Here is a 57,671-nt window from a genome sequence, read left to right as displayed (position 1 = left end):
GTCACCGTGTCAAGCGGTTTTTCCCGGCGTCCATGGAGGTGACGGCGTTTAAACACAATGCTGCATATTTGGATTCACTGGCACGGGCAGATACCAGGTTGAAGACCCGATAAGCCTCCTTAAGGTTCCCAATGGAACGGAGGTACTTCCCATGAAAGTAGGCTGCTGCGCTTTTGATGTAAAACAGTTCGCTTCCCAGCAGCATTTGCCAATGCTGATCTGCTTCTTTTTGAAGTCCATTGTCGTAAAGAGCCCATGCGTAGATGAATTCGGCACTTTCAGTTTCCTCTTTGCTGAGTTTACCTTGCAGCGCTCCTTCGAATAAACTCCTGTAAAGTTCGATCGCTCTTGGATAATTACGATGATAGCTCAGGAAGTTGGCATAGGATAGAACCGGTTCATACCTGTCGGGAAATTTTTTCATGGCAATGCGATGCAGTAATAGGGTCGACCAGGTCTGTCCCGGTTTTTCCATCGCCTCCTCGAACTGTTCAAATTTTTCCAACTGTCCGATGGACACCATGTACTGTTCCAGGGAACTCGAACCTGCTTCCTGCCTTGCGTTTTTGAACTGGTCAAGATCATCCTTCCAGCTCTTTTCACCCATATATTGTCTGTACAGGGATCGATATAAGAGCCACTCCCTGTTGTCCCCGGTTACTTTTTCCAACTCCCGGAACGCACCCAGAGCCCCTTCATAGTCCTCAACGATGGTGAGCATGCTTACACCGTTGCCAAGTATCATCTCATCCCCAGCGCCTTGCACGAGGGCCGCTCTTATGAGGCGGGCACCCGTTTCAACATCACCGAACCTGAAATGCATTGCTGCCCGATCGCTGATAACGCCTGCATGACCCGGATAAAGGTCCTGGATCGCCTGATAGACCTTCGTCGCCGGGCCGAAGCCTCCACGCTCATTTACCTGGCGAGCGTAGCTCCCCATGGTGTACATGAGATTTTTTTCCGCAAGGGCGGCCTTCATGACCGAGATGTGCCCGATGAGGTCGTCCAACATCAGTGCTCTCGCATATATGGTGCACAGACCCTTGTGAATATCCTCCCTGGTACCGTCCAGGACCAGGCATCTGAGCCAAAGTTCGGCCACCTTCCTGGTGATGCCTTCTGGAAGAACCATCTTCTCCCGTGGATAGGCCATCATCCCGATACTGTTATCGTAGATCGATTCGCTGCTGTTAGAAACCACACTCACGTCAGCCAGCGATTGCACATATTCGTTGAGGATGACGTTGCCCTTCATCATGAGGGCGTCTATATGATCGGGATCTTTTGCCAGGTATTTTTCTATTCTTTCGCGTGCTCCTTCAAAATCCTTTTGGCCAATGAGTTCAATGAGTTCCTGTGTTACGTCGCTGGAATAGGCGTGAGCACGGGTGGGCAAAACACAGACCATGGCCAGGAGAAAGAGACAAAAAAGGAGGGGTCCGAAATAAAGAAGTGTGCCGAATTTTCGTGAGGTTTCTTCCTTTAACTGCATTGGCCGCCGGCCTCTCGCTACCGGTCCAATGTGTGGCCGGGTTATTTCAGGATTCAGGATTCAGGAGAATATTTTCAGATTCAGAAGGGTTGAGTAAAAGGTTATCAGCAGCCACGGTTTTTCTCCTGGCTCCCGGGTACTGGGTAGTGGGTAGTGTGCCCTGATCCATACACAAGACTCTGTCGCCAAACGCCATTTCACCTGCCCCGCTTCTGGATCCTGTCCGCAACCTTCTCAATTCTCCAGCTCACCGCTTCCTTGTTGGGGTACTCCTCGAACACTTCCTGGTACATTCTGAGGGCCTCCTCAAGCTCCTCCATTTCCTCAAGTGTTGCGGCAAGGTTGAACTTGGCATCCACTGAAAAGTCCCCTTCCGGATATCGTGCAAGGTACAATTGATAAGCATTTCGCGCATCTTCCAGAGCACCCTGGGTCTGAAGGATATTGGCAATCTGATAGTAGGAATCATCTACGTGTTCGCTGGACGGATAGTTGTTAATGAGCTTGTAGAACTCCAGTTTCGACTGCTCAAAGTTCAGGATCTCATAGAAACATGATGCAATATGATACTGGAACAGATCATCATCCACAACGGTATCGTAGTCGTCAATGAGGCGCTGGTATTCCACGATGGCTCGACGGCAATCCCGAACTTTCGACTCCAGAATGTCCGCTATTATCCACCGGGCCTCGAATGCGTGTTCGTTGGAGGGATACTTGTTCAATAGCTCTCTCAGGTCGGAAATGGCCTCCAGATATCTTGATTGGTACAGGTGAAATATGGTGGCTCGCTGATGAAGTGCGTCAGGGTACAGTTCGCTTTCAGGATACCTGACCAGGAACGTGGTGAGATACTCCACGGCGGCACCGGAAAGGTTCTCATCCAATGCCGCCAGGGCCTGCTCGTAGAGAACCTGTTCCCGTGAGCGGCGATTAAAAACGCCGACGGCCAGCAGGCTGATGGCGGTAACAGTCACAAGGGATATAAGGAAAAATTTTCTCACGATAGGGGTCTTTGCAGATCAACATTTTCCTTGCCGACTTTAGATCATCACTTATACCTTATTCTGGATGATCATGAGTTTCGTTCGGAAATTACGCAATCACTCATTTACTCACGTACGCAAACACTGGGGATTGATCCATGGAGACAGGTGGGATCAATCCTCAGTCCACCTGAAATACCTCAGTATTTTTAACTTTTCCGGTCCGATGTCCTCAAACTGGAGTCCCACGTGCCACTCCGGCACCTGGCCGGCCCTGCCTGAGTCAACTCTCGATTCGAAAATTTTTTTACACCGAAGACCGGTGAGTGCCAGCTCCCTGTCGAGGAAAAAAAGGTCCAGAGGGATCTCGTCTGGCACTGGCTGATCTCCGCAGAACCTGATCCCCACTCCCCCCGTACTCAGGTCTATGAGAGTGTACGGGTCATCTCCGCTTGCAGCCAGGGCGCTGTCGGATGCTTTGAAACGCGGGTATTTTCTTTTTTCGTCCCAATTCATTTTTCAGCATTGAGCATTCTGGATTCTGGATTCTGGATTCTGGTAGATCATAATGCTCAATCCTGAACCCTCCATTCTCAATTCTCAATACCTTTAAACAGCTTCAGGGCGCTCAGCTGCTCCGAGGTGGGATCCAGGAACTCCAGGCCGAGCCTGCGTTCCGAAATATAACTGAAAACGGCAACTCTGCCCACCGTCTCATCCCTTACTTTCTTGCATCGGATTTGGTCTATAATGATGCTTTTAGTGGCGTTCAGAAGGTCTACGACCATCTCCTCCGGCAGCTCTTCTGATCCCTTATACCTGACTCCAATGCCGCTATCGCTTACATCGATAACCTGCGCCGGACCATGGAAGCCAACCACAAAGGTCATTTCTGAAGCAGGATATCTGTTGTGTCTCCGTTTCTCCTCCATTCTGCATCTCCCCTGGTAAAGATTTGTCTACGTGTCAATGTGCTTGGGTGCTTAGATACGCTCTACGCACCTACTGATCGTCATCAAGGGGCAGTCGATACTGTTCCGTCTTTTCACCTGGTCGCCTCGTCGCCCCGTTACTGCGCCGAGTATTACTCTTTCAATCCTCACCTTCCTGGATAAGCGCGACGGAAACAACCTTTTCTTGGGCATCGGACATATCGATCAGCTTGACTCCCTGGCTGGATCGGGAATAGACCGAAATCCCCGCCACCGGGATACGTATAAGCCGCCCCTTGTTGGTGATAACCATGATCTCTTCCTCGCTGCCTACCTGCAGGGTCCCAACCAGGTTGCCGATCTTGTCCGACACCTTGACCGCCCTGACACCCTTCCCTCCACGGCCGATAGGGTTGTACTCCTTCATTGGGGTTCTTTTGCCATAACCGCGTTCCGTAACAGTGAGCAAATAGGCAGCATCATTGACTACCTCCATGCCCACCACTTTGTCCCCCTTACCAAGGTTAATGCCCCTGACACCCCTGGCGCTCCTGCCCATAGGTCTAGCGTCCGTTTCCTTGAAGCGAATTCCTTGTCCATGGTTTGAGGTAAGCAAGAGATGACGACTGCCATCAGTCAGAGCCGAAGCGATGAGTCGATCCCCTTCGTCCAATCCCAACGCAATGATGCCTCCTGCCCTCGGGTGGGAATAGGATTTAAGCGCCGTCTTCTTGATCACACCCTTCTCGGTACCCATGACGATGAAGTGGTCCTCAGTGAACTCGCGCACCGGCAGGAAAGCGGTCACCTCCTCGCCGCCGCCCAGGTTGAGAAGGTTAATAATGGCTTTGCCCCTGGCAGCCCTGCCCATCTGGGGAAGTTCGTGCACCTTCATCCAGTGGACACGACCTCGGTCGGTGAAATACAGAATATAGCTGTGTGTCGAAGCCACGAATATATGCTCCGCGAAATCCTCTGCCCTCATGGACATGCCGGCCAGCCCCTTACCCCCCCGATGCTGAGACCGGTAAAGGGAAAGGGAGGTGCGCTTGACATAGCCTGCATGGGAAACGGTAACCAGCACCTCCTCGTCCACGATGAGATCCTCCAAAGACATTTCATGGGTGTCCAGAATGATCTCGGTGCGCCTGTCGTCCCCGTACCTTTCCCTGATTTCCCTGAGTTCCTCGACAATAACCGCGTACAGTTTTTTCTCGTCTGAGAGAATTCCCTTTAGCCGGCTGATCTCGGCCAGGACGTCTTTGAGCTCCAGCTCTATTTTCTCCCGCTCCAGGCCGGTGAGGCGGGACAGCCGCATTTCCAGAATAGCGTTAGCCTGGAGTTCGGTGAGCCCGAAACGGCCCATGAGGCCTTCCCGGGCGGTGGGCACATCCCTGGATTTCCTGATCAATTCGACCACCGCATCGATGTTGTCCAGGGCTATCTTCAAGCCTTCAAGAATATGGGCACGCTGTTCAGCCCTGGTGAGCAGGAAGCGGGTTCTTCGGGTGACGACCTCCACCCTGAAATCGATAAAGTGGCCCAGGACCTGCTTTAAAGTGAAGGTCACCGGCTGGTTGCGGTGGATGGCCAGCAGCTGAACACCGAAAGTGGTCTTCATCTGAGTCTGGCTGTAAAGCTGGTTCAGGAGGATCTCAGCGCCCTCTTCCTGCTTGAGTTCGATGACGATGCGCATCCCATCCCGATCCGATTCGTCCCTGAGGTCCGAGATCCCCTCGATCTTTTTCTCTTTGACTAACTCAGCGATCTTCTCGATGAGTCTGGCCTTGTTCACCTGGTAGGGCAGCTCTGTGACCACGATGGCTGATTTGCCCTTTTTGTGGCGCTCGATAACAGTACGGGCACGTATCTGTATCGAGCCCCGCCCCTTACTGTAGGCATCCCGAACGCCCTGAATCCCGTAAATGAACCCCCCCGTGGGGAAGTCCGGCGCCGGTAGAACCGTCATGAGCTCCTCCACCGACACGTCCGGCTTTTCGATGAGCAGGAAGCAGGCGTTGATGACTTCAACAAGGTTGTGGGGCGGGATATTGGTGGCCATTCCCACTGCGATCCCGGAAGAGCCGTTTACGAGAAGGTTGGGAAACCCTGCGGGCAGCACAAGGGGCTCTGTGAGGGTGTCGTCATAGTTGGCCCCGTACTCCACTGTATCTTTTTCCAGGTCCTCCATGAGTTCACTGGCCAGCCTCTTCATGCGGATCTCTGTATACCGCATAGCCGCAGCCGAATCCCCATCAACCGATCCGAAGTTGCCCTGGCCGTCTATCAGGGGATAGCGAAGGGAAAAGTCCTGGGCCATGCGGACAATGGTGTCGTAGGCAGCCTGGTCCCCGTGGGGATGGTATTTTCCGATAACATCACCGACGATACGAGCCGATTTTTTATGGGCCTTGTTGTAAACGTTTCCAAGGTCCTGCATGGCGTACAATATGCGGCGGTGAACCGGCTTTAGTCCATCACGCACATCGGGAAGAGCCCGCCCTACGATAACGCTCATGGCGTAATCGAGATAGGAAGTCCTCATCTCGTCTTCGATGTTAATGTTCTCTATGGGTGCTTTGGTGGTGTTGATCAGGTCGCTCATTAGTTCTCCAGGAATCCAGGAGCCAGAATCCAGGAGCCAGAATGAAGCTTTTCTGAATTCTGAATTCTGAATTCTGAATTCTGAATTTTACACATCAAGATTTCTCACATTAAGCGCGTTGCGCTCTATAAACTCCCGCCGGGGCTCTACAACATCCCCCATGAGGGTGTTGAAGATGTCGTCTGCCTCTACGGCATCCTCCACAGTGACCTTCATAAGGGCTCTATTCTGCGGATTCATGGTGGTCTCCCACAACTGCTCCGGGTTCATCTCACCGAGGCCTTTGTACCGCTGGAAACTTGCCCCTTTTCCCCCCCGCTCCAGGACGAACTCTACCAGCTCACTTATCCGCCTGGTTCTGAGGAGTTCGGTTTCTTCAGGTTTGGCCCCTGCTTTGGTTTTTGCTTTGGACCTGGTTTTAGTTGGGATCTTCTCTGTTTCAGCTGTTGATTCCTCGCTCTCAGCATCCGGTTCCGGTTCTTTCGGGGAGCCGTTGCTTAAAAGGACCATCTCACTACCCAGGATCTTGAGACCCCTGGCCAATCGCAGCATGTCCTGGTAGCTGGGCCGCGTCATGAGGTCCTGCCCCACCATCGTACTCCATCTTGATCCGTTCTTCCTTGTATTTACTACAGCCACCCACCCGGAGTGCTCTTCATCCTCAACAAGCTTAACCTCCATGGGTTCCACTTCCGGGTACACCTCCTTAAGGTAGGTGGCGACATTCTCCATTTTCCGGCCCAGAATGATGCGGTCCTTGAGAACCTTCCGATCCACACCTTCCAGTGCGAGAGCCAGAACAAGACGAGGATCGAAACGCCTTCTTTCAAGCCGGCCCATCATCTCAACGAACCTGGTGGCGTTTCCGAACATCATGGCGAATTTCGATGATTCGAACTTTTCCTTGAGTCCAGGCGCATTCAGTGAAAGGTCACGAACCCCCTGCTGTGCCAGGAAGCCGTTGAGTTCATCTTCATTCTGAAGGTACTGTTCCACCTTCCCCTTCTTGATCCTGTAAAGAGGCGGTTGGGCGATATAGAGGAACCCTCGTTCCACAAGTTTAGGCATTTTTCTATAGAAAAAAGTGAGAAGCAGTGTGCGAATATGAGAACCGTCTACGTCGGCATCAGTCATAATAATGATCTTGTGGTACCTGAGCTTCTCCAGATCAAGATCCTCTCCAAACCCGGTCCCCAGGGCGGTGATGATTGTTCGGATCTCCTGGTTGGAAAGCATCTTGTCGTCCCTGGCCTTTTCCACATTGAGGATCTTGCCGCGAAGAGGCAGTATCGCCTGGGTACGCCTGTCACGACCCTGTTTGGCGGAACCACCTGCCGAATCGCCCTCCACCAGGAAGATTTCGGCCTGGGCCGGGTCTTTGGCCTGGCAGTCGGCAAGCTTTCCCGGAAGGTTCGCCACATCCAGGGCACCCTTGCGGCGGGTCAACTCCTTTGCCTTCCTGGCTGCCTCACGGGCCCTGGCGGCTTCAGTGGCCTTGGTCACGATCTTTCGGCCAACTGCCGGATTTTCCTCAAGGAAAGCACCCAGTATCTCGTTGACCATAACCTCCACGATGCCCTTGATCTCACTGTTGCCCAGCTTGGTCTTGGTCTGTCCTTCAAACTGGGGTTCAGGGAGTTTGACCGAGATCACAGCGGCAAGCCCCTCACGAATATCGTCTCCGGAAAGTCCTACCGAGATGCTCTTGAGAAGGTTATTTGACACGGCGTACTGATTTACAGTGCGGGTCATGGCGGCCTTGAACCCTACCATGTGGCTCCCGCCCTCGTGGGTGTTGATATTATTGGCGTAGGAAAAGATGCTCTCGCTGTAGCTGTCGTTATATTGAAAGGCTATATCAACAACAATGTCGCCCTTTTCCCCCTGAATATGGACCGGTTTGCGGTGGATGGGTGTGCGGTTTCGGTTCAGGTGCTCCACAAACTGTTCGATTCCGCCCTTGTACTGGAATTCGTTCTTTTTGTCGGCCCTCTCATCCTCGATAGTGATCTTGATCCCGGCGTTGAGAAAAGAGAGCTCTCTCAGGCGCTGTGAGAGGATGTCAAAAGAAAATTCATCCGTTTCGAAGATCTCCGAATCGGGCAAAAACGTTATCTTCGTACCCCGCTTCCGGGTCTTTCCCGCAACCTCCAGCTTTGATTCCGCTTTCCCGCGTATATAGTTCTGGGTATAAACCTTCCCGTCTCTCCAGATCTCCAGCTCAAGTTTTGAAGAGAGGGCGTTGACCACCGAGACACCCACGCCATGGAGCCCACCGGATACCTTGTATGCGCTGTTTTCGAATTTGCCGCCTGCGTGCAGGGTAGTCATGACCACTTCCGCTGCCGATTTTTTCATCTTCTTGTGTAGATCCACGGGAATACCTCGGCCGTTGTCTTCCACAATGATGCTGTTATCGGCTCGAATTGTAACAGCTATGTTGTCACAGTAGCCCCCCATCGCTTCGTCGATGCTGTTGTCCACAACTTCATAGACAAGATGATGAAGACCTTCAGTGGAGGTGTTGCCGATATACATGGACGGTCTTTTACGAACGGCCTCAAGGCCTTCCATGACCTTGATCTTTTCAGCAGTATACTGCTCTTTTGGAGCCGCGATCTTTTTGCCGGTTGTTTTACCTGAAGGGCCGGCAGTGGACTTCTTGTCGGTCCCCTTTATATCGGTCTTTGTGTTTTTCTCGCTCAAGGGCGAATTCCTCCAAAATTAAGCTATTGATGACTTCGCAAAAAGTCATCAATGCGCCCCGCGCGGGGCGCCCAAATCAATGACTTACTCCGTAAGTCATTGATTTGTAAGGAAAAGGAAAACCACGCTTTTCCCTTTCCGTGGAGCGAAAAGTCCCGGATTGGACTTTTTGCGATTCTATCAAGCTATTTGTCCTGCCGGAAGCAGGATCAGCGGTCTACTTTACTATTCGGCAGGTGGGGAACCTCGAAGAGTTCCAGTCGTCCATTGGTTACCTGAAATACTTTTCCCTCTGCAGCCGGCAGAAACATATACTCCTCGCCGGTGGTGGAGATGAAGCACTGGGCCTGGGTTTCTCGTATAATGCTCCCAAGGGCCTTCCTCTTCGTTTCATCCAGCTCCGATGCCACGTCGTCGAGCAGGATCAGCGGCCATGTACCCATCGTCCTGTGAAAAATGACGGCCAGGGCCAACTTGAACGCCAGGACTGCACTTCTTTTTTGTCCCTGAGAGCCGTAACGGGCAAGGTCTGTGTCAGGGTTCTTTTTTCCCAGGGTAAAAATGATGTTATCCCGATGAGGTCCCGCCAGTGTATGCCCGCTTCTGGCCTCCCTCTCAGCCAGGTCAGACAGGCTTTTGAGGATGCTGCCCTCTATGGACTTGCCGGACTTGTGGCCCAGTTCCGGTCCTGTGATCGGATCCTCTTTCCCCGCGGCATAATCCCCCTGGTTCTCACCTCCTGTATCGGCTCCCCTGTGGGAGGCGATGTAGGTCAGGCCAAGCCCCTTGCCCAGCCCGAGCCGCTCGCCAAGCTCTTCCATTACCGGGCGTAGATCCTCTATAAGCCGTTGTCGCCGCTCCACCAGTACCGCACCGGTAGAAGCAAGTGCGTGGTTCCAGCTTGTCAACTCCGCTGGCGATGCCCCGCCCTTTCTGAGCAGGGCGTTTCTCTGGCGCAATACCAGGAGATATCTCCTGTATTCGGTTACATAGTGGGGTGTGACCTCGAAAACCGCACGATCAACCACTCTGCGTCGCCACGCGGGAGAACCACCCACAAGACCTACATCTTCAGGAATGAAGTGAACGATCTTCAGGGCCTGCAGGTATTCTTCCGGAGAGTTTATTTTTTTTTCATCCAGGAGCTGGGTGCGCCCCTTGCGTGTCAGGGCAAAGGCAAGCGTTCTCTCCATCCCTTCTGAAGCAACGCTTCCCGAAACACGGCACATGCTTTCGCCGTGCCTTATCATTTCGTTTCTGCCCGCCGCCCGGAAGGAGCGCAAACTCCCAAGGTGCCCCACCGCTTCAAGGAAATTTGTCTTCCCTTGTCCATTCCGACCGAGGAGCAGGTTGTAGCGGGGATGCAGCTGTACTTTCTGCCGCTCCATGTTTCGAAAGCGGTCCAGGTCCACCCACTGCAACCTCATGATCAGATGCGCATAGGCATGATGACCGCTAAATAATCCTCATCCCCCTTCTGGGAAACAACACAGGGGCTGAGTTCGTCCTTCAATCCGAACTCAATAAGCTCTGAATCCATTGACGTAAGGGTGTCGAGCATATATCGCGCGTTAAAGGTGACTTCGATATCATCGCCGGAGTAGTCAATAGGAACTGCCTCGGTGGCTGTCCCCAGATCCGGGTTATTAATGTGAATAGTTACATTGCCTCCCCCGAAGTTGAACTTTATCGCCCGGGAGCGTTCCGAGGACAGCAGAGAAACGCGTCGTATGGCATGTATCATGGCTTCCCTGTCGATCTCCGCTACGTGGGTTCTGTCTTCGGGAACCACCTGGTGATAATTTGGAAAAGACATATCAATAAGGCGGGTGGTCAGAACAATGGAGTCTTTTCTGAAAACTCCATGCTGCTTCTGGAAATCCACCTCCACCGTTTCGTTCTCTCCCTCCTCAAGAAGCTTCCGTACTTCGTTGAGAGATTTTCTCGGAATAACAACGCTTTCACCAGGTCGGATGTTTCCTTCAGCTGCTTTTTCCACAAGAGCCAGCCGATGACCGTCTGTGGCCACAAGTCGTAAAACTCCGCTGCCGTTTTTCTCCTCCATTTCGAAGAGGATCCCTGTCAGGTTATAGCGTGTCTCATCAGTGGAGGCAGCATAGATGGTTTTCTTGATCATTTCCTTGAAATTACCGGCATTAAGTGTAAGAAAATTACCCTCTTCGTAGGTGGGAAGGTTTGGATAGTCCTGTGCAGAAAGGCCTTTCAGCTCAAAAGAGGAACTCCCGCAGGTGATCTCTGTACGGTTGTCCTCTTTTACCTGGACAGTCAGGACCGCTTCAGCAGGAAGTTCCTTGATAATCTCGAAAAGTTTTCTGGCTGAAAGGGTTATAGATCCCTGACTCTTGATAGATGCATCCACATAACCACTGATACCTACTTCCATATCGGTAGCAAGTATTTTGAGTTTGTCATCTGTTCCATCGATGAGGACGTTACTCAAAATGGGAACTGTGTTTTTCCGTTCAACGATATTCTGAACGCGGGACAACCCTTGAAGGAAATCCTCCCTGTTGACTGAAAAGGTCAGCACCTTCAACCCTCCTGTTCTCGGGCAGCAGCCCGTTTGGGACAAATATTATAGTGATTCTGAAAGTATTCTCTCTTGAAAACCTCGCCAAAAATCTCTTTTTTCATCTTGCATTGGGCGGTCACGCCAAATGCAAGACTCCCGCGCAGGGGGAAGTGAATTCGCCCCACATATTTGGCTTGGTCCCCAACCCCGTCCCGCCGACGGCAAAATTGACTGATGAGCTTTTTAGAGTCCATCAATTTTCATTGTTGGTCACTATGGTTGTCTGAAAAGACACACCTGTACTGGTTTTCTGGCTTTTTTCTGGCCTGAAAATGTGAAAATAGGATAGATTCCTTCTCATTTTACACGAACGGTGTACCGTAAAGCAACACTTAACACTTTAATTATATTTATAATTTTATTTATAAAGAAAAACAGTAGCAGGAGTAGTAGGCCCTGGGGATTGTGTGGAAAGCTTCGAAAGGCTTTGATTAATTTATAAAAAGTAAAGGGCTTGTGTTGTGGGGTTATTCGGGGAAAGGTGGGGTTGTTCCACAACTTAAAATGGAGGAAGAGAAATGCACAGGTTTGTAAACAGGGTTGAGAACAGGGTGCGGGGATAACATGTGAGTTCGTGCGTGAGTAAAACGTGCGTGCGAGATATTGTTGTTATTGTCTCACTTACGCAATTGCGCACCCACCCAGGCACGTGATTAACCGTGGTTATTCCCCTCCAGTTCCTTGATAAGACGGTCAAGGGTATCTTGAAAGTCCTGGTTGTTCTTGGCTATGTTATCAACTTTCTGGATGGCGTGAAGAACCGTGGAATGATCCCTGCCTCCGAAATGACGACCGATCTCCGGAAGAGAAAGGTTTGTCAGTTGACGTGTAAGAAACATCGCTGTGTGGCGGGGTTTGATGAACGCCTTGTTCTTCTTTTTTGATTTCATGTCTGAAACTTTAGTACTGAAAAAGGCAGCGATGTTCTTCTGTATCTCCTCAACAGTGATAACCTTTTTCTTCTGCTCAAGAAGGTTTTTGAGGGCCTCCTGAACCAGATCCATACTTATGGTCTTGGTCTTTGCGAATGCCGCAAACGCTGTCACTCGCTGGAGATAGCCCTCCAGTTCCCGGATGTTCGATCCTGTATTTTCGGCAAGAAAGAGAGCAACACCCTGGGGCAGGGTGATGCCGGAGATATCTGCTTTTTTCTCAAGTATGGCGATCTTGGTTTCAAGGTCCGGAGCCTGGATGTCCGCGATAAGCCCCCATTCAAAGCGGGAGCGCAGGCGTTCTTCGAGGTCCGGCATCTCCCGTGGAAACTTGTCGGAAGAGACTACGATCTGTTTGTGGGAATCAAAAAGAGAGTTGAATGTGTGAAAAAACTCTTCCTGGGTTCTTTCCTTTCCCGCAATAAACTGGATATCATCTACGAGAAGGATATCCATGTTTCTGAATTTCTCCCGGAATTGCGGCATACGGTCGAACCGCAGGCTGTTGATCAGCTCGTTCATAAACTGTTCCGAAGAGAGATAGCATAGATGTACTTTCGGGTCCCGCTCTTTAGCAAGGTGGCCTATGGCGTGCATGAGGTGTGTTTTGCCCAGACCAACCCCGCCATAGATGAACAGGGGGTTGTAGGAACGAGCGGGATGCTCTGCCACGGCCAGAGTCGCTGCGTGGGCAAACTGGTTGCTGCTTCCGACAACAAATGTATCGAAGGTGTATTTTGGGTTAAGAGCAGAGTGGTTGTTTACCTGGGGCGCCGTTGGAGCGGGGGCCGCTGGTTGTGGTGGAGGTTCGACGACGGTGGGGTCAGGTGTTTGCTGGGTGCCCTCAGAAAGCGGGGCCAGTGCTTCATTAACCTGAATACGAACCGAAATGTTTTCCCCGGTGATCGTTTGAGCTATTTTGGTCAGGGTGGAGATGTAGTTTTCCTCGACCCAGTCTTTTATAAAGCTGTGGGGGGCTTCGAGAAGGAGGCCAGTTTCATCCAGGTCAGCAGGGATCAGGTTCCCGAACCAGGAGTTGAATATCTGTGGGTTAACCTCTTCCTTGAGGACGGCAAGAATTCTGTTCCAGAGTTGCTGAGCTTTCATTTTACCTTAATTTCCGAGACCTTGGGGCACCATTGTGGATGGCCCCGCGGCAGCTATTTACTCACAGCCTATTCCACAGGTGTGGAAAAGCCTATAAGTTGTTTAAAAACATGGGCTTACATCGTTATTTACCAGTATTTTAGCCTCGATTTGCCAACGCTGTAGATTTGTGGAAACAGATCAGAAAAATGTCATCTTAACAAAAACTTAACTGGCTCTTTCTGGCGTGGAGAGGCTGCTTTTTGAATAGCCCCATATGCTTCCGCATGTTGTCTTTGTGTTGGCGTTTTTGATCAGACTGTTTTCCCCCCGGAAAGACAAGCTTGTGATATATCAGAAGGCTGCGTTGGGAGGCAAGGGAAAAGGAGCGGTGAACCGAGAATCGTTATCCGTTATCCGTGATCCGTGATCCGAAATCAGCATATTCTGCGTGCTACATTCTACGTTCTAGGTTCTGGGTTCTGGGTTCTGAATCCAGGAACTGTGGCCATTGAAGTAAATAAAAAGCTATTCCCTTGTACTGTTGTACGTTCTTTGTTATATAGGCACGTTCCACACTTTTTTTGCGCCTAAAAGACCCATGGGCTCTAGACCCTTGCTGGCCGGCGTGTTGGTGTTCGCGGTCCTGGTCGATGGGGCAGTGAGATTAAGATAAACCAATGAAGTAAGAAATTTTTCCCCCGGTATCGTAATAAGGGGATTTGGACCAGGAGGAACAGCTTTGAAGAGAACCTATCAACCAAGCAATATTTCCAGAAAGAGGACCCACGGGTTCAGGCTCCGCATGAAGACCAAGGGCGGACGGTTGATCCTGAAAAGAAGGCGCGCCAAGGGAAGAAAACGGCTGACCGTTTGATCCTGAAACCCCTGGATTTCACCTTTCCCCGCTCCTTACGTGTTCGTTCACGTACAAACTATCTGAAGATACAGCGCTCAGGGCAGAAAATGGGGGGGCGCTATCTCGTCCTTCTTTCTATGGACAATGAGCTGCCAGCTTCCCGTTTCGGGATAACGGTGTCACGGAAAACAGGGAACGCTGTAACCCGCAACCGGATCAAAAGGCGCATCAGGGAGCTTCAAAGGTTCAATCGCGACAGCGTTGTTCCCGGTAAGGATATCGTGGTCATAGCGACCCGGAAAGCCTCTGAGGCAACTTTCGAGAGAATGAAGATGGAGTATATAGACCTTATTAAGAGGGCGGGCCTGAGCAGAGGGTCATCGGATCAATGAAAACTATCATGCTTGCGGCAGTCAGGTTTTACCGTAGCTGGATCTCTCCTGTGCTGCCCGGTTCGTGCAGATTTGTTCCCACCTGCTCCGCATTTGCCCAACTGGCCCTTGAACGACACGGCGCCTGGAAGGGAACCCTCCTGACAGCTGAACGCCTGTTGAAATGTCACCCGTTTCATCCCGGTGGGGTTGATCCGGTACCGGAACGAAAAGAAAATCTCACATTTCAAATTACAAATTCCAAAATAACCGGGTCTGATTCGGAATCCGGAATGCGGAATATGGAATTAAATACAGAGGAACAATTGTAATGGATGATCAGGGAAAAAGACTCATTCTCGCACTGGCAATCTCTTTCGCCTTCCTGTTTGTATATCAGCGCTACATAGTTCCACCCGCACCAATAGCGGTGGAGGAAGCGACCCGACAAGCGGCACCTGCCTCTATTGAAAAAATAGCTCCGGTTCCGGCTGGCGAGGCCGGTCCTTACGAACCACTTCAGCCTATTGTCGCGACGAACGAAAAAATCATTAACATATCGACACCCCTGTACCTGGCCCGCCTCACCAACAGGGGCGGGGCGATAAGCAGCTTCAAGCTTGTTCGTTACAGGCAGGACATTAACGACCCGGACACCTTTGTCGAGATGGTGCGCGTTGTTCAAGAGGGTGGTCTTCAGCCCATGGCCGCTGAGTTCGTAGCCGCTGGAGGTCCCCTTGGGTTTTCACAGGCCCTTTTCCAGGTTGAAGGAGCAGACCTGAACCTGTCGGCCGGTCAAAGCGATAGGATTATCTTCAGATATCGAACAGCGGAAGGGCTGGAGATGGTCAAAACTCTGACCTTTTACGCAGATACGTATGATGTCGAGTGCGCTGTGACACTGCACAACCGCTCCGAGCAGACCTTGAGGGGACGGACGACACTCATGTGGGCACCGGGCCTGGAACCGCCTGTGGGAGGCGAAAAGAGTTCCATGTTCAGCGCCTCGCGTTACGGTTATCAGGGCGCGCTGTACTATGAGGGGAGTGGCAGGCCTGACAAGATAAAGGGGAAAAGCCTGGAGGGGCAAAAGAACATTGAAGGGCCCTTCACCTGGATCGCTTCGGAGGACATGTATTTTGTGGCAGCGCTCATGCCTGCCAATGAGGCCATGGGTGCCCTTGCGCGAAAAGGGGCTGGCGACAGGGTCGAGATCGGGCTTTTTGAGCAGGTTCAATTGCCTCCAGGCTCGGCATCTACCATGAATGCAGCGGCTTACATCGGACCTAAGGAGATGAAATCCCTTCGGACCGTATCTGAATCCCTCATCAAAACGATCGAGCTGGGCATATTCGGATTTATAGCAAAGCCCCTTCTGGACGGCCTCAATTTCTTTCATAAATATGTGGGGAATTATGGCTTTTCTATTATTATCCTGAGTGCTTTGATCAAGATTGTTTTCATTCCTTTTTCCACCATCAGCCACCGCTCCATGAAGAAGATGTCCGGGCTTCAGCCCAAGATCAATGCCCTTAAAGACAAGTACAAGAAGGACAAGGACAAGCTCAACCAGGAGATCATGAAGCTCTACCAGGAGAACAAGGTAAACCCGGCCAGCGGGTGCCTGCCTATCGTGGTGCAGATCCCTGTTTTCTTTGCCCTGTATCGTGCCCTCCTGGGGGCCATTGAGCTGAGGCATACTCCCTTTTTCTTCTGGATCGCCGACCTTTCGGCTAAAGACCCTCTTTACATCACCCCCATCTTCATGGGCGCCACCATGGTTCTCCAGCAGAGGATGACACCTGTAACAGGAGATCCGAGGCAGGCCAAGCTCATGATGTTCATGCCTGTCGTGTTCACCGCTCTGTTCCTGAGCTTTCCCGCCGGCCTGGTCGTTTACTGGACCGTCAACAACGTCCTCACCATCGCCCACCAGTACTGGATGAACAGGAGCATGAAGCTGGAAGAGGCCGCTGTGATAGCAGTGGCAGAGCTCGAAGAGCCCAAGAAGGGGAAGGGGAAGAAGAAAAAGTAAGAACCGTCTCGTGGGTGCGTGTTTGCGTGGAGCGTAAGTGCGAACGATCGCATTTACTCACAAACGCACGAACGCATTCACGCGGATGTCAGCCACGGAGGAATGAGCCGATGAAAGATGATCCGGGAATAAAAGAGATCACATCATCGGCTCATGACGTTCATGATACCGTGACTGCCATCTCCACCCCTCCCGGTCCTGGTGGTATCGGCATGGTGCGTATCACCGGTCCGGATGCCATAGGGGTGGGGAGGAGGATCTTCACTCATCCGGGTGCTGGCTCCCCTCTGGACCCCGAACCAAAAAAGGCCGTTGTTGGCCACGTTCACTACCCCGGCTTTCCCGAAGAACCTATCGACCAGGCAGTGTGGTTATTCTTTAAAGGCCCCAACTCCTTTACCGGTGAAGATACTGTAGAGATCACAGCCCACGGAGGCCCCCTTATCATGGGGAACCTTCTGGAGGCGGCAACACTGGCCGGTGCGCGGCTTGCTGAGCCTGGCGAATTTACCAGGAGAGCGTTTTACAACGGTCGCATCGACCTTTCCCAGGCCGAGGCGGTAGCTTCCCTCATCTTTGCGTCTACCGAAGAGGCACTCCGGGTTATGCAGCGACAGGTGGCCGGTGCCATGGGAAAGGAGGCCCAGCAGTTGCGGGAAGGCCTCCTGGAAGTAAAGGTCCTGCTGGAATCGGCCATCGATTTTCCGGAGGATGTAGATGACATCCAGCCCGGTATCCTTGTCCCTCCCATCAATGTCATCATGGAAAGGGTAGAAGGGCTTCTGGATACCGCCAGGGAGGGTATAGCCATGGCCGAGGGGCTCAAGGTAGTAATTGCAGGAGCTCCCAATGTAGGCAAGTCCAGTCTATTAAACGCACTCCTTCAGCAGGACAGGGCAATAGTTCATGAGGCGGCCGGGACCACGAGGGATTTCATCGAAGGACGTGTCAGCGTCAAAGGAATTCCAATGGTCGTGGTGGACACAGCCGGGATCAGGGGTGAGGCGGACCTCCTGGAAAGGGAAGGCATCACCAGAACAAAAAACCTGATGAAAGGGGCAGATCTGCTCCTTGTGGTCATAGACGGGTCCAGACCAATGAGCTCCGACGAACAGCAGCTTCTCCAGGAGACGACCCACACCCGCAGGGTGGTTGCTGTGAATAAATGCGATCTTTCCCGTCACCCGGAGCTTGAAGAACCTCAGGGAGCCGTAAATATCTCAGCTGTCACTGGCGAGGGTATCGATGCGCTGAAAGAGGCGATCCACGATACCTGCACCGGCGGCGGACAGGCCCTCAATGAAGTGGATGGCGTGGTCACCTCCCTTCGGCAGGCAGAAGCCCTGAAGAAGGTCCGTGAAGGGTGTAGCCGCCTCATGGAGGGGATCAGAGAGTCCCGGGAACCGGAACTGCTTGCCGTGGACCTACAGGAGGCGCTCCTTGGAGTGGGCGAACTGACGGGGGAGCTCACGGTGGATGAGGTGCTGGATGAGATTTTTTCCCGATTCTGTATTGGGAAGTAAAGCGAATCTCAGATCTCAGATCTCAAATCTCAGAAAAAACATAAAGAACTTCAAAATCCATTGATATTCAGGTGAAGAAACATTAAATAGAACGCTCCGCATGGTGTTCAGCGAATGTTTCACGTGGAACATTATTCGAAAGCAAGGTGGATTACTGAGGCTGAAATGAAGAAATGTTGTGATATACAGGGTCAGACAGCATTTTATAAGCAAAAATCCAATGTCCCTTTGAGATTTGAGATATGAAATCTGAGATTATACCTGATCCCCCCCGTTACCAGGACTCCACCCGTTACGATGTCATCGTGATAGGAGCTGGTCACGCAGGGTGTGAAGCGGCGTGGGCAAGTGCCCGTATGGGCATGACAACCCTGCTGCTCACCATCTCCATTGACCAGATAGCCCACATGTCCTGCAACCCGGCTGTTGGCGGGCTGGCAAAGGGACACCTGGTTCGAGAGATCGACGCCCTTGGGGGCCTCATGGCCATGGCCATCGATGCCACCGGTATTCAATACAGGATACTCAATACGAAAAAGGGCCCGGCAGTTAGATCCTCCAGAGCCCAGGCCGATATGTACGGGTATAAAACCTGGGTCCGGGAGCGCCTTGAAGCTCAGGAGGGGCTGCATATTAAACAGGGCATGGTGGAAGGTTTCCTGATGGAAGAGGGGAAGGGTGTACGCCGGATCGGAGGTGTCTACACCCATGCCGGTGAGGAGTTTCTATCCAGCACGGTGGTGGTGGCATCGGGCACTTTTCTTAACGGCCTGATCCATATTGGCATGACGCAATATCCGGCCGGGAGGGCAGGGGAGTTTCCCTCCACCGACCTGTCCAGCGCTCTCGGGGCTCTGGATCTCAAGATGGGAAGGCTCAAAACAGGCACGACTCCAAGGTTAGACGCAAAAACCATAGACTTTGACCGCTGCCAGGCGCAGTACGGTGATGAAGTTCCCCAACCCTTTTCCTTCAAAACCAGAGGGATCCATCGCCCCCAGGTCCCGTGCTGGATCACAAGGACAAACCAGGCCACTCACGATGCCATCCGGGGCGGGCTCGACAGGTCTCCTCTTTACAAAGGTGTCATCAAAGGGGTGGGGCCCAGGTACTGCCCCAGCATTGAGGACAAGATCGTTCGTTTCCCCGACAAGACAGGACACCAGGTCTTTCTCGAGCCCGAAGGGCTTCAAACCAGGGAATATTACCCTAACGGTGTTTCCACAAGCCTGCCCATTGACGTTCAAGTCAAGATGCTGCGCACGATCCAGGGTCTTGAAGAGGTCCAGATCATGCGGCCGGGCTATGCTATAGAGTACGACTTTGTCAACCCGACACAGCTGGGGCCGGACCTCATGGTCAAGGCGGTCCATGGACTTTACCTGGCCGGACAGATCAACGGCACTTCAGGCTACGAGGAAGCAGCGGCACAGGGCCTGCTTGCGGGCATTAACGCAGCCCTCAAGGTGAAGGGAGAGCCGTCCCTCACCCTCGGCAGGGATGAGGCCTACATGGGAGTCCTTGTGGATGACCTGATAACGAAGGGTGTCACTGAACCTTACAGGCTGTTCACCTCACGGGCTGAATACCGACTTATCCTCCGTGAAGACAACGCAGACCTTAGGCTCATGGAAAAGGGATACATGGCCGGTCTCATTACCGAGGAGGAGATCGGGCAGCTTCGAGAGAAGGTTAGAGTGATAGAGAGTGGCCTTGAGGCGGTCAGAAACCACAGGGTTACTGTAAGCCTGGCAGGAGGACCGCCAAAAGGAACCTCCCTCACCCAGGTCCTGAAGCAGCCTGAGATCTCCTACGAGGACCTTGAAAGCCTTGACCTGGGGTTTTCCCCCATACGCGAAGAAAAGGCTGCAAGACAGGTGGAGATTCAGATCAAGTACGAAGGATACATTGCCAGGCAGACGGCCATGGTGGGGAAAATGGCGCGACTGGAATCCATGGCCATACCGGAAGATCTTGACTATGCATCTCTGCGCTCTCTCTCAAGGGAGGTGCGCGACCGCTTTGAGGATGTTCGCCCAGTCAGCCTCGGACAGGCCTCCCGGATACCGGGGATCACCCCGGCGGCTGTGTCGGCGTTAATGATCTATATCAATGGCAGGACGCAGGACGCAGCACGCAGCACGCAGGAAGGAAAGGAAAAACCTGCAGGCTAATAGTTGATGGACTCGCAAAAAGTCCATCAATGCGCCCCCGCGCGGGGCGCCCAAATCAATGACTCGCACTGTAAGTTATTGATTTGTAAGGAAAGGAAAAACGACGCTTTTTCCTTTCCGTGGAGCGAAAAGTCCCGGATTGGACTTTTTGCGACTCTATCAATAGTTAAAAACATGGAATTCATTTACACAATCACGCTCCACGCGCAAATATAATCTTCACGCATTCACGCTCTACGCAATCACGAGGTAGACAAACAACCGATGGATAAGGCCTCCTTCATATCCCAGATGAGCAACGGTGTGACTGCTATGGGCATTCAAGTATCAGATGAGGCCCTCGTCAGGTTGTTTGTCTTCTACACCGAGCTGGAGCGTTGGAACCGCAAGGTCAACCTGGTATCTCGCCGCCCCCACGACTGGATCAGCATACATTTCCTGGATTCCCTGGCACCTCTGGCCCTCGGTTTGCTGGGGAAGGGTGGCCGGGTGGTGGACCTGGGGGCCGGAGCAGGGTTCCCGGGGGTGCCCCTTAAAATCGCACGGGAAAGTATTTCCCTGTGCATGGCGGAAGCTTCCGGTAAGAAGTGTACCTGGTTAAAGCATCTTATAAGAGCGCTGGATGTCAGCGAGGCGCAGGTGCTGGAGGGGCGCTTTGAGGAGTTGATTAATAGTGGGTGGGCTGGATATTTCGACACGGCCGTCAGCAGGGCAGCGGCCAAGCCCTGGAAGATGCTGGACCTTGCCCGTCCTTTCCTTGCCCCCGGTGGACGCCTGCTGGTATACACAACCGAAGCGTTGGCGGATGAGGGGCTGGGAAGGATACACCCATATCAGGTACCGGGATCAAAAGTGCCATCAGTAATTTGGGAAATTACAATCCAGCCCAAAGCCCAAAGCCCAAAGCCCAAAGCCCAAAAACTTAAGGCTTAAGGCTTAAGGCTTAAAGAAACCGAAGCACTGGAAAAGGTTTTTATCAGGCAATTCTTTGGCCTTTGGACCTTGGTCTTTGGACCTGAGCCCACAAAGGGGGCGAACGTTTCACGTGAAACATTCGCCCACTTCGTGACCTAAGGTTCCGAGTTTCAGTCTTTTGGGATGATTTTTCTCTGGACTCTGGACTTTTCCTTCAGTCTATATTAGTTTTCAGTTCACGATCTGACGATGGGAGCCACAACAGGGCTAAGGACAACCGAAAAAACTTCCGAGACCAGATAAATTATCGTAAAACCTTGATATATAAGGATATAATGAGCACAAAAACCCTTGTCGCCATCTATTTGCTAACCAAACTCCTCCTTCTGGCCGTATTTTTCACTCGTCTGGAAGGGAAACGATTAATAAGGCGGCACGTACGTCCGTAAGGCGTGCATCCGTAAGAATAAATCTCGAAGGGCATTTCTTTGATGATCTACGCACACACGCATTCACGCACACACGCAATCACGGGATGCTCCCTTGGCTAAAATCATCACCGTTGCGAACCAGAAGGGCGGCGTAGGGAAAACCACAACAGCGGTGAACCTTGCGGCTTCTCTGGCGGCTGCTGAAAGAAAGACCCTCTTGGTGGATCTTGATCCCCAGGCTAACTCTTCCAGTGGGTTGGGTGTCAGAGCTGGGGATCTCGAGGACTCCATCTACCAGGTGCTGATCTCCAACGTGCCCATAAAAGAGGTCATCAGAACAACCGGGATGGAATTTTTGGACTTAGTGCCTTCTCACGTGAGCCTCATCGGGGCGGAAATTGAACTGGTTTCCACCCTTTCCAGAGAAACGATCCTGACAAGGGCGCTGGGAGCGTTAAAGGAGCCTTACGAATACATTCTTATCGACTGTCCGCCATCCCTGGGACTTTTGACCCTGAACGCCCTTACTGCTGCTGACAGTGTGCTGGTGCCCCTCCAGTGTGAGTATTATGCTCTGGAGGGTCTCTCAAGCCTTTTGGCCACGATCAAGCTCGTAAGAGGGGCGTTGAACCCACAGCTGGAGTTGGAGGGGATCCTTCTGACCATGTTCGATCCCCGGAACAACCTTTCCCACCAGGTGGCAAAAGAGGCCAGGAATTATTTTCCTGGAAAGGTATTTAACACCGCGATTCCCAGAAACGTCAAACTGAGCGAAGCTCCAAGTTACGGGAAGCCAGCGATCCTTTACGATATCAATTCCCCGGGTTCGCAGAGCTATCTGGCCCTGGCTCAGGAGATGTTGAACGGAAAAAGAAATTGATCTCAAATCTCAAAATTGACCACTACCGACAACTTCTCCGGTACCTGGGCTCTGAGATTTGAGATCTGAGACCTGAGATCTGAGATAACCAGGAGATCATTGATGGCCACTGAACGTAAACGACAGGCTCTCGGAAAGGGTTTAGGCGCTCTTATCCCCGGGGGTGGTGAGGCCCCACTTCAGGGAGAGCTTCTCCTGGTTGCTACCCAGGAAGTATTTCCCAACCCTGAACAGCCAAGGGTCCGGTTTGAGGAGACCGCTCTTCAGGAACTGGCTGCCTCCATCAGGGAGCAGGGAGTGCTTCAGCCTCTTCTGGTCAGAAGGGTGCCGGGTGGTTATGAGTTGATCGCCGGAGAGAGAAGACTGAGAGCCTCACGCATAGCCGGCCTGGAGAGGATCCCTGTCCTGTGCCGCCGGATCGAGGATGACCGGAAGCTGGAGCTGGCCCTCATTGAGAATATTCAAAGGGAAAATCTGAACCCCATTGAGGAGGCACAGGCATACCGGGAACTTCAGTCCATCAATAAATACACGCAGGAGGAGATCGCCCGCCGGGTTGGGAAGGACAGGGCTACGGTGGCAAACTCCATCAGGTTGCTCAACCTGCCCGATTTTGTGAAAAATGAATTAGCAGCAAACAGGATTTCCGCCGGTCACGCCCGGGCTCTCATGCCCCTCAAGGACGAAAAGGCAATGAGGCCCATACTGGCCCGTATTCTGGGGGAAGGGTTGTCCGTCAGAGAGGTTGAGCGCGGCGTGGCGAAGCTGATCTCAGGCACCAGGGAGCGCAAGACTATCGCAGGCCGGGATACCCCCGAGTCAAAGGATCTTGAGAACCGTTTGACCAGAAAACTTGGGTGCCGCGTCCGGATTCACAGCTCTGGCAAAGGCGGCCGCCTTGAAATCAGATATACTGACCTTAACGAACTTAACGCTGTTGCTGATAAAATACTGAAAAGCGACAGCTGATAGGCTCCCATAATGGCTCAAAGAGGCGTTGTGGGGGGGCTATCAAAACCCAAAACGGAAAGCTATCAGCAGATAGCTGATTAACAGAAACCTGAAGCCGGAGGTTGTTACCATGATTAAGAAAGAACCGACGGTCGCGCGCGGTGAGATAAAGGCATTTTTAGGTGAGGGAACAGATTTCAAAGGCATCCTCACCTTTGAGGGCACCGTGCGCGTCGATGGCCAGCTGGAAGGAGAGGTCTATACCAAGGATACTCTCATTGTTGGCGAGAGCGCTGTTGTAGCCGCTGAGATCAATGTCCATACCATTGTCATATCGGGCATCGTCAGGGGCAATATCAACGCGACAGGGAAGATCGAGGTGCACCGCCCTGGTAAGCTGTTTGGTAATGTGAAAACCCCCAGCCTTTTCATTGAAGAGGGGGTTATTTTCGAAGGCAACTGCGCCATGGCCTACGACGCTTCTGGAGAGAAAAAGGTCTCGCCAATCGTTGTTCAGCATGACGCGGAAGGGCAGGAAGCGGAAGATAGAAAAGCTGCGGCAAAAACCGATTGATGAATTCTTCGGATTGCAGTATATTCCAAACCCGTTTCCGGCTGACCAGGTGAACCGGTGAGTTCATTTGACAAATATGTGCGCCGGGTTTTCTTTGGCACCCTGTCCCTGATCCTCCTATTTGCAGGCATCTTCCTTTTTGTGGAACGAATGCCGTGGGCCCGGGGAGTGGTTCTGGGCGGAGCGGCCAGCCTGGTGAACCTTGTCATTATGGCAGGTGATGTACGCAAGCAGGGGGTTGTGATAGAAAGCAAGAGCTTTCGATCAGCCTACGGGCGATATGCCTTGAGAATGTCGCTCCTGGCGGGGGTCCTCATTTATTCGGCCACAAATGAAAACATTGCCCTTTGGGCTACAATTCCAGCCCTCTTCGCATCGCAGTTTGCCATGACCTGCGGGGAGTTGCTGGCAGGCAGAGAGCAGGGAACAACGTAACATGGGAGACATGACCACCATACCGACCTATTCTTTTGAGCTGTTGGGAACGATGTTCACGGTCAACTATGTCACTGTATTCAATACGTGGATCATCATGGGGGTCCTCATTTTCCTGGCCCTCCTGGTCAGAAGCAGGCTCACTGAAACGCCGGGACCCCTGCAGCGTGTCACCGAGCTTTATATTTCAGCCATGGATAATATGACCAAGGAAACCCTGGAGACGACAAGCAGGGCCTATTTCCCCCTTGTCGCCACCATGTTCATTTTCCTCATCCTTTGCAACTGGTGGGGCATCATCCCGGGGTTTGATGAGCCAACGAAAGATCTGAATACGCCCCTCAGTCTTGGGATAATGGGGTTTTTCCTCACCCATACGGCAGCTATAAGGGCAAAAGGGATCGGACCCTATCTCAAGGAATACGGTGAGCCGTTCATTTTTATGGCGCCCCTGAACATGATCGGGGAGCTGGCAAAGGTTGTTTCCATCTCCTTCCGTCTTTTCGGGAACATCATGGGAGGGGCCATCATCATTTCGGTTGTCTCCTATCTGGTATACAGCATAGCTTTACCGCCGTTCCTTTACGTCTTCTTCGGTCTGTTCGTGGGTACTGTGCAGGCTTTCGTTTTTACTATGCTGACGATTACCTATATCGCAGTGGCCACCAATTAGGAGCGTTGGATTGGATCCAGTTGCCGTTTCCCTGATCGTTAAAGCCATGTACGCCCTGGGTGCGGCCTTTGCCGTCGGGTTCGGTGCCGTAGGCCCCGGGATCGGGATGGGCATGGGCGCGGCATCGGCTGTGGAGGGCATGGGCAGACAGCCGGGCACCTCTTCGGATCTTTTCAGGATCATGCTCATTGGTCAGGGCGCCACCTCCACACCGCCGACTTTCGCTCTCGTCGTGGCAATATTGCTGATTTTCGGTACCGGGGAGGGAACAGCTCTGATTCAGGGCTTTGCCGGCCTTGGCGCCGGGATCTCTATCGGTGCGGCATCCTTTGCCTCCGGTATCGGCAGCGCCCTCCCGGCTGCTCAGGCCTGTGAGGCTATCGCCAGGCAGCCCCACCTCCGCAGGCCCTTTACGACCCTTATGCTCATCGGCCAGGCGATAAGCCAGACACCCCTGATCTTCGCCCTTCTTGTATCCTTCATGCTCATATTCTCGGTATCCCCGAACCCGGACGCCGGATTGGTGGATTATATGACGGTTCTGTCGGCGGGCATCTGTATGGGTTTCGGTGCCATGGGCCCGTCTGTGGGGTCGGGCATGGCAGGAGAGTCAGCTATTCTGGGCATCAGATATCATCGCGCACCTGAGCAGGCTGTGGGCCTGCTGACCCGCGTCATGCTGCTGGGGCAGGCTGTGGCCCAGTCCACAAGTATTTACGCCCTGGTTATCGCGCTGGTGCTGTTGATGTTGGTTTAAGATCGGAGTTTGAGGTTTGGTGTTTGAAGTTTGATGGACTCGCAAAAAGTCATCAATGCGCCCCGCGCGGGGCGCCCAAATCAATGACTCTCACTGTAAGTCAGTGATTTGTAAGGAAAGGGAAAACGACGCTTTTCCCTTTCCGTGGAGCGAAAAGTCCCGGATTGGACTTTTTGCGACTTTATCAAGTTTATGGTTTGGACTTTGGAATCTGAAATTCGAATTAACATAAGGAGGTAACAAATGGACGGTATTACTGGAGCTGAACTCATTCGGGCCGCGGCTCTGCTTGGCGCGGGCGTGTCCATGGGGTTTGGAGCGATCGGGCCGGGAATCGGTGAGGGTTTTGCCGCCGGCAAAGCGTGCGAGGCCATCGGAAGGAACCCCGACCAGGCCGGGCTGCTGACCAGGACCATGCTCGTCGGTCAGGCTGTTTCCGAATCCACAGGTATTTATGCTCTTGTCATCGCCCTGCTTCTTATCTTCGTGGTTAAGGGATAATCCTTTACTAAGGGGCAGCCGGGGAAAACTGTTGACACAAAAGAACCGTTTTATTAATTTGAGTGGCGCTTTGCCAAAAGAGCCGCTTGAAAACACTTTGGAAACAAGGAGGCGGAGGCCAACTTGATATCTGTCAACTTTACTTTACTGGTACAACTTGCCAACTTCCTGATTTTGTTGGTTATTCTTAATTTTCTGCTGTTCAAGCCGGTCCTGCGGATCCTTGACGAAAGGGAGAAAATCGTCAGGGAGTCCACGGAATTGAAGGCGAAGTTTGGAAAGCTCTCTGAAGAGAGCATTGGGGAATACGAGGGAAAACTGCTGTCTGCCAAACAGGAGGCCATGGCAATCAGGGCCAAGGAGCGCACTGAGGCCATGGTGGCCTTTCGAAAGGCGATCCAGGAGACCAAGTTGACAGGGGCCGAGAAGCTGGAGGCAGCCCGGGGAGAGCTTGCAGCCCAGGCGGAAAGCTCCCGGGTAACCCTCATGGCTGACGCGAAGCTTCTTGCCGCTGATATTGCGGCCAACCTGGTGGGGAGGAAGCTGTGAAGGTATCCATGAGATCTGTCATCGGGACCTTAACCGGAAACCTCATCCGCATTATACCCCTGCTGATCCTCCCTGCCATCGCGCTGGCCTCGGGATCAGAGGGCGGCGAGGCCGGTTCCGGCCGCGCCTTGTGGGACCTGGCGCTGCGCATTATCAACTTCGCGGTTCTCGTGGGAGTCCTGTTTTATTTCGCTCGCAAACCTATCGTAAGCGCCATAAGGAACAGCATCGAATCGGTCAGGACCCTGTTGAAAGAGGCAGAGGAGTCCCGCAAGGCCTCCGAGGCCCGTATGAAAGAGGCTGACGACAAGTTGGCTGGTGTGGATAAGGAGATCAGCGATCTTCTGTCAGCCGCACGCAGGGAGGGCGAGGTGGAACGGGAACGGATCCTGTCCGAGGCGTCCAATGCCCTTGACAAGCTCAAAGGTGAGGCTGTCATTGCTATTGAGCAAGAGCTTAAAAAAGCCCAGGACGTCCTCAGGCGAGAGGCGGCAGATGCTGCCGTTGCCCTGGCCCGGGAGATGATCAGCAGGAACATCACTCCCGAGGATCAGGCCAGGTTCGTCACCGAATATCTCGAAAAACTGGAGGCTAACCAGTGATAGGAATAGTCCTGGCAAGACGCTACGCCAAGGCGGTCATCGACCTGGCCCAGGAGGCCGGCATCCTGAAGGAAGTAGGTCAGGATCTGGACCGGATAGCCGGCCTGTTCGCTGAGAGCCATGAACTGGTCAATGTTTTTGCTGACCCGACAATCGCATCCGGGGCCAAGGAGAAGGTCCTGTCCGAGGTGCTGAAAAAGGGCGGCGTTCAGGAACTGACCATGAAGTTCATCCACGTTGTTCTCCAGAAAGGCAGGATCCTGGGTGTGGGCGAGATCGCCCGTTCCTACAGGGACCTTTCGGACCATCTGGAAAACAGAATTCGGGCTCGGGTCGTTACCGCTGCCCGCTTGGACGACAATGAGAAGAGCAGAATGAAAGATGCACTGTCAAAGATCTCGGGAAAGGACGTGGTTCTTGAGGTCGAGGTAGACGAAAGCCTCCTCGGGGGTGTTGTTGCCTATATGGGCAGCCAGGTCTATGACGGCAGCATCAAAAACCAGTTAACGCAATTAAAGGACAATCTCAGCAAGGGGAGATAGGTCGCGATGCAGATTAGAGCTGAAGAGATCACCGAGATAATTAAAAAACAGATAGAGGGTTTCGAAAAGACCATTGATGTCAAGGAAACGGGCATTGTGTTGTCCACAGGCGATGGTATCGCCCGTGTTCACGGTCTTGAGAACGCCATGGCCGGAGAGCTTGTGGAGCTGCCGGGCGAGGTTTTCGGAATGATCCTCAACCTCGAAGAGGACAATGTGGGTATCGTTCTTCTGGGTGAGTACCAGCTCATCAAGGAAGGGGATATCGTCAAGCGCACCGGGCGCATCGTTGAGGTGCCCGTGGGCAAAGGGCTGCTTGGCCGGGTGGTTAACGCTCTGGGCCAGCCCATTGACGGGAAGGGCCCCATCGAGTCGGAAGGTACCCGCCTGGTGGAGGTCATCGCTCCCGGCATCGTGAAGAGACAGCCTGTTAAGGAGCCCCTTCAGACGGGACTTAAATCTGTGGACTCCATGATACCCATTGGCCGCGGTCAGCGGGAGCTTATCATCGGCGACCGCCAGACCGGGAAAACGGCTGTGGCTATCGACACGATCATCAACCAGCAGCACGCAGACGATCCCGTTATCTGTATCTACGTCGCTGTGGGGCAGAAGGAGTCTACTGTTGCCAGGGTGGTCAGGGACCTCGAGGAAAACGGGGCCATGGAATACACCATCGTTGTCAGCGCATCCGCCAGCAACCCGGCTCCCCTGCTCTTCCTTGCGCCTTTCGCAGGGTGCGCCATGGGCGAGCACTTCCGGGACAACGGCCAGCACGCCCTGGTGGTTTACGATGACCTTTCAAAGCACGCTGCAGCTTACAGGCAGCTTTCCCTTCTCCTCAGGCGCCCACCGGGACGCGAAGCTTATCCTGGAGACGTTTTCTATCTTCATTCGAGGCTTCTCGAGCGCGCCGCCAAGTTGAGTGACGCCGAGGGGGGTGGTTCCCTGACGGCCCTGCCTATCATCGAAACCCAGGCAGGCGACGTCTCGGCCTATATCCCCACCAACGTGATCTCCATCACCGACGGGCAGATCTTTCTGGAGTCGGATCTGTTTTATTCAGGTATACGGCCCGCCATCAACGTAGGCATTTCGGTTTCCAGGGTCGGTGGGTCCGCCCAGGTCAGGGCTATGCGACAGGTTGCGGGAAGACTGCGCCTCGAGCTCGCCCAGTTTCGGGAGATGGCAGCTTTCGCCCAGTTCGGATCGGACCTGGACAAGGCTACCCAGATGCAGCTGTCCAGAGGTGAGAGGCTGGTTGAGATCCTCAAGCAGGGCCAGTTCGTGCCCCTGCCGGTGGAGAAGCAGGCCATTCTTATCTACGCGGCCACAAACGGACACCTCGACGACTATCCGGTGGCGGCCCTCGGCAAATACGAAGAAGAGATCTACCACTTCATGGACAACAGGTTCTCGGATCTCGTAAAGGACCTGGCCGAAAAGAAGGAAATTACCGATGAGATCAAAGCCAGCCTCGAGGACGCTCTGGCAGCTTTCAAATCGGAGTTCGTTTACGAATAAGCCTTCCTGGCCCTCGGACCGAAGGGGGATTTAAGGGACTTTAAGGAGAGCAGAGACCTTTTATGGGCACCTTACGGGAGATTAAACGACGCATCACCTCGGTGCAGAACACCGAGCAGATCACCAAAGCCATGAAAATGGTCGCGACTTCGAGACTGCGCAGGGCCCAGGCTGCCATCCTCGCGAACCGCCCCTACGCTCACAAGATGCTTGAGGTGTTGTCGAGCCTCGCACTGAGGACGAACCCTCAGGCCCACCCGTTGCTCCATACCAGGGAGCCTGAAAAGGTGGACCTCATCGTGGTGACCTCCGACAGGGGCCTGTGCGGAGCTTTTAACTCCAACATCATCAGGCAGGCCGAGCGGTTCATGCGGCAGCACCCGGACTGGGAGTTCACCCTCCACCTGGTGGGACGAAAAGCCAACGATTACTTCAAACGACGGGATTACAACATCCGGAAGGTGTCCCTGAACATCCTTTCCGATATATCCTTCCCCCACGCCATTGCTGTGGGAGACGATGTGGTGGAACACTACCTTTCCGGGGAGCTCGATCAGGCCTACATGGTGTACAACGAGTTTAAATCAGCTATGCAGCAGACAGTGATCGTGGAACAGCTCCTGCCCATAAAGCCCATGGAAATTTCCGAGGATTACTACCCGGTGGAGTACACTTTCGAGCCTTCCGAGGACGTACTTCTGGAACAGCTGCTGCCGAGGCACATCAACGTGCAGGTCTACCGTGTCTTCCTCGAATCTGTGGCCAGTGAGCACGGCGCCCGGATGACCGCCATGGAGTCGGCCTCCAGGAACGCCGGGGAAATGATCGAAAAGCTCACCCTCATATACAACAGGACCAGGCAGGCCGCAATCACGACAGAGCTCATCGAGGTTGTCAGCGGCAAGGAAGCGATGAAGTAGACGGTTCGGAGCGAAAGGGTTTCGAAGCGCGGAATCTATAGGGCAAACTACTAAATACCTCATCAAGGGGGACAGTTAATTGAAGAACATCGGCAGAATTACACAGATCATCGGACCAGTTCTCGACATCGAGTTCGAGCCGGGGAAACTTCCCGCCATTTACAACGCCGTCAGGATTCAGGCGGAATCGGGTGGCGTGAAGATCGACCTTATCACCGAGGTCCAGGCTCACCAGGGCAACAACGTGGTAAGGACGGTGGCCATGAGCTCTACCGACGGCCTTATTCGCGGCATGGAGGCCGAGGATACCGGCGGCCCCATCACCATCCCTGTGGGCAGGTCCACCCTGGGCCGCATCATGAACGTCACCGGCGATCCGGTGGATGAGATGGGCCCCATTGAGAGTGATGTGCGCTACCCCATCCACAGGCCGGCTCCCAGCCTGGAGGATCAGAGTACCGAGAACGAGATCCTCGAGACCGGCGTCAAGGTCATTGATCTCATCCAACCCTATGTCAAAGGCGGCAAGATCGGCCTGTTCGGAGGCGCCGGGGTGGGCAAGACCGTTATCATCATGGAGATGATCAACAACATCGCCACCGAGCACGGCGGTTTCTCGGTCTTTTCCGGAGTGGGTGAACGTACCCGTGAAGGCAACGACCTGTGGTTGGAGATGAAGGAGTCCAAGGTCCTCGACAAAACCATCCTCGTCTATGGCCAGATGAACGAGCCTCCCGGGGCGCGTCTGAGGGTTGGGCTTTCAGGCCTCACCGCCGCTGAGTACTTCAGGGACGAAGAAGGCCAGGACGTTCTCCTGTTCGTAGACAACATCTTCCGGTTCACCCAGGCAGGCTCCGAGGTCTCCGCTCTCCTGGGCCGTATCCCCAGTGCCGTGGGTTATCAGCCCACCCTCGCCACCGAGATGGGTGAGATGCAGGAGAGGATCACCTCTACCAGCAAAGGTTCCATCACCTCGGTCCAGGCCATCTACGTCCCTGCCGATGACCTTACCGACCCCGCTCCGGCTACGACCTTCTCGCACCTGGACGCCACAACCGTTCTTTCCAGAAAGATCTCCGAGCTTGGGATCTACCCGGCCGTGGATCCTCTCGACTCCACCTCCAGGATCCTGGATCCCAGGATCGTGGGTGAGGAGCACTACAAAGTCGCCCGAGAGGTCCAGCAGATCCTTCAGCGGTACAATGACCTTCAGGATATCATCGCCATCCTCGGTATGGACGAGCTTTCGGAGGAAGACAGGCTCACCGTGGCCAGGGCCAGGAAGGTCCAGAGGTTCCTGTCTCAGCCCTTCTTCGTGGCCGAACAGTTCACCGGCACCCCCGGCAAGTACGTCAAGCTGGAGGACACGATCCGCGGATTCAAGGAGATCGTTGAGGGCCTGCATGACGAGCTGCCGGAACAGGCGTTCTACATGGTTGGCACCATCGAAGAGGCTATTGAGCAGGGCAAAAAGATGGCCGAATCGGCCGCTTGATCGGAAATAAACTATGGCAGATGTAAGCACAGATAAAATAAGACTGGAGATCGTCACACCTGAAAGGATCGTTGTTTCCGAAGAGGTGGACGAGGTGGTACTGCCCGGGATAGAGGGCGAGTTCGGTGTCCTGCACGGCCACATTCCCTTTCTCACGGCCCTGAAGGTGGGGGTGCTCACCTATAAAAAAGGCAATGCCGAAGAGCATCTGGCCGTTTCGTGGGGATATGTCGAAGTTACAAGTGATAACGTCAAGGTCCTGGCCGAAACAGCTGAAAAGGCCACCGAGATCGACCTGAGCCGGGCCCAGACCGCCCGGGAGGCAGCCGAGAAGATCCTCACCTCAGGCAAGGAAGACACTGAGTACGAGGAGGCCAAGGTGAGACTGGAGAAGGCGATAATACGTGTTCAAGTTGCAGGGAAAAAATAATCGCAGATCCCAGATCTCAAATGATAAGGCGCCCCGTTAAGCGGGGCGTCCTCATGAAGGGCAACTTGAAAAGTGTCTAGTGTCTAGCTTCTAGAGTCTAGAAAAAGCAAAGGGCTTGTAGCGCCAGACACCAGACAACAGAATCCAGACACAGCGTATTATAAACACCGGAAATTTTTGACTTTTATAGTTTGGTGTTTATAATACGCAACTTCCGGGATGTGGCGCAGCTTGGTAGCGCGCATGGTTCGGGACCATGAGGCCGCGAGTTCAAATCTCGCCATCCCGACCAGAAAACAAAGGGTCCGGCTTACTGCCGGACTTTTTTTATGTTTTCTGGTCCAAAGTCCAAAGTCCAAAGTCCAGAGTGTAGAGTGCAGGGTGTAGAGAGGGAATCTAAAACACAGTGTCCGGTGTCTAGGGTCTAGTGTCTGGGAAAATCAAAAAACGTCAACCCGTGTAACAGCCTTCAGCCGATTGCGCTGCGATAAGTTGATTATTCCCGCTTTTAGACAAACTTCGCCTTCCATTCTGCGTGCTGTGTGCTGACTCCTGGCTCCTGGGTACTGGGTACTGGGTACTGGGTACTTCAGCACTTCACTCATTACTTCCGCACTTGCTTCCCTCTCCCTATTCTCATATCCTGACAAGTTGAAAACCCATTCACTTGTGAACAACTTTGGCAGGGTCGCAAAAAGTCCGTTATCGGCTTTTTGCTCCTCGGAAAGTGAAAAGCGCGGTTTTCACTTTCCTCACGGATCAATGGCTTATATCGACAGTCATTGATCCGGGCGCCCCCCTCGGGGCGCGTTGATGACTTTTTGCGAAGTCATCAACTTTTGACAGGGAGAATAAGCTCTTAAGCCATGCTGTATTTCATGACCTTCGGGTTCTTTATAGGATACCTCGTCTTCCTCGGGACGCTGGTATGGTTCTTCATCACCCGCTTCCTGGCCCCGCGCATTGAGGCCAGCCGGGGGGAGGCCATCGTCATCTTCTATTGCGCTATTGTGGTATCATTGATTTTTCTCATACTCGTGAACTACTACACGGGATTTCTCGCCGAGATCTATCATTTCTTCGATGACACCTTTTTTGACGGAGCCTATACGAGGAGACCGCGGTTGTGAACAGGGAAGAGTTGAAAGAACTGCTTTTTGGCGCCGGCGCGGGGGGTGATCCCGGGCCTGAGTGGGGGATGGTACTGGGAAGCGGTTTCGATGTCTGGGTGGATCACCTGTCACCAGGGGAAAAGGTGCCCTTCGGGGATGTTGACGGTGTGCCCCCGGCAACAGCTCCAGGCCACACCGGTTACTTTACGGCTGGCCGGGTGGGTGGAAAACCTGTTGTGGTAGCTGTTGGGCGCCTGCATCTCTACGAGGGGTTTTCGGCGATACAGACAGTGGAACCGGTACGCATAATGGAATCAATGGGAATCACCGGCATGGTGCTGACGACCGCCGTGGGGTCTGTGTATCAGGACCTTGCACCCGGGGACGGGGTTGTGGTCAAGGACCAGCTCAACCTCACAGGAGAGGATCCACACAGGGGGGCTGGACGGTTCCCGGATGTGTCCGGCCTGTACGATCGCCAACATTTAAGGTTTCTGAGGGAACGGGGTTTCAAGCAGGGGGTTCTGGCCGGTGTGAAGGGACCTTCCTATGAAACTCCCGCAGAGGTGAGGGTTCTGGAAACCATGGGAGCAGATATCGTATGCATGTCGACCGTATTAGAGGCCCTTGCCCTGGCTGGCACCAAAGTGCGGTGTGTTGGTGTGGCAGTGGTGGCTAACCGGGCAGGGAGGCAGGGGACGACCCACGACGAGGTGCTTGAAGTGATTGGGGGAGCGGTGGAAAGTTTCTGGCAGCCTGTTTCAGCCCTTATCGGTTCCGGATCTGGTTGAGGGTTCTTCCAACAGGTCCGATGAACCACGCGGAAAGGAATATCTTGAGAATGTCCCCTGGCAAAAAAGGAACCATTCCCATCATAAGAAGGGCCTGGGCGCTGACCTTTTTCCCTTGTACCAGGTACAGGTTCAGTCCCAGCCAGGGAACCCCCACCAGATAGACAACCCCGGCTCCAATGGTTACGGCAAGCAGCTTTCGGCCCATACTCCGGCTTTGAACACCCTCCGGGGCCTTGAGGATCAACCCAACGGCCATGGCGCTTACAGGAAAGGAAAGCAGAAACCCGAAGGTGGGGGAGAAAATGTATTGCGGCCCTCCTCCCCCTGTGAAAAGCGGCAGCCCGATGAGCCCGAGTATGATGTAGGAACCCATGGCGACAGCCCCGAGCCAGGGTCCCAGCAGGGCTCCTGAAAGGAAAACAAAGAGGGTCTGAAGGCTTATGGGTACCGGACCCACAGGAATTCTCAGATACGCCCCGGCCGTGGTCAGGGCCACAGTTAAAGAAATAAGCACGATGTTCCTTGTTCTGGACTGGTGCATCCGATTCCCCTGATAAGATTGCAAAGAGGTGGTCTGGTAATCTAGTATAGATATGTCATGGAGTCCAGAAGGAAAAATATTGTGAAGTGGAAAGCTGAAAGTGGAAATTGGAAAGGTTCTTCTGAGGCCTTGCCTCCCCCTTCCTCCTTCCTCCTTCCCCATTCTGACGGGCCAAAGGCTTTTCAATGCCCGTGATCGCGATCACAGGCGGTATCGGTTCCGGCAAGTCGACGGTCCGGCAGATGTTCGAGGAGATGGGGGCCTTTGGCATCGATGCTGACGAACTTGCCAGGCAAGTTGTCACGCCGGGGTCCGAGGGAGCACGGCTTCTGGAAGAGGAGTTCGGTTCAGAGTTTTTTGACAGTGAAGGCCGTCTTCGCCGCAGGCAGATGGCGCAGAAAGTCTTTGACGACCCCCAGGCACGATCCACCCTGGAGGCGATCCTCCACCCTTTGATCAGGGCTGCCGAAAAAGAACTTGTTGATCGTATTTGCCGCCAAAATGCGGAAGCTGTGGTGGTGGTGGAGATCCCCCTTCTTGCAGAGGGGGGGCGCTCCAGGGACTACAGTGGAGTTGTGCTGGTCACTGCGCCGGATCAGGTGCGAATTTCAAGGCTCGTTGATTCCGGCAGATACAGCAGTGATGAGGCGGTATCCCGCATGGCCAGCCAGGCTGGCCATGCGGCCAGGGAAAATATAGCCACCTGGATCGTAAATAATGCAGGGGAGCGGGATCTCACCGCCGGGCAGGTAAGGAAGATCTACAAGGCAATAACGGGCAAATAGAACCTCGTGTCACCTGTTTCTGGTATAATTGAGTTCAGGGACTTGGACTTGCCGGAGACGCCCACCTGGCTTCCGGCGAACTTTCTCATATTCGGGAAAGGAGGCGGGCCGTGGATTCACAAAGCGAACTGGACCTGATCCGGGCTATCCTCGAAAAGGTGAACACCACCTCCAACAGCGAGAAGACCCTGGGTTTCGCACTCCAGGGGATTCAGGACTCATTTAAATGTCTGGCAGCTGCCATCATCCTGGTGGACGCCCGGGCCGAGTCCTTCAAAGTTGTGACGGCAAGGGGGTGGGGTTACGAATTTCTGAAAAAATTCCATACCAGCCCCTTCCAGGGCCTGGTGAAGGAAATGGCGACCCACTGGGAACCTATCCTGATTGCAAGAAATGACAGCAGAAAAAACACGGACGGATATATCTTTCAGCATGACTTCAATACTCTTTTAGCGCTTCCCCTTTCTATCAGGGGCAAGCCGGCGGGCCTTTTCTATCTTTCCTGGGGTGAAGAGGTCGTGGTCGATGAAGAATTGCGTAAGAGGCTGACCGACATGGCCAGGCTTTGCACCTTGATCCTGGATCACGGAAGCCTGGACGACAAGGTCTTTTCCATGACCAACATCGACCCCCTTACAGGACTGTTCAGTTTCAAGTTCTGGCATGAGGAGCTCCACAGGGAGATCATGCGCGCCGAAAAACTGAAATCCTGCGTTGCCATGATGATGATAAACCTCAACCGGTTCAAAGAGTTCAATACCATGTACGGACACGTCAAGGGGGATGATCTCCTGGTGGAGGTTTCCGAGGCCATCAACAGCCAGTTGGGCAAGCTGGATGTCCCCTGCCGAGTGGGGGCCAAGTGGTATGTTCTCCTGGTCGGTGATGATGAGCAAGCCGCGAAAAGCCTGGCAGAGCGGATCATCAAGTCTTTCGGAATCCTGTCATCAGGGGGAAGTTCGGACCTCAACCTGAGCATCGGTCTTTCCGTTTATCGTGCAGGGGAGGAGGAAAAAACGCTTATTGAGAGAGTGGAGGGTGCCTTGCTGGAGGCACGAAGGATGGGCGCCAACTCCTGTCAAATCAGATAATCGGCGGGGAGATGTTCCCATCGCAGTGTGAATATAGTAATATCGCAAGCTGTTTAAGCCGCAATAAGGGGTTGACAACGCTAGCCCTTGACGTTAAGTACATATAATCATCTGCCGCAAAGGAACCTGCGGCCAACACCCGGCCAATGAAAGGTATTCCGTAAAATTCCCGAGGTTATCTGCGATATCCCGTCCTGAAACGGTTGCCCTGGAAAAACCTGGAAATAGCCCTCATGTTAATCACCCGGAAATACCAAAGCATTTACCTGCCCGAACAACACCGTAAATAATCCGGTGGATGCTTGATTTTTTATCGGCTTTGGGAGAGGCCGTAACAAACAGGGAGCACAAGGAGCTAAGGATAATATGGATCTGACTGAACTAAAGGAAATGTCCATCGGTGAGCTGACCAAACTGGCTACCAAGGAGTTCAAGATCGAGGGTGTCAGCGGTATGCGCAAGCAGGATCTGATCTTCGCCATGCTGCAGGCCCAGGCCGAGAAGAACAAATCGATCTACGGAAGCGGGGTCCTGGAGATCCTCCCGGACGGATTCGGATTTTTGCGGTCACCGGACTCCAACTACCTGCCCGGACCGGACGATATCTACGTCTCACCATCCCAGATCAGGCGTTTCGTCATGCGCACGGGGGATACTGTTACTGGCGAGATACGTCCGCCCAAAGAGGGCGAGCGGTATTTTGCTCTCCTCAAGGTGGAGGGTCTCAACTTTGAGTCCCCCGAGGCAGCCAAAGACAAGATCCTGTTCGACAACCTGACACCTCTTCATCCTGACGAGAGGATCCACCTGGAGCCCAAGGATCCGAGAAATTTTTCCATGCGCATCATGGATCTCATAACGCCTATAGGCAAGGGACAGCGCGGTCTCATCGTTGCCCCGCCCAGGACCGGCAAAACGATGCTCCTGCAGAGCATCGCCAACAGCATCAGCGAGAACCATCCTGAAATCTTCCTGATCGTTCTTCTCATCGATGAGCGGCCGGAGGAGGTTACCGATATGCTCAGATCGGTGAACGGTGAAGTGGTCTCCTCCACCTTTGACGAACCGGCCACGCGCCATGTGCAGGTTTCGGAGATGGTCATAGAAAAGGCCAAGCGCCTGGTAGAGCATGGAAAGGACGTTGTTGTACTCCTGGACAGCATAACCCGCCTCGCCCGAGCCTATAACACAGTTCAGCCTCCCAGCGGAAAGGTCCTTTCAGGCGGCGTGGATTCCAACGCCCTGCATCGGCCCAAGCGGTTCTTCGGAGCTGCAAGGAACATAGAAGAAGGGGGCAGCCTGACGATCATCGCAACGGCACTTGTTGACACGGGGAGCCGAATGGACGAGGTGATCTTTGAGGAGTTCAAGGGAACCGGGAACATGGAGCTTCACCTGGACCGCAGGCCGGTGGAAAAGCGGATATATCCCGCCATCGACGTCAGCAAATCCGGAACCCGGAAAGAGGAGCATATTGTTTCTGAAGAAGAGCTCAACCGCATCTGGATCCTGCACAAGGTTCTCGCTTCCATGAGCGTTGTGGACAGCCTTGAATTCCTGCTGGATAAGCTCAATGGGACCAAGAATAACCAGGAATTCTTTGACATGATGAGTGAATAACGGCCATGGGCCGTTATTCACAGTTCCAGGTTCCGAGTTCCAAGTTCCAAGTTTTAAAAAAGCAGACTCTGGCTTTGCATCTGAACCCTTCTCGGCGCCCTGGAAACATCACAGAAGCCGTCATTCGAATTTGCCATAAGCATGCTTCTGTGTTATTAATTTTTGTTCTTTTTAAGAATTTTAAGACCAAGGAGTAGTACTGATGAAAAAAGATCTGCACCCCGAATACAAAGAGGCTACTTTTAAATGTGCCTGTGGCGCTTCCTACGAGACTGGCTCCACCATTGACAGCAAGACCGTAGATATCTGTTCTAATTGCCATCCGTTCTATACCGGCAAACAGAAGATATTGGATGCGGCTGGACGGGTCGAGAAGTTCAAGAGGCGATACGAGCAGAAATAATATTCTGTGGGCGCTCAGGTACAGCATCCTGCCTTCTGTCAAGATCCGGTAGGGGTGATCACCCGAGCGGCGAAATACCAGTTTGTTCCCCCCGCCATAGAAGACTTTCGGCAGCACCTTTACCAGAGCGATCCAAACCTAATCTCTGTCAAGGGGATGGTGTGTCCATTATTCGGAAAAGGTCATCTGACGCGGCGACGCGGGGAAGGGGTGACGCGGTGTAAGATTTACTCCGTGTCCCCGTGTCTCTCCGTCCCCGTGTCAAGGCAATGCGAGTGACAATGAGGGATTTGTAATTGTCGAAACAACACGAGCATAAAATAGGCGGCCAGGCCGTGATCGAGGGGGTTATGATGAGAGCCCCCAGAACCATGACGGTTGCCGTGAGAAAGCCCACCGGAGAGATCTCCGTAATGAAGGAGACACTGAACCTCCTTTCTGACCATTGGGCCTTCCTCAAGTGGCCTGTTTTAAGGGGTACCGTATCCCTTTTTGGAACGCTCCTGTTAGGGATCAGGGCTCTAAACTACAGTGCCCAGGAAGCTCTGGAAGAGGATGAAGGCGAAATTGGACCGTGGGCTATGGCCGGCACCATTGCAGCAGCCTTTGCTCTGGCAATTTCCCTTTTCCTCCTCCTCCCCCTCTGGGCTACACGTTTGATGGAAACCTATTTTCACTGGGTTGCGGGGCAGTGGGCCTTCAACACGGTAGACGGGATCCTGAGGCTGGTGGTGTTCTTCCTGTACCTGGGAGCAATTACCATGGCCAGGGATATCCGAAGGGTTTTCCAGTATCATGGTGCTGAACACATGAGTATCTACGCCATGGAGGCCGGGGAAGAGCTGACTGTGGAAAATGCGAAAAAGCACAGCCCCATGCATCCCAGGTGCGGGACCAGCTTCCTGCTCATCGTCATGGTACTTTCCATCGTTGTTTTCGCACAGATCCCCCAGATCTGGCCCTTGTGGGCCAAAGCGCTGGCACGAGTGGTACTGATACCGCTGATCGCAGGCCTTTCCTACGAGATGCTGAAATTAGGGGATCGCTATCGGCATGTTTCCGTTTTTAAGCTTATCCTGATCCCAGGCCTGGCGATGCAGAGACTTACGACGCGCAAGCCTACCGATGACCAGATAGAGGTTGCCCTGGTGGCACTAAGGGAAGCCCTGGCAGCTGAGGAGGAAGAGGGATCATGAGTTGGTGGATGAGCCGGCTCAGCCAGGTGGAGGGAAGGTACGAAGAGCTGGGAAGACTGCTGAGCGATCCCGAAGTCGTCAGCAAGCAGGACAAGGTGCGGCAATTCGCCAAAGAGCACTCGGATCTGACCCCCATCGTAAAGGCATATCGGAAACACAGAGACCTGGAATCCCAACTCGCTGAAGTGGAGGCCATGCTCCGGGAGGAAAAGGACGACGAGGTTCTGAGCATGATCCTGGAGGAAAAGGACACCCTTCAATCCAGGATGGCAAGCCTGGAAGAAGAGCTGCAAGCTTTGTTGCTGCCCCAGGACCCCATGGACAACAAGAATACAATCCTTGAAGTGCGCGCTGGCACAGGGGGCGATGAAGCCTCTCTCTTCGTGGGCGACCTGGTACGGATGTATTCGCGTTACGCAGAGCGCAAAGGGTGGAAATGGGAGTTTTTAAGCACCAGTCCGACGGAGCTGGGCGGCTACAAGGAAGCGACCCTGCTCATCAAAGGTGAAAAGGTGTACCGTTACCTCAAGTTCGACGGGGGGATACACCGGGTCCAGCGGGTTCCCGAAACAGAGTCTTCGGGCCGCATTCACACCTCCGCGGTGAGCGTCGTGGTCATGCCCGAGGCGGACGAGGTGGAGGTGCAGGTAAAGGCCGAGGATCTGCGCATAGACACCTTCAGGGCTACCGGAAGCGGCGGTCAGCACGTGAACACCACAGATTCTGCGATCCGCGTAACCCACATCCCCACGGGTCTTGTCGTCTCGTGCCAGGATGAGAAGTCACAGTACAAGAACAAGGCCAAAGCGCTGAAAGTCCTCTATGCCAGGCTTTTGCAGAAGAAGGAGGAGGAAAGCCAAACCAAGCTGGACGGTATGCGCCGCAGCATGGTTGGTTCCGGGGACAGGAGTGAGCGCATCCGGACCTATAATTTCCCGCAAGGTCGGGTTTCAGACCACCGGATCAATCTCACCTTATACAAACTTGAAGCGGTAATGGATGGTGACCTGGATGAGATCACCGAGGCCCTCATGGCCTCGGACCAGGCCGAGCAGCTCAAATCCATGGAGGTGGCTTGAGATGGGCCCTGCGCCCGATGTCCAGAGGGGCGCGGCCTTCAGGGACGGGGTGGCGATCCTGAAGGCCGCTGGCATCGAGAGCCCTGCTCTTGACGCCGCTGTCCTCCTCGGATATGTCACCGGGGAACCGCCAGCCACGGTACTGCTGGACAGAGGGTCCACTCTGAAGCCCTCCGAAACCCAGCTGTACAGCGCCCTGGTCCAGAAGCGGTGCAGCCGGGTAGCTGTCAGTCGGCTTGTAGGAGCCAGGGAGTTCTATTCCAGGAGTTTTCATATCACCAGCGCAGTGCTGGATCCAAGGCCTGAAACCGAGGTCCTGGTAGAACAGGCGATCAGCTGTCTGGAGAATCTGGAGGGGAGCCCCGCCGTGCTGGACATCGGAACCGGTTCCGGGGCTATGGCCATTACTGTGGCCGCCGAGATTCCTCGATCCAGAGTCACAGCTACAGATATCAGTATGGCTGCGCTGGCTGTTGCCAGGCGAAACGCAGGGTGTCATTTGGTTCTGGAAAGGGTGAACTTCATTCAGGCCGACCTCCTTGATGGAATCAGGGGGGAGGGAAATTTCCAGGTCATTCTCTCCAACCCGCCTTACATACCCCATGCCCAGTTCGATAGCCTTCAGGAAGAGGTGCGCCAGGGCGATCCGATCGTGTCGCTGGTAGCTGGCCCTGACGGCACAGAGTACTATCCTCCCCTTGCCCACCGCTCCTGGGAGCTTCTCTGCCCTGGTGGGAGCCTGATGGTGGAAGTAGGCGCCCGACAGGCCGAAATTGTGGCCGGGATCTTCCATCACGCGGGGTATGGGGATGTGGAGATTATAAATGATCTTGCCGGAACAGGCAGGGTGGTGAAGGGGAAAAAGATAAATGCCTGAGCGCGTTATCATTGAGGGTGGAGTTCCTCTCAGGGGTGAGGTTATCGCAAGCGGTGCGAAAAACGCTGCTCTGCCGTTGATGGCCGCATCACTTCTCCTGTCTGGTGAGCTGATCCTTGAGAACGTTCCAGGGCTGAGAGATGTGACGACCATGCGGCGCCTTTTAGAACACCTGGGGGTTCGCTGCCAGGGGGGGAACGGCACCCTTTCCCTTGACGCATCCTCGGCGGATATGTGGGATGCTCCTTACGATCTGGTAAAGACGATGAGGGCATCTGTCCTCGTCCTGGGCCCCCTTGTGGCCCGCTTCGGCCGAGCCAGGGTTTCCCAGCCGGGAGGATGCGCCATCGGCGCCAGGCCTATCAATCGCCATATAGAAGCTCTCGAGGCCATGGGTGCTAACGTCTGGCTTGAGCACGGCTATGTGGTGGCTCAGGCCGATCGCTTGAAGGGTGCCGAGATCCTGTTCGAAGCCTCCACTGTAACCGGGACTGAAAACATAATGATGGCAGCTGTTCTGGCAGATGGGGAAACGACCATGATCAACGCTGCCATGGAGCCTGAGATAGTCGACCTTGCCGATGCCCTAAACTCCATGGGAGCTGTGATCGAGGGGGCGGGCACCAGGGAGATCCGGGTAACAGGTGTCACCTCCCTTAAACCTGCGACCTACAGCGTGATGCCTGATCGCATTGAGGTCGGAACCTACATTGCTGCTGCAGGCATAACTGGCGGAGATGTCACCATTTTGAAGTGCGTTCCTGCCCACCTTAAGGCAGTGATCGAAAGGATGGAAAAGGCGGGCATTGTTATTGACAAGGGGAAGGACTGGATCCGCGCCGCCGGTGAAGGGCGAACCAATGCCGTGGATATTATCACGGACCCATATCCCGGGTTCCCAACCGACATGCAGGCTCAGTTCATGGCTCTCATGACACTCTCCGATGGGATCTCAACGGTTATGGAGACCATTTTTGAGCACAGGTTCATGCACGTTCCGGAGCTGTGCCGCATGGGCGCGGATGTCACCCTGTCCGAGCGCAGGGCCGTGATACGGGGTGTGAAAGGATTGTCGGGCGCGCCGGTCATGGCTACGGATCTGCGCGCCAGCGCCTCGCTTGTTCTGGCAGGCCTTGGGGCTTCAGAGGGCGTGACCGAGATCTCGCGGATCTACCATCTGGAAAGGGGCTATGAGAAACTCGATGAGAAGCTGGCCTCCCTTGGCGGCCGCATCTGGAGGACCGGTGGATAAGAACGCTATCACGATAGCTCTACCCAAAGGCCGGCTGATGCCGGATTGTGTTAGAATTCTGTCCGAGGTGGGATTAAGAGCTGAGGAAGACCTGTCCACAACGCGCAGGCTTCTTGTCCCTTCCGAGGAGGGCTCTGCCAGGTTCCTGATCATACGGGACAAGGATCTTCCTACCTATGTCGATTCCGGAGCGGCCGATATGGGGATCGTCGGCAAGGATGTTCTGATGGAATCCAAAGTGAACATTTTAGAACCTCTCGACCTGGGGTTCGGATACTGCCGCATCGTTGTGGCCCAGCCGGCAGCTGCACTTGATCCGGACGCCACGCCGGGATGGGGACACACCCGGGTAGCCACGAAATACCCCTATATCGCCCAGCGGCATTTTGCTTCTCTGGGAGAGCAGATCGAGATAATACCTCTTTACGGTTCTATCGAGCTTGCCCCCCTTGTAGGCCTGGCTGACCGCATCGTCGATCTGGTTTCCACAGGGGAGACCCTGCGGCAGAATAACCTCGTTGAAGTTCAGGATGTGATGGAGGTAACAGCGCGCCTGGTAGTTAACCGCGCCAGCATGAAAATAAAGGCGGATCGGTTAGTCCCGATCATAGAGGCGATCAGGGGTACGCTGAAACACACGTAACGGGGTATGGGATTATCGGGGTATCGGTGAAAGATCTTTTCGCCGACACGCCGACACGCCGACACGCCGACACACCGGCACGTGTGTCGCATCAGGAGGTTTTCAATGAAGATCGTGCGACACACAGATGCTGATTTCGAATCCACAATCGCCACCCTCGAGACCCGCGGGGAGACGGTACCCCAAGGTGTCATGGAGGCGGTATTTGAGATCGTTGGACAGGTTCGCCGCAGGGGTGATGAAGCTGTGGCTGAGTACACCCTCAAGTTTGACAATCTCGACCTTAAACAATCCGGTATGGAACTGGGCCTCGATGAACTTGAACGGGCCCTGGAAGAGATTCCCGCCCAGGATCGCAAGATCCTTGAGGTGGCGGCGGATTCCATCAGGGAGTTCCACGAAAGACAGCTCGAAGACACCTGGACCTATGAACCCTCACCCGGGATCACGCTGGGACAGAAGGTCACACCCCTCTTTAGGGTGGGCATCTATGTTCCCGGGGGAACCGCGGCATACCCCAGTTCTGTCCTGATGAACGCCATACCTGCAAAGGTTGCCGGGGTCCGGGAAGTAATCATGGTGGTGCCGACCCCTGGTGGCGAAGTTAATAAAACTGTTCTCGCAGCAGCTGCGATATGCGGTGTCGACAGGGTTTTTACTATCGGTGGCGCCCAGGCTGTCGCTGCTCTTGCGTACGGGACCAGCACGGTACCCCGGGTGGACAAGATCGTGGGTCCCGGCAACATCTACGTTGCCATGGCCAAGAAGGTCGTGTTCGGCGATGTAGATATCGACATGATCGCCGGTCCCAGTGAGATCCTGGTCCTGGCAGATTCCACCGCGGATCCTGTTCTTGCCGCAGCCGACCTCCTGTCCCAGGCGGAACATGATCCCCTCGCCTATCCTATCTTCGTGACCGATGACGAGGACATGCTCAACCGTACGGTTGAGGAAATCCGCAGACAGCTCGAGCTTTTGCCGCGCCAGGATATTGCGCGTCAATCCCTCGATTCGAGAGGATACCTGCTTCTGGCCGGCAATATGGAGCAGGCAATTTCTGTGGTCAACCGGGTCGCTATAGAGCACCTGGAGTTGATGGTTACGGATCCTGAAAAGACCCTGGATTCCATAGAAAACGCCGGCGCTATTTTCCTCGGAATGTACACAGCTGAGGCCCTGGGAGACTATATGGCGGGCCCCAACCACGTGCTGCCCACAGGAGGTACCGCACGGTTCTTCTCTCCCCTTGGTGTTTACGATTTTATCAAGCGCAGCAGCATCATCTGGTACGATCGGGAAGCGTTCCTTGAAAAAGCGGGAATGGTCGCGCAGTTCGCCCGACTTGAAGGCCTGGAAGCCCATGCCCGAGCTGTGGATCTGAGGGTCGGGAAACAGTGAGTGAACTGGATCTTCCCAGGCTTTTGCCGGAGGGCCTTGTCAGGCTTACCGCCTATGCCCCTCCTGAGGGGAGCTACCCGGTACGGCTGGATGCCAATGAATGTCCCCATCCCCCCGATCCCGTTATCCTGGAGGAGATCAGAGCGGCTCTTGAGGATATGCCCCTTCACCGCTACCCTGATCCGGCCTCCAGGGATCTGAGAAGCGCCTTTGCCACCGAGTTCGGCTGTCTGTTGGAAAATGTCATGGCGGGCAACGGATCCGATGAGCTTATCGGACTTCTTCTCTGGACCCTGCGGGGGAGCCAGGACCAGGCCCCGCCCGTTATCGTTGTACCAACGCCCACTTTCGCCATGTACTCTGTCGCGGCCCAGGCAGCAGGCTACGAGGTGCACGAGGTGCCTCTGGGACCTGGCCTTGCACCGGACATGGAGGCGATGCTTCGGGCCATCAGGGAGAAAAACCCCAATATCGTTTTCCTCAGCAACCCGAACAACCCTACAGGAACCTTTTATTCAAGGGAGCAGGTTCACTCACTCCTGGATGTCGCCACGGGACTTGTGGTTGTAGACGAGGCCTACGGTGATTTTTCAGGGGAGGATTCGTGGATCACAGAGATCGCCTCTTTCAGCAACCTGGCTGTTTTAAGGACCCTGTCCAAGGTGGGCGCTGCTGCCATCAGGTGCGGTTTTCTGGTTGCGGGGAGGGACCTTCTCGATGAGGTCAACAAGGTCCGTTTTCCGTTTAACCTCAGCCGGTACACTCAGATCGCGGGTGAGGCCGTCCTCAGGAACTACCAGCGGGTACTTTCCCGGGTGGCCGACATAGTCGTTGAGCGTGAACGACTGGCAGTGGAACTTGAAAGTGCGGGCTTTGCGGTGTTTCCCTCCAGGGGAAACTTTTTCCTTGTGCAGTGCGGTGGCAGGGAAGAGGCGTTATGGCGATTTTTGCAAGACAGCGGCATTGTGGTAAAATTTCTTTCCCGTTTGCCTGTCGCGGGAGATGCGCTTCGCATAACAGTGGGCATGCCCGAGGAAAACGATCTCCTCATAAACAGGTTAAAATATTTTTTTGCGGAGGGAGGCACGGATGCGTAAGGGGGAAGTGGTCCGAGAGACCTCGGAGACCCGGATCTCAATGAACCTGGTGTTGGACGGCCAGGGCACATCTGACGTTTCAACAGGCGTGGGGTTTCTCGACCACATGCTTGAGCTGTTTGCCAGGCACGGACTCTTCGACCTTGAAGTGCAATGCAAGGGAGATCTCGATGTAGATGGCCACCATACAGTGGAGGATGTGGGGATCTGCCTCGGACTTGCGGTCAAGGAGGCCCTCGGTTCGGCTATGGGCATCAGAAGGTATGGCTGGGTCGTTCTGCCCATGGATGAAGCCCTTGCAACCGTTGCCCTCGACCTTGGAGGCCGGCCCTACCTGGCGGTATCCCTCCCCACCCTGGACGGAGATATAGGGGGGTTCGCCATGGAGCTCCTGCCGGAGTTCTTCCAGGCTTTCTGCAACAACGCGGGAGCGAACCTTCACATCCGTGTGGATGCCGGGAGGAACCGACATCATATGGCAGAGGCAATTTTCAAGGCCTTCTCCAAGGTACTTGACCAGGCAGTGACCGTTGATCCCAGGGTCCATGGCGTACCTTCCACCAAAGGCAGGCTCGGCGAGTGAACCTTTCTGTCCATGCCAAAAGCCCTCCCGTAGTCGTTGTTGATTATGGAATGGGCAACCTTCGAAGCGCTCAGAAGGGGCTGGAAAAAGTCGGGGTCAATGCTGTTATCACCAGCGATCCGGCTGCGGTCCAGTCTGCTGACGCCGTGGTTCTTCCCGGTGTCGGAGCTTTTCAGGACTGCATGGCCAACCTTACCGAAGCCGGCCTCGTGGCTCCTGTAATGGGTGCCATCGAGCAGGGGAAGCCTTTCCTGGGGATCTGTCTGGGTATGCAGCTTCTCATGACGATCAGTGAGGAGTTTGGAGTTTATCGCGGCCTGGATGTCATCCCTGGCCGGGTTGTACGCTTTGATCCTGACTCTGGACTCAAGGTCCCCCATATGGGTTGGAACAGGGTGCATTACTCCGGAGATAACAGGCTGTTTGAGGGAATTGAGGATGGTTCATTTTTCTATTTCGTCCACTCTTATTATGTAGCCCCTGAGGATGGATCTGTCGTTTGCGGATGGACCGATTATGGTGAGAGGTTCTGCTCTGCCATTGCACGGGACAACATCTTCGCGACCCAGTTTCACCCGGAAAAAAGCCACAATCATGGCCTGAAGGTCCTTCAAAATTTTGGAAGGATCGTGAGCGAAGCTAGTTAACCTCGCAAAAAGGAGGATTAAATGCTGGTATTGCCGGCCATCGATCTGAAGGGTGGCAAGTGTGTTCGCCTTTACCAGGGAGAAATGGGAACGGCCAAAATATATTCGGACTCACCTGAGGACACCGCCAGAAAATGGGAATCCCTCGGAGCGAAGATGCTCCACGTTGTGGATCTTGACGGTGCCATGGCGGGGGAGCCCAGAAACCTTGGAGCGATCTCCAGGATACTGCAGGCCATAGAGATACCCATCGAACTGGGAGGAGGCATACGCAGCGAAAAGATCGTGGAGGACTACCTTCAGCTTGGCGTTTCAAAGGTGATCCTGGGCACCGCCGCATACCAGAGCCGTGATATGTTGCGCCGTGTTTGCGCCCGATTTCCGGGCCGCATCGCTGTTGGCATAGACGCCAGGGGCGGCTTCGTCGCTGTCCAGGGGTGGCAGGAGGTGACAGAACTGCGGGCTATGGACCTTGCAAGGGAACTGGAGGATGCAGGCGCAAGCCATATCATCTATACCGATATCGCCCGGGACGGTGCCATGTCGGGACCCAACCTCGGTGCTACCGCCCAGCTGGCGGAAGCCGTAGCCATTCCGGTGGTTCTATCCGGGGGGATGCACAGCCATGAAGATATAAAAGCGGCCGCGAAGCTGGAGGATAAAGGTGTTAAAGGGGTCATACTGGGCAAATCCCTCTATGAGGGAACCATCGACCTGGCCAGGGCGGTGAAAGAGATACAGAAGGAGAGCGACGCCCTGTGAGCCCAGGTAAGGATGAGCTTGCACGAAGGATCATCCCCTGTCTTGATGTGACCGAAGGACGGGTGGTGAAGGGCGTGCAGTTCGTCAACCTCATTGATGCCGGTGATCCTGTTGAGGTCGCCGCTGCCTATAATGAACAGGGGGCCGACGAGGTCACCTTCCTGGACATCACAGCCTCCTCCGACAAGAGAGAGATCATCCTCGACGTGGTGCGGCGAACCGCCGAAACGGTCTTTATCCCGCTAACGGTGGGAGGGGGGGTCCGGAACCTTGAAAACATAAGAGATCTCCTGAAGGCCGGGGCCGACAAGGTGAGCATCAACACAGCTGCGGTGGACAGGCCCGAGTTTGTGTCGGAGGCGAGCAAGCGATTCGGTTCCCAGTGCATCGTTGTGGCCATCGACGCCAAGCGCACTTCGGGCCCCGACGGTTCTCTTGCATGGGAAGTCTATATCCACGGCGGCAGAACGCCGACGGGGATCGATGTTGTCCAGTGGGCAGCCCGGATGGAGGGATACGGGGCGGGGGAGTTCATGCTGACGAGCATGGACAAGGACGGCACCAAGGACGGGTACGACATCGAGCTGACACGGACCATCTCCGACACGGTCAATGTCCCCGTCATTGCCTCCGGAGGTGTTGGGACCCTCCACCACATGTACAAAGGTTTTGTGGATGGGGGCGCCAGCGCGGTCCTGGCCGCCTCAATTTTTCACTTCAAAGAGTATACGGTTGGTGAGGCGAAGGAATATCTTCAAAGCCGTGGTGTACCGATGAGGCTCTAGACTATCTCAAATCTCAAATCTCAAATCTCATATAGCGCGCTGTTATTTTTTGAGATCTGAGATGTGAGATCTGAGATCAATTTGCGGGAGTTACACTATGAGCAAATTAGATCTTACCCAATTAAAATTCGATTCCGACGGCCTCATCCCCGCCATCGTCCAGGATGCCGACAACGGTGAGGTCCTCATGATGGCCTGGATGAACGCAGAGGCCATAGAAAAAACGGTCCAGACGGGCTTCACCCACTTCTTCTCCCGCTCCAGACAGAAGATGTGGCAGAAGGGGGAGTCATCAGGGCACGTCCAGGCAGTGGTAGAGGTCCTTTTCGACTGCGATGCCGACTGCCTCCTTGTGAAGGCCGATCAGAATGTGGCCGCCTGCCACACCGGACACCGATCCTGTTTCTACCGTAACCTCCAGGGAGGAACGGTGTCGGAATCTGTTTTTGACGCCGGCCAGGTTTACGGCGACAAAGACAACCGTGAGGCTTTCGACAGGCTTTACGGAGTAATAGCGGACCGGAAAAAGAACCCGGCAGAGGACTCCTACACCAGCCAGCTGTTTACAGGAGGGATGGAGGCCATTGGTGCCAAGGTCCTGGAGGAAGCTGGTGAACTGGTAGAGGCGGCAAAGGATAAGGGGCCGAGGGATGTCGTCCATGAGGCTGCAGACCTTATCTACCACGCCTGGGTGCTGCTGGCTCAGGCAGGTGTCTCACCCGAGCAGGTCCGCGAGGAACTTGCGGGAAGGGCGGGGAAGTCTGGCCTGGAGGAAAAGGCGGGCCGGAAATAGGCATCTCATATCTCACATCCCAGATCTCAAATAAAAGCATTACTCTGTATGAGATTTGAAATCTGAGATCAGCGACAAGGAGGAGCGCATGTCCGACTGTATCTTCTGCAAAATAGCAGCCGGGGAGATCCCGGCCACCGTTGTATACCAGGACGATGAGATCCTGGTCTTCGAGGACATCAACCCGAAGGCCCCGGTACATCTTCTTTTGATCCCGAAGCAGCACATGGCGACCCTTAACGATGCCGGGGTCCGGCAGGCGCAGCTGTTGGGTAGACTGACCCTCAAGGCAGCCGAGCTTGCCGAAGAAAAAGGGGTGGCCCAGGGCGGATATCGGGTTCAGATCAACTGCAACCCCGATGGGGGGCAGGTCGTGTTCCACCTTCATATGCACCTCATGGGGGGCCGCAAACTGGAGTGTCTGACCTGAAATCCCAGAATCGTAAAACATTATGCCATGGTGATTCTGGAGCAAAAAACGCTGCCTCAACTGAGAACCACCTTAAAACTACCCAGGGTTTCGGGTTATGATCGGCACTTGTAAAATGTGAGGTTATTGGTAGAATGGCGCCTTGTAGAAATTCCAGTTGGGAAGGAGGGGTGTAAATGCCTGGTGTAAGGGTCAGAGAAAATGAAAGCTTCGAAGGTGCCCTTCGCCGTTTCAAGAAACAGTGTGAGAAGTCAGGAATTCTCTCCGAAGTCAGGAAACGGGAGTACTACGAGAAGCCCAGCATTCAACGCAAGCGTAAAATGATTGCTGCGCGTAAAAAAATGATCAAGATGTCCAAGAAACAGACGCCCTAGCTTGAAACTTATCGATCAAATACATGATGATCTGAAAAAGTCCATGAAGGCGAAGGACGGAAACCGCGTTTCCGTCCTTCGCTTCCTTCTGTCTTCCATCAAGTACCGGGAGATCGAAAAGAAGGATGCTCTGGATGATGACGAAGTCCTCGCGGAGATCACCTCTTCCGCCAAACGCCGCCGGGAGAGCATGGAAGCATTTGCGGAGGGGGACAGGATGGACCTGGTGAAAAAAGAAGAATCGGAACTGGCCATCCTCCAGGAATACCTTCCCGAGCAGCTTTCACCGGACGAGGTGCGAGACGTTGTTCAGGAGGTGGTCCAAGCCGTAGGCGCTACCGGCGCCAGTGATTTCGGGAAAGTCATGAAAGAACTTATGCCAAGGCTGCGCGGCAAGGCAGACGGAAAGCTGGTCGGTGAGATCGTAAAAGAGGCCCTTTCCGACTGAAAGTGCCCGGCCCCCTGAATTTTTTATGTTGGTTTCCCCCTTATTATCCCAAACCCGGCAGGGTGAATGAACGACCATACCCTTACAGTCCTTGAGTATCGGGAGACCCTTTCCCGGTTGGCGCTATGTGCTCAGTCTGAGCCGGGCAGAAGCCTCGCCCAAACCGTTATTCCCCATTGGGACAAGAACGATGTCGTTCGTGAATGCGGCATCACTGCCGAGGCATTGTGCCTTCTGGAAGACAAGCCTCCCGATCTGGGGAACGTCAACGACACCAACGGCATCCTTGGGCGTCTTACCGTGACAGGAGCGGTCCTGGAGCCGCTGGAGCTGCTCAGGCTTATACAAAACCAGGTAGCGGTGCGTTATGCCAAGGCAGCTGTTCGGGACAGGGAGCGGGAGCTTCCCGAACTGTGTGCACTTGTGGACGGTATGGCCGGGATCCCGGATTGGGAACGGTGGGTGGAAAAGTCTATTTCCACGAAAGGCGAGGTTCTGGATGCGGCAAGCCCGGAACTTGCCAAGGTGCGAAAAGAGCTCAGGTCCTGTAGAAGCGCGGCTACAGGAAAGCTGGAGGAGTTCATCCGTGGAAGATCGGTGGCCAAGGTCATCCAGGAGCAGTATGTAACCCTGAGAAACGGCCGCTTCGTAGTGCCGGCCAAGCCTGAATACAATCGCACCTTCGAGGCGGTGGTACAGGATACGAGCCAGAGCGGGCAGACTGTTTTCGTAGAGCCTCTTTTCGCAGTGGGGTTAAACAACAGTTTTGCTATGGCCCGGGCGAAGGAGGAGGAAGAAGTCCGCAGAGCCCTGGCCCGGATGAGCGATGCTGCTGCCGGTTACCGGCATGAGATGGCGGCTAATTTGAGCAATCTGGCCCAGCTGGACCTTGTGCTGGCGAAGGCCCGCCTGGGGGTGAAGCTGGGCGGTCTCATCCCCAGCCTGGATAATGAAGAAACGGTGCTCGTCCAGGCCAGGCATCCACACCTTGTCCTTGAACCGGGTGTAGAATGTGTTCCTATCGAAATCAGGATCGGCGGTCAATTCACCACCCTGGTGATCACCGGGCCAAACACGGGGGGCAAAACCGTTGCGTTGAAGACACTGGGTCTGCTTACCTTGATGGTGCAATCCGGAATCCCTGTCCCGGTTTCGGATGAAAGCCGTTTCAGGGTCTTCGATCGGGTTTTTGCCGACATTGGTGACGAACAGAGCCTGTCCCAGAATCTGAGTACCTTTTCCGGGCACATAAAGATCATAGCTGAACTCCTGAACGCTTCCGGCAGCGCCACCCTGGTGCTCCTGGATGAACTGGGAGCAGGTACTGATCCCCAGGAGGGATCTGCTTTGAGCATCGCCCTTCTCGAAGCCCTCAACGAAAAAGGGGCGTGTGTAGCGGTGACAACCCATCACAACCTTCTCAAAGAGTTTGCCTACCGGGCACCTTTTGCCAATAATGCATCCACCGTGTTCGACAGCAGGACTCTGGAACCGACATACCGTTTGAGAATGGGGGCACCAGGCAGAAGCCATGCCCTGGAGGTCGCCGGGCAGTTGGGTATGGAACGCTCGGTCATCAGCCGGGCCAGGGAGGTGATGGGAAGCGGCGCTGTTCAGGTGGACGACCTTCTGGGCCGGCTCACCGATGAAGTGGACAGGGAGTCTGTGGCCCGGGAGAAGGCTGAGGAGATCACCCGGAAGCTTGCAGCTGAACGCCAGGATCTGAGTGTGGTAAAAAAAGAGCTTATTCGGCAGACACAGGAAATGAATGATTCTGCCCGCCGAGAGGCAAAGGCGCTGCTCCGGGATATCGAGAGAAGGGGCAAAAACCTTATAAAAAATATGAAGGATGAAGGAGGGAGGATGAAGAAATCCTCCCTTACGAATAACATCCGGGCGATGGAAAAACAGATCGTGGAGAAGATCCCGCTGCCTCCGCCGAGAAAAGGCCACGGGCCCATTGCTACAGGACAAGAGGTGGAAGTCCTTTCGCTGGGTGTTTTCGGGTCGGTTACGGACCTTCTTGCCGGTGGGCGGGAGGCAGAAGTCCTTTCAGGAGGGATCCGCATGAGGGTCTCCACACAGAACCTCTCGCCAGTTGATAGCCCAGGTCAAAAGCGGCAAAACCGGCGCGAAGGCACTAATGTGTCCTTCAAAGGCAGCGGTCATTTTCCCTCGGAGATAAACCTTATCGGCACCACCGTTGACGATGCACTTCAGTCTCTTGACAAGGCCCTCGACAACTCCCTTCTCGGGTCCGACCGCTTTTTGCGGATCGTACACGGCAAGGGGACAGGAGCTCTGAAAAGGGCCATCAATGGGGCTCTTAAGGGCGACCCGAGGGTGTCAAATTTCGGACCGGCTCCCCTGGACCAGGGCGGCGCGGGAGTAACAATTGCCGAATTGAGGGAATAGGACGCTTTTGAGCAGAGTATACATGGTCATAGGTAAAAATGTTTTTTTAGATGTGGGAGCGATTATTGGAATGTAGAATGTAGAACGTAGAAGAAAAGCTCTCCTGGGGCTCCCCCTTCTGTGTTCTGTATTCTGCGTTCTGCATTCTGAATCTATGCGCTACGATGAAGACACCATAGAGCGGGTCAAGGAGGCCAATGATATCGCCGATGTCATCGGCCGCCATCTTGAGCTGAAGCGGTCAGGGTCCGCTTTCAAGGCTCTTTGTCCCTTCCATCAGGAGAAGACACCATCATTTATGGTAAACCCTGCGCGCCAGATCTTTCACTGTTTCGGGTGTGATACAGGCGGGGATGTTATCCGCTTTGTCATGTTGTACGAGGGGCTTCCCTTTGTTGACTCACTGAAAAAGCTGGCGTTTCAATCAGGCATAGAGTTGCCGGAGGGACCCTCCACCGGTGGTGTCGGCAGAGACCAGAAGGATCTCATGTTCACCGCCAACAGGGTGGCTGCGGAATATTTTTCCACAGCCTTGATGAAATCTGAGGAGGGTAAAAAAGCCAGGGAATACCTGGGGCAAAGGGGCATTCACTCGGATGTAAGCAAAACCTTTGACCTGGGATACGCTCCAGAAGGATGGAGGAACCTGTCCTCACGCCTGGGGGAGGAGAACATAGGGGAATCTGTGGCTGTTTCGGCCGGCCTGCTTATTAAGGGCGATTCGGGCAAGCCTCCTTACGATCGCTTCAGAGACCGGGTGGTTTTCCCAATAAAGGATCTTAGCGGGCGAGTCCTGGGGTTTGGCGGAAGGGTCATGGGCGATGACCTCCCCAAGTATATCAACACCTCTGAAACTCCGGTGTACAGGAAGGGTGACTCTCTTTTTGGACTGGATGTGGCGGCTCCTTATGTGAGAGAGGCCGGCGAAGTGATCCTTGTTGAAGGATACCTGGATGTCATTTGCCTCCACCAGGGAGGGATACGGAACGTGGTTGGAGTCCTCGGTACAGCGCTCACCGAGGATCAGGTGAAAAAGCTCCACCGGCTGACTGAACGCTGTGTGCTGCTTTTTGATTCGGATGAAGCTGGTCGGAGGGCTGCTCACAGAAGCGGAATGATCCTCCTGGGTGAGGGTATGGAGTGTCGTGTCGCACCCCTGGACCCCGGTGAGGATCCGGACAGTTTTTTGCGCAAAATGGGAGCCACGGAGCTTACCGCAAGAGTTGCTCAGGCGCCGGATGTGGTGATGTATGTTCTGGAATTGGCCCGCCAGGAACATTCGGGCGACAAAATGGGGGATCGTTTTCGAGTAATTGATGCAATTGTCCCATATTTGGCTAAAATAGTAGACAGGGTTAAGTTGGGCGTTTATCTCAAGGAAATCGGCGATACCCTCCGCATTGAACAACACGACCTTCGTGCGCGTCTGGCGGGTCTGAAAAAGAGAGGGAAAATATTTTTAGAAGAGAAGGACCCTCCTCCACTGCTCAGAAAGGATAAGCTGCTTCTGCACATCCTGGTCAGAGAACCAGATGTCGTATCCAGGGTGGCGGAGGTTGTTGGCCCCGGAGATATAAAAAGCCCCGAGATCGCGGAAATAGTTGAAAAAATTTTTTCCGGTGTTAACCTTACAGCTCTTCTGGATACGGTTGACGACCGTTGGAAGAACGAACTCTCCGGATGGGCTCTGCAAGACCCATTGGAGGGGACCGAGAAAGCTCTGGATGACCTGCTGCTCCACTTTGCCCGGGAAAGGCTGGAAGAAAAGATCCGGCACACACGTGATCGGCTGACGGAAGCAGTGCGGCGAGGAGCTAAACAAGAGAGCAAGAAGCTCAATGAAGAGTGGAAGAATCTGCAAGCCGAACTCCGTGACCTGGTCGCGGGGAGGGGGCTGCATAATGTTTCATGGAGAGGTAATTCATCCGGAGGTGAAGACGGGGAATGAAAGATAACACAACAAGCCAGAAAGAGATGAAGGAACTTATCACCAAGGGAAAGAAGCAGGGCTATCTGACCTACGACGAGGTAAATGATGCTCTTCCGGACGAACTGGCCTCATCGGAGCAGGTGGACGAGGTGGTGGGCATGTTCGGGGACCTGGACATCGAGATTATCGACTCGGATCTACGCATCCATATCAAGGATGTCAAAAGCAAGACCGGAAAAGATGAGGATGACGACGGGGATGATGAGGATGGGGACCCGGAAACCAAGACAGTAGCCGCAAAGGTTGCTCCAGGAGCGCTTACCGGGCGGACGGACGACCCGGTGAGACTCTATCTCAAGGAAATGGGCCAGATCAACCTCCTTACCAGGGAGGGTGAGGTCGAGATCGCCAAGCGGATAGAGCAAGGCGAACTGGAGGTGCTGGAGACCGTTGCCTGTAACCCCATCTGCATCCGGGATCTGATCATTCTGGGTGGGCGGTTGGATCGCGGGGAGGCAAAGCTCCGGGAAAGCCTTTTCGATACGGAAGACACTGTGGTGGAAAATGGGGGCGAAGCGTCCGATAATGACGCCGAAAGCGAAGAAAACGAAGAAGAACCGGATGAGGCAACGAGGCTGGCGTTAGCCGAAGCCAACCGCGAGAGCCTGATGGAGAGGGAAGCCGAGAACCTGAAAGAGGTTCTGCAGACCATCAAGCGGATCGAGCGCAGGATGGAACGTATCGACCAGCTAAAGAAGGAAGCGGAAAAGGCCTCCAAAAAGAAGGTTGAAGAGCTAGAGAAACGCATCCAGCGGGCAGAGAAGGACAACGCCCGGGATATAAGGAATCTGGGATTAAATACGCGCCAGGTGGCCAGGTTCTCCGCAAGGGTGACAGAGCTGAGGGAGAAAATCCTCCTTTACCAGGGCCGAATAGACAGTATATACAAAAGGACCGGTCTGACCGAATGGCGTATGGGCCAGTTGGTAAAAAAAGCCAGGGATGGAGGGGCCAAATCCGCTGCACGCGAGGCAGGCATGTCCATCGCTCAGTTGGAAAGCTATCGCCAGTTAGTGCGAGACTCCCGAAAAAAGCTCAAAGAGGTGGAAAAAGAAGCAGCGATGCCTTGTGGAAACATCGTGGTGGATGGTGAGAAAATCCGCCTGGCGGAGATCAGAGCCCGGGATGCCAAGCAGGAGCTTGTGGAGGCCAACCTTCGCCTGGTCGTGAGCATCGCGAAAAAATATACCAACAGGGGCCTTCAGTTCCTGGACCTCATTCAGGAAGGCAACATCGGCCTCATGAAGGCGGTGGATAAATTCGAGTACCGCCGTGGCTACAAGTTTTCTACCTATGCGACCTGGTGGATCCGTCAGGCTATAACAAGGGCCATTGCTGATCAGGCGAGGACCATTCGTATTCCGGTCCACATGATAGAAACAATCAACAAGCTCATCAGGACCTCGAGACAGCTGGTGCAGGAGTTGGGCCGGGAACCCATGCCGGAAGAGATCGCAGAGAAGATGGATCTCCCGCTGGACAAGGTGCGCAAAGTTCTCAAGATAGCCAAGGAGCCCATCAGCCTGGAAACCCCCATTGGGGAAGAGGAGGATAGCCACCTCGGAGATTTCATCGAAGACAAGAAGGTTATCTCTCCCGGAGACGCTGTGGTACACGCCAGCTTGAAGGAGCAGGTGCGGGGCGTCCTTGAGTCCCTTACTCCCAGAGAGGAGAAGGTGCTGAAAATGCGCTTTGGCATTGACGAGCGCACGGACCACACCCTCGAGGAGGTTGGCCAGAACTTCAGCGTGACAAGGGAAAGGATACGGCAGATCGAGGCGAAAGCCTTACGGAAGTTGCGGCATCCGAGCAGGTGTAAGAAATTAAAGCCATTTCATGAAGATTGATAATAAAATAATCTATGGCCACAATCTTCACAAAATGAGGTGTCGGAGTAACGGGGTGTAGGGGTGACGGAGAAAAACCGTGAAAAGCTTTAACCCCGATACGCCGGCACTCCCTTACCCCGATACATGGGTATTCTGATTCGTGGCAGGTCGAAGGGGATGCATATAAGGTTGACAAATGACACGAATCAAGATACATAGAGATGTTCGGGCCCATAGCTCAGTTGGTTAGA

Annotated in this window: 54 protein-coding genes, 1 tRNA gene and 1 pseudogene; 46 read left to right on the top strand and 10 right to left on the bottom strand. The window is 54.1% G+C overall.

The features are described 5' to 3' along the window. Position 1: 1 nt before the first annotated feature. The 9 genes from P1S59_01670 to dnaA form a co-directional block, all read right to left on the bottom strand. Positions 2-1,495, bottom strand: coding sequence for a hypothetical protein (locus tag P1S59_01670; protein ID MDF1524964.1), 1,494 nt, complete (start codon positions 1,493-1,495; stop codon positions 2-4). Positions 1,496-1,692: 197 nt separating this feature from the next. Next, positions 1,693-2,499, bottom strand: coding sequence for a tetratricopeptide repeat protein (locus tag P1S59_01665; protein ID MDF1524963.1), 807 nt, complete (start codon positions 2,497-2,499; stop codon positions 1,693-1,695). A 156-nt stretch (positions 2,500-2,655) separates the two neighbouring features. Continuing rightward, positions 2,656-2,997 (bottom strand): PilZ domain-containing protein, encoded by a 342-nt coding sequence (locus P1S59_01660; protein ID MDF1524962.1) that lies wholly within the window; start codon positions 2,995-2,997, stop codon positions 2,656-2,658. A gap of 77 nt (positions 2,998-3,074) precedes the next feature. Then, positions 3,075-3,413: a PilZ domain-containing protein gene (locus tag P1S59_01655; protein ID MDF1524961.1), complete on the bottom strand. Its 339-nt coding sequence runs from the start codon at positions 3,411-3,413 to the stop codon at positions 3,075-3,077. 160 nt (positions 3,414-3,573) lie between these two features. Continuing rightward, entirely contained in the window at positions 3,574-6,018 is a 2,445-nt protein-coding gene (gene gyrA, locus P1S59_01650) for a DNA gyrase subunit A (protein ID MDF1524960.1), read from the bottom strand. An 87-nt stretch (positions 6,019-6,105) separates the two neighbouring features. After that, the gene (gene gyrB, locus P1S59_01645; GenBank protein MDF1524959.1) at positions 6,106-8,637 is read right to left on the bottom strand and encodes a DNA topoisomerase (ATP-hydrolyzing) subunit B; all 2,532 of its coding nucleotides are present in this window, start codon (positions 8,635-8,637) and stop codon (positions 6,106-6,108) included. Between the two features lie 296 nt (positions 8,638-8,933). Continuing rightward, positions 8,934-10,151, bottom strand: a complete 1,218-nt coding sequence (recF, locus tag P1S59_01640; GenBank protein MDF1524958.1) for a DNA replication and repair protein RecF — start codon at positions 10,149-10,151, stop codon at positions 8,934-8,936. Positions 10,152-10,153: 2 nt separating this feature from the next. Beyond that, complete coding sequence (gene dnaN, locus P1S59_01635) at positions 10,154-11,275, bottom strand: DNA polymerase III subunit beta (GenBank protein ID MDF1524957.1); 1,122 nt, start codon at positions 11,273-11,275, stop codon at positions 10,154-10,156. A gap of 695 nt (positions 11,276-11,970) precedes the next feature. Further along, entirely contained in the window at positions 11,971-13,356 is a 1,386-nt protein-coding gene (gene dnaA, locus P1S59_01630; GenBank protein MDF1524956.1) for a chromosomal replication initiator protein DnaA, read from the bottom strand. Between the two features lie 721 nt (positions 13,357-14,077). Here dnaA and rpmH point away from each other — a divergent pair. The 24 genes and pseudogenes from rpmH to P1S59_01510 all read left to right on the top strand — a co-directional run bounded on the left by rpmH (position 14,078) and on the right by P1S59_01510 (position 34,379). Continuing rightward, a complete protein-coding gene (gene rpmH, locus P1S59_01625; protein MDF1524955.1) occupies positions 14,078-14,212 on the top strand; it encodes a 50S ribosomal protein L34 in 135 nt (44 codons plus the stop codon). After that, a complete protein-coding gene (gene rnpA / locus P1S59_01620) occupies positions 14,209-14,586 on the top strand; it encodes a ribonuclease P protein component (protein ID MDF1524954.1) in 378 nt (125 codons plus the stop codon). Before rpmH ends, rnpA begins: the two co-directional genes overlap by 4 nt. After that, a pseudogene (yidD, locus tag P1S59_01615) lies at positions 14,583-14,804 on the top strand (membrane protein insertion efficiency factor YidD). Before rnpA ends, yidD begins: the two are co-directional and overlap by 4 nt. 92 nt (positions 14,805-14,896) lie before the next feature. Continuing rightward, a complete protein-coding gene (gene yidC / locus P1S59_01610; protein ID MDF1524953.1) occupies positions 14,897-16,600 on the top strand; it encodes a membrane protein insertase YidC in 1,704 nt (567 codons plus the stop codon). Between the two features lie 110 nt (positions 16,601-16,710). Then, a complete protein-coding gene (gene mnmE, locus P1S59_01605; protein ID MDF1524952.1) occupies positions 16,711-18,123 on the top strand; it encodes a tRNA uridine-5-carboxymethylaminomethyl(34) synthesis GTPase MnmE in 1,413 nt (470 codons plus the stop codon). 242 nt (positions 18,124-18,365) lie between these two features. Next, positions 18,366-20,297, top strand: a complete 1,932-nt coding sequence (gene mnmG, locus P1S59_01600; protein ID MDF1524951.1) for a tRNA uridine-5-carboxymethylaminomethyl(34) synthesis enzyme MnmG — start codon at positions 18,366-18,368, stop codon at positions 20,295-20,297. Between the two features lie 264 nt (positions 20,298-20,561). Beyond that, entirely contained in the window at positions 20,562-21,230 is a 669-nt protein-coding gene (gene rsmG / locus P1S59_01595; GenBank protein ID MDF1524950.1) for a 16S rRNA (guanine(527)-N(7))-methyltransferase RsmG, read from the top strand. 525 nt (positions 21,231-21,755) lie between these two features. Next, positions 21,756-22,523, top strand: a complete 768-nt coding sequence (locus P1S59_01590) for an AAA family ATPase (protein ID MDF1524949.1) — start codon at positions 21,756-21,758, stop codon at positions 22,521-22,523. Positions 22,524-22,625: 102 nt separating this feature from the next. Beyond that, positions 22,626-23,492, top strand: a complete 867-nt coding sequence (locus P1S59_01585) for a ParB/RepB/Spo0J family partition protein (protein ID MDF1524948.1) — start codon at positions 22,626-22,628, stop codon at positions 23,490-23,492. Positions 23,493-23,604: 112 nt separating this feature from the next. After that, the gene (locus tag P1S59_01580; protein ID MDF1524947.1) at positions 23,605-24,048 is read left to right on the top strand and encodes a polymer-forming cytoskeletal protein; all 444 of its coding nucleotides are present in this window, start codon (positions 23,605-23,607) and stop codon (positions 24,046-24,048) included. A gap of 57 nt (positions 24,049-24,105) precedes the next feature. Continuing rightward, a complete protein-coding gene (locus P1S59_01575; protein MDF1524946.1) occupies positions 24,106-24,483 on the top strand; it encodes an ATP synthase subunit I in 378 nt (125 codons plus the stop codon). A 10-nt stretch (positions 24,484-24,493) separates the two neighbouring features. Further along, on the top strand, positions 24,494-25,156 hold the full coding sequence (gene atpB / locus P1S59_01570) for a F0F1 ATP synthase subunit A (GenBank protein ID MDF1524945.1): 663 nt from the start codon (positions 24,494-24,496) through the stop codon (positions 25,154-25,156). 10 nt (positions 25,157-25,166) lie between these two features. Next, entirely contained in the window at positions 25,167-25,913 is a 747-nt protein-coding gene (locus P1S59_01565) for an ATP synthase F0 subunit C (protein ID MDF1524944.1), read from the top strand. Between the two features lie 243 nt (positions 25,914-26,156). Further along, positions 26,157-26,414 (top strand): ATP synthase F0 subunit C, encoded by a 258-nt coding sequence (gene atpE, locus P1S59_01560; protein ID MDF1524943.1) that lies wholly within the window; start codon positions 26,157-26,159, stop codon positions 26,412-26,414. A 123-nt stretch (positions 26,415-26,537) separates the two neighbouring features. Then, positions 26,538-26,963 (top strand): hypothetical protein, encoded by a 426-nt coding sequence (locus tag P1S59_01555; GenBank protein ID MDF1524942.1) that lies wholly within the window; start codon positions 26,538-26,540, stop codon positions 26,961-26,963. 8 nt (positions 26,964-26,971) lie between these two features. Beyond that, the gene (locus P1S59_01550; GenBank protein ID MDF1524941.1) at positions 26,972-27,565 is read left to right on the top strand and encodes an ATP synthase F0 subunit B; all 594 of its coding nucleotides are present in this window, start codon (positions 26,972-26,974) and stop codon (positions 27,563-27,565) included. Then, positions 27,562-28,107 carry an ATP synthase F1 subunit delta gene (gene atpH, locus P1S59_01545; protein ID MDF1524940.1) on the top strand — a complete coding sequence of 182 codons (546 nt, stop codon included), beginning with the start codon at positions 27,562-27,564 and terminating at the stop codon, positions 28,105-28,107. The genes P1S59_01550 and atpH overlap by 4 nt, the downstream gene beginning before the upstream one ends. 6 nt (positions 28,108-28,113) lie before the next feature. Beyond that, entirely contained in the window at positions 28,114-29,631 is a 1,518-nt protein-coding gene (gene atpA / locus P1S59_01540) for a F0F1 ATP synthase subunit alpha (protein ID MDF1524939.1), read from the top strand. 62 nt (positions 29,632-29,693) lie between these two features. Then, the gene (atpG, locus tag P1S59_01535; protein ID MDF1524938.1) at positions 29,694-30,551 is read left to right on the top strand and encodes an ATP synthase F1 subunit gamma; all 858 of its coding nucleotides are present in this window, start codon (positions 29,694-29,696) and stop codon (positions 30,549-30,551) included. Positions 30,552-30,630: 79 nt separating this feature from the next. Next, the gene (gene atpD, locus P1S59_01530; protein MDF1524937.1) at positions 30,631-32,046 is read left to right on the top strand and encodes a F0F1 ATP synthase subunit beta; all 1,416 of its coding nucleotides are present in this window, start codon (positions 30,631-30,633) and stop codon (positions 32,044-32,046) included. 13 nt (positions 32,047-32,059) lie between these two features. Continuing rightward, positions 32,060-32,476 (top strand): F0F1 ATP synthase subunit epsilon, encoded by a 417-nt coding sequence (locus P1S59_01525; GenBank protein MDF1524936.1) that lies wholly within the window; start codon positions 32,060-32,062, stop codon positions 32,474-32,476. Positions 32,477-32,691: 215 nt separating this feature from the next. Beyond that, positions 32,692-32,768 (top strand) — tRNA-Pro (locus tag P1S59_01520). Between the two features lie 574 nt (positions 32,769-33,342). After that, complete coding sequence (locus P1S59_01515) at positions 33,343-33,606, top strand: hypothetical protein (GenBank protein MDF1524935.1); 264 nt, start codon at positions 33,343-33,345, stop codon at positions 33,604-33,606. Further along, the gene (locus P1S59_01510) at positions 33,603-34,379 is read left to right on the top strand and encodes a purine-nucleoside phosphorylase (protein MDF1524934.1); all 777 of its coding nucleotides are present in this window, start codon (positions 33,603-33,605) and stop codon (positions 34,377-34,379) included. Before P1S59_01515 ends, P1S59_01510 begins: the two co-directional genes overlap by 4 nt. Here P1S59_01510 and P1S59_01505 read toward each other — a convergent pair. Then, positions 34,357-34,923 carry a biotin transporter BioY gene (locus tag P1S59_01505; GenBank protein MDF1524933.1) on the bottom strand — a complete coding sequence of 189 codons (567 nt, stop codon included), beginning with the start codon at positions 34,921-34,923 and terminating at the stop codon, positions 34,357-34,359. The two genes, P1S59_01510 and P1S59_01505, sit on opposite strands and share 23 nt — an antisense overlap. 185 nt (positions 34,924-35,108) lie before the next feature. On the opposite strand from P1S59_01505, the gene coaE reads away from it, so the two are divergent. The 22 genes from coaE (at position 35,109) to rpoD (ending at position 57,438) form a co-directional block, all read left to right on the top strand. Continuing rightward, complete coding sequence (gene coaE, locus P1S59_01500) at positions 35,109-35,708, top strand: dephospho-CoA kinase (protein MDF1524932.1); 600 nt, start codon at positions 35,109-35,111, stop codon at positions 35,706-35,708. 110 nt (positions 35,709-35,818) lie between these two features. Then, a complete protein-coding gene (locus P1S59_01495; GenBank protein ID MDF1524931.1) occupies positions 35,819-36,799 on the top strand; it encodes a sensor domain-containing diguanylate cyclase in 981 nt (326 codons plus the stop codon). A gap of 366 nt (positions 36,800-37,165) precedes the next feature. Further along, positions 37,166-38,419, top strand: coding sequence for a transcription termination factor Rho (gene rho / locus P1S59_01490; protein ID MDF1524930.1), 1,254 nt, complete (start codon positions 37,166-37,168; stop codon positions 38,417-38,419). Between the two features lie 202 nt (positions 38,420-38,621). Next, positions 38,622-38,822 (top strand): 50S ribosomal protein L31, encoded by a 201-nt coding sequence (gene rpmE, locus P1S59_01485; protein ID MDF1524929.1) that lies wholly within the window; start codon positions 38,622-38,624, stop codon positions 38,820-38,822. Positions 38,823-39,172: 350 nt separating this feature from the next. Next, positions 39,173-40,018 carry a DUF1385 domain-containing protein gene (locus tag P1S59_01480; GenBank protein MDF1524928.1) on the top strand — a complete coding sequence of 282 codons (846 nt, stop codon included), beginning with the start codon at positions 39,173-39,175 and terminating at the stop codon, positions 40,016-40,018. Beyond that, positions 40,015-41,097, top strand: a complete 1,083-nt coding sequence (gene prfA, locus P1S59_01475; GenBank protein MDF1524927.1) for a peptide chain release factor 1 — start codon at positions 40,015-40,017, stop codon at positions 41,095-41,097. Before P1S59_01480 ends, prfA begins: the two co-directional genes overlap by 4 nt. A gap of 1 nt (position 41,098) precedes the next feature. Then, on the top strand, positions 41,099-41,974 hold the full coding sequence (gene prmC, locus P1S59_01470) for a peptide chain release factor N(5)-glutamine methyltransferase (GenBank protein ID MDF1524926.1): 876 nt from the start codon (positions 41,099-41,101) through the stop codon (positions 41,972-41,974). Then, the gene (murA, locus tag P1S59_01465) at positions 41,967-43,226 is read left to right on the top strand and encodes a UDP-N-acetylglucosamine 1-carboxyvinyltransferase (GenBank protein MDF1524925.1); all 1,260 of its coding nucleotides are present in this window, start codon (positions 41,967-41,969) and stop codon (positions 43,224-43,226) included. The genes prmC and murA overlap by 8 nt, the downstream gene beginning before the upstream one ends. Beyond that, positions 43,177-43,869 (top strand): ATP phosphoribosyltransferase, encoded by a 693-nt coding sequence (hisG, locus tag P1S59_01460; protein ID MDF1524924.1) that lies wholly within the window; start codon positions 43,177-43,179, stop codon positions 43,867-43,869. Before murA ends, hisG begins: the two co-directional genes overlap by 50 nt. A 105-nt stretch (positions 43,870-43,974) precedes the next feature. Beyond that, positions 43,975-45,267 (top strand): histidinol dehydrogenase, encoded by a 1,293-nt coding sequence (gene hisD, locus P1S59_01455; protein MDF1524923.1) that lies wholly within the window; start codon positions 43,975-43,977, stop codon positions 45,265-45,267. Continuing rightward, positions 45,264-46,364, top strand: a complete 1,101-nt coding sequence (hisC, locus tag P1S59_01450) for a histidinol-phosphate transaminase (protein MDF1524922.1) — start codon at positions 45,264-45,266, stop codon at positions 46,362-46,364. The genes hisD and hisC overlap by 4 nt, the downstream gene beginning before the upstream one ends. Beyond that, the gene (hisB, locus tag P1S59_01445) at positions 46,357-46,947 is read left to right on the top strand and encodes an imidazoleglycerol-phosphate dehydratase HisB (protein ID MDF1524921.1); all 591 of its coding nucleotides are present in this window, start codon (positions 46,357-46,359) and stop codon (positions 46,945-46,947) included. The genes hisC and hisB overlap by 8 nt, the downstream gene beginning before the upstream one ends. Then, positions 46,944-47,594 (top strand): imidazole glycerol phosphate synthase subunit HisH, encoded by a 651-nt coding sequence (gene hisH, locus P1S59_01440; GenBank protein ID MDF1524920.1) that lies wholly within the window; start codon positions 46,944-46,946, stop codon positions 47,592-47,594. The genes hisB and hisH overlap by 4 nt, the downstream gene beginning before the upstream one ends. A gap of 21 nt (positions 47,595-47,615) precedes the next feature. Next, entirely contained in the window at positions 47,616-48,356 is a 741-nt protein-coding gene (gene hisA, locus P1S59_01435; GenBank protein MDF1524919.1) for a 1-(5-phosphoribosyl)-5-[(5-phosphoribosylamino)methylideneamino]imidazole-4-carboxamide isomerase, read from the top strand. Continuing rightward, a complete protein-coding gene (hisF, locus tag P1S59_01430; protein ID MDF1524918.1) occupies positions 48,353-49,141 on the top strand; it encodes an imidazole glycerol phosphate synthase subunit HisF in 789 nt (262 codons plus the stop codon). The genes hisA and hisF overlap by 4 nt, the downstream gene beginning before the upstream one ends. Positions 49,142-49,238: 97 nt before the next feature. Beyond that, positions 49,239-49,934: a bifunctional phosphoribosyl-AMP cyclohydrolase/phosphoribosyl-ATP diphosphatase HisIE gene (gene hisIE, locus P1S59_01425; GenBank protein ID MDF1524917.1), complete on the top strand. Its 696-nt coding sequence runs from the start codon at positions 49,239-49,241 to the stop codon at positions 49,932-49,934. Between the two features lie 88 nt (positions 49,935-50,022). Further along, positions 50,023-50,364: a histidine triad nucleotide-binding protein gene (locus P1S59_01420; GenBank protein ID MDF1524916.1), complete on the top strand. Its 342-nt coding sequence runs from the start codon at positions 50,023-50,025 to the stop codon at positions 50,362-50,364. Positions 50,365-50,540: 176 nt separating this feature from the next. Further along, a complete protein-coding gene (gene rpsU, locus P1S59_01415) occupies positions 50,541-50,738 on the top strand; it encodes a 30S ribosomal protein S21 (GenBank protein MDF1524915.1) in 198 nt (65 codons plus the stop codon). Between the two features lies 1 nt (position 50,739). Beyond that, entirely contained in the window at positions 50,740-51,186 is a 447-nt protein-coding gene (locus tag P1S59_01410) for a GatB/YqeY domain-containing protein (GenBank protein ID MDF1524914.1), read from the top strand. Positions 51,187-51,252: 66 nt separating this feature from the next. Continuing rightward, complete coding sequence (locus tag P1S59_01405; GenBank protein ID MDF1524913.1) at positions 51,253-53,601, top strand: endonuclease MutS2; 2,349 nt, start codon at positions 51,253-51,255, stop codon at positions 53,599-53,601. A 154-nt stretch (positions 53,602-53,755) separates the two neighbouring features. Then, a complete protein-coding gene (gene dnaG, locus P1S59_01400; protein MDF1524912.1) occupies positions 53,756-55,549 on the top strand; it encodes a DNA primase in 1,794 nt (597 codons plus the stop codon). Beyond that, on the top strand, positions 55,546-57,438 hold the full coding sequence (gene rpoD / locus P1S59_01395) for an RNA polymerase sigma factor RpoD (protein ID MDF1524911.1): 1,893 nt from the start codon (positions 55,546-55,548) through the stop codon (positions 57,436-57,438). The genes dnaG and rpoD overlap by 4 nt, the downstream gene beginning before the upstream one ends. The last annotated feature ends 233 nt before the right edge of the window (positions 57,439-57,671 follow it).

This window comes from bacterium (assembly GCA_029210965.1).
GTDB lineage: Bacteria > BMS3Abin14 > BMS3Abin14 > BMS3Abin14 > BMS3Abin14 > JALHUC01.
Note: the sequence above shows the minus strand (reverse complement) of the source record. Positions and strands in the feature narration are given on the sequence as shown.

Coding starts and splice junctions, on each gene's coding strand:
- P1S59_01670 (MDF1524964.1), bottom strand. CDS start 1,495: ATGCAGTTAAAGGAAGAAACCTCACGAAAATTCGGCACACTTCTTTAT.
- P1S59_01660 (MDF1524962.1), bottom strand. CDS start 2,997: ATGAATTGGGACGAAAAAAGAAAATACCCGCGTTTCAAAGCATCCGAC.
- P1S59_01655 (MDF1524961.1), bottom strand. CDS start 3,413: ATGGAGGAGAAACGGAGACACAACAGATATCCTGCTTCAGAAATGACC.
- gyrA (MDF1524960.1), bottom strand. CDS start 6,018: ATGAGCGACCTGATCAACACCACCAAAGCACCCATAGAGAACATTAAC.
- recF (MDF1524958.1), bottom strand. CDS start 10,151: ATGAGGTTGCAGTGGGTGGACCTGGACCGCTTTCGAAACATGGAGCGG.
- dnaA (MDF1524956.1), bottom strand. CDS start 13,356: ATGAAAGCTCAGCAACTCTGGAACAGAATTCTTGCCGTCCTCAAGGAA.
- yidC (MDF1524953.1), top strand. CDS start 14,897: ATGGATGATCAGGGAAAAAGACTCATTCTCGCACTGGCAATCTCTTTC.
- mnmE (MDF1524952.1), top strand. CDS start 16,711: ATGAAAGATGATCCGGGAATAAAAGAGATCACATCATCGGCTCATGAC.
- mnmG (MDF1524951.1), top strand. CDS start 18,366: ATGAAATCTGAGATTATACCTGATCCCCCCCGTTACCAGGACTCCACC.
- rsmG (MDF1524950.1), top strand. CDS start 20,562: ATGGATAAGGCCTCCTTCATATCCCAGATGAGCAACGGTGTGACTGCT.
- P1S59_01585 (MDF1524948.1), top strand. CDS start 22,626: ATGGCCACTGAACGTAAACGACAGGCTCTCGGAAAGGGTTTAGGCGCT.
- P1S59_01580 (MDF1524947.1), top strand. CDS start 23,605: ATGATTAAGAAAGAACCGACGGTCGCGCGCGGTGAGATAAAGGCATTT.
- atpB (MDF1524945.1), top strand. CDS start 24,494: ATGACCACCATACCGACCTATTCTTTTGAGCTGTTGGGAACGATGTTC.
- atpE (MDF1524943.1), top strand. CDS start 26,157: ATGGACGGTATTACTGGAGCTGAACTCATTCGGGCCGCGGCTCTGCTT.
- P1S59_01550 (MDF1524941.1), top strand. CDS start 26,972: ATGAGATCTGTCATCGGGACCTTAACCGGAAACCTCATCCGCATTATA.
- atpA (MDF1524939.1), top strand. CDS start 28,114: ATGCAGATTAGAGCTGAAGAGATCACCGAGATAATTAAAAAACAGATA.
- atpG (MDF1524938.1), top strand. CDS start 29,694: ATGGGCACCTTACGGGAGATTAAACGACGCATCACCTCGGTGCAGAAC.
- P1S59_01525 (MDF1524936.1), top strand. CDS start 32,060: ATGGCAGATGTAAGCACAGATAAAATAAGACTGGAGATCGTCACACCT.
- P1S59_01515 (MDF1524935.1), top strand. CDS start 33,343: ATGCTGTATTTCATGACCTTCGGGTTCTTTATAGGATACCTCGTCTTC.
- P1S59_01505 (MDF1524933.1), bottom strand. CDS start 34,923: ATGCACCAGTCCAGAACAAGGAACATCGTGCTTATTTCTTTAACTGTG.
- coaE (MDF1524932.1), top strand. CDS start 35,109: ATGCCCGTGATCGCGATCACAGGCGGTATCGGTTCCGGCAAGTCGACG.
- rho (MDF1524930.1), top strand. CDS start 37,166: ATGGATCTGACTGAACTAAAGGAAATGTCCATCGGTGAGCTGACCAAA.
- rpmE (MDF1524929.1), top strand. CDS start 38,622: ATGAAAAAAGATCTGCACCCCGAATACAAAGAGGCTACTTTTAAATGT.
- P1S59_01480 (MDF1524928.1), top strand. CDS start 39,173: ATGATGAGAGCCCCCAGAACCATGACGGTTGCCGTGAGAAAGCCCACC.
- prfA (MDF1524927.1), top strand. CDS start 40,015: ATGAGTTGGTGGATGAGCCGGCTCAGCCAGGTGGAGGGAAGGTACGAA.
- prmC (MDF1524926.1), top strand. CDS start 41,099: ATGGGCCCTGCGCCCGATGTCCAGAGGGGCGCGGCCTTCAGGGACGGG.
- murA (MDF1524925.1), top strand. CDS start 41,967: ATGCCTGAGCGCGTTATCATTGAGGGTGGAGTTCCTCTCAGGGGTGAG.
- hisG (MDF1524924.1), top strand. CDS start 43,177: ATGAGAAGCTGGCCTCCCTTGGCGGCCGCATCTGGAGGACCGGTGGAT.
- hisD (MDF1524923.1), top strand. CDS start 43,975: ATGAAGATCGTGCGACACACAGATGCTGATTTCGAATCCACAATCGCC.
- hisB (MDF1524921.1), top strand. CDS start 46,357: ATGCGTAAGGGGGAAGTGGTCCGAGAGACCTCGGAGACCCGGATCTCA.
- hisA (MDF1524919.1), top strand. CDS start 47,616: ATGCTGGTATTGCCGGCCATCGATCTGAAGGGTGGCAAGTGTGTTCGC.
- hisIE (MDF1524917.1), top strand. CDS start 49,239: ATGAGCAAATTAGATCTTACCCAATTAAAATTCGATTCCGACGGCCTC.
- P1S59_01420 (MDF1524916.1), top strand. CDS start 50,023: ATGTCCGACTGTATCTTCTGCAAAATAGCAGCCGGGGAGATCCCGGCC.
- rpsU (MDF1524915.1), top strand. CDS start 50,541: ATGCCTGGTGTAAGGGTCAGAGAAAATGAAAGCTTCGAAGGTGCCCTT.
- P1S59_01405 (MDF1524913.1), top strand. CDS start 51,253: ATGAACGACCATACCCTTACAGTCCTTGAGTATCGGGAGACCCTTTCC.
- dnaG (MDF1524912.1), top strand. CDS start 53,756: ATGCGCTACGATGAAGACACCATAGAGCGGGTCAAGGAGGCCAATGAT.
- rpoD (MDF1524911.1), top strand. CDS start 55,546: ATGAAAGATAACACAACAAGCCAGAAAGAGATGAAGGAACTTATCACC.